The 57,671-nt window shown below is 72.3% G+C and carries 47 protein-coding genes (2 of these 47 running past the window's edge); 22 read left to right on the plus strand and 25 right to left on the minus strand.

Features of this window, described 5'->3' with window-relative positions:
• A protein-coding gene (locus AB0B40_RS07940; protein WP_345051899.1) for a SpoIIE family protein phosphatase crosses the window boundary here: on the minus strand, nt 1-1,747 show its 5' portion. Its footprint begins 983 nt before the window's first position; 1,747 of the gene's 2,730 nt are visible here — the first part of the coding sequence; the start codon lies at nt 1,745-1,747; the stop codon falls past the left edge of the window.
• Nucleotides 1,748-2,229: 482 nt separating this feature from the next.
• On the opposite strand from AB0B40_RS07940, the gene AB0B40_RS07945 reads away from it, so the two are divergent.
• A complete protein-coding gene (locus AB0B40_RS07945) occupies nt 2,230-5,499 on the plus strand; it encodes a GH92 family glycosyl hydrolase (protein ID WP_362263520.1) in 3,270 nt (1,089 codons plus the stop codon).
• A 65-nt stretch (nt 5,500-5,564) separates the two neighbouring features.
• On the opposite strand, the gene AB0B40_RS07950 is transcribed toward AB0B40_RS07945, so the two are convergent.
• Nucleotides 5,565-9,368, minus strand: coding sequence for a GH92 family glycosyl hydrolase (locus AB0B40_RS07950; protein ID WP_362263521.1), 3,804 nt, complete (start codon nt 9,366-9,368; stop codon nt 5,565-5,567).
• 343 nt (nt 9,369-9,711) lie between these two features.
• Between AB0B40_RS07950 and ngcE the strand changes: the two genes are divergently transcribed.
• The 10 genes from ngcE (at nt 9,712) to AB0B40_RS08000 (ending at nt 23,262) form a co-directional block, all read left to right on the plus strand.
• Nucleotides 9,712-11,154 carry an N-acetylglucosamine/diacetylchitobiose ABC transporter substrate-binding protein gene (ngcE, locus tag AB0B40_RS07955; protein WP_345051890.1) on the plus strand — a complete coding sequence of 481 codons (1,443 nt, stop codon included), beginning with the start codon at nt 9,712-9,714 and terminating at the stop codon, nt 11,152-11,154.
• Between the two features lie 112 nt (nt 11,155-11,266).
• Nucleotides 11,267-12,202, plus strand: a complete 936-nt coding sequence (locus tag AB0B40_RS07960) for a sugar ABC transporter permease (protein ID WP_345051887.1) — start codon at nt 11,267-11,269, stop codon at nt 12,200-12,202.
• Nucleotides 12,203-12,217: 15 nt separating this feature from the next.
• Nucleotides 12,218-13,141 (plus strand): carbohydrate ABC transporter permease, encoded by a 924-nt coding sequence (locus AB0B40_RS07965; protein WP_345051885.1) that lies wholly within the window; start codon nt 12,218-12,220, stop codon nt 13,139-13,141.
• Nucleotides 13,142-13,327: 186 nt separating this feature from the next.
• Nucleotides 13,328-14,527, plus strand: coding sequence for an ROK family transcriptional regulator (locus AB0B40_RS07970; RefSeq protein ID WP_345051882.1), 1,200 nt, complete (start codon nt 13,328-13,330; stop codon nt 14,525-14,527).
• A 121-nt stretch (nt 14,528-14,648) separates the two neighbouring features.
• Nucleotides 14,649-15,764, plus strand: coding sequence for a substrate-binding domain-containing protein (locus AB0B40_RS07975; protein WP_345051880.1), 1,116 nt, complete (start codon nt 14,649-14,651; stop codon nt 15,762-15,764).
• Nucleotides 15,765-15,910: 146 nt separating this feature from the next.
• Nucleotides 15,911-16,699: an ATP-binding cassette domain-containing protein gene (locus AB0B40_RS07980; protein WP_345051877.1), complete on the plus strand. Its 789-nt coding sequence runs from the start codon at nt 15,911-15,913 to the stop codon at nt 16,697-16,699.
• Nucleotides 16,696-17,988 carry a sugar ABC transporter permease gene (locus AB0B40_RS07985; RefSeq protein WP_345051875.1) on the plus strand — a complete coding sequence of 431 codons (1,293 nt, stop codon included), beginning with the start codon at nt 16,696-16,698 and terminating at the stop codon, nt 17,986-17,988. Before AB0B40_RS07980 ends, AB0B40_RS07985 begins: the two co-directional genes overlap by 4 nt.
• 142 nt (nt 17,989-18,130) lie before the next feature.
• Complete coding sequence (dxs, locus tag AB0B40_RS07990; protein WP_345051872.1) at nt 18,131-20,059, plus strand: 1-deoxy-D-xylulose-5-phosphate synthase; 1,929 nt, start codon at nt 18,131-18,133, stop codon at nt 20,057-20,059.
• Nucleotides 20,060-20,207: 148 nt separating this feature from the next.
• The gene (locus AB0B40_RS07995) at nt 20,208-21,737 is read left to right on the plus strand and encodes an amino acid permease (protein WP_362263522.1); all 1,530 of its coding nucleotides are present in this window, start codon (nt 20,208-20,210) and stop codon (nt 21,735-21,737) included.
• 73 nt (nt 21,738-21,810) lie between these two features.
• Nucleotides 21,811-23,262, plus strand: coding sequence for a glycosyltransferase family 39 protein (locus AB0B40_RS08000; protein WP_345051867.1), 1,452 nt, complete (start codon nt 21,811-21,813; stop codon nt 23,260-23,262).
• Nucleotides 23,263-23,272: 10 nt separating this feature from the next.
• Here AB0B40_RS08000 and AB0B40_RS08005 read toward each other — a convergent pair whose 3' ends face one another.
• Nucleotides 23,273-23,665, minus strand: a complete 393-nt coding sequence (locus tag AB0B40_RS08005) for an NTP pyrophosphohydrolase (RefSeq protein ID WP_345051864.1) — start codon at nt 23,663-23,665, stop codon at nt 23,273-23,275.
• A 73-nt stretch (nt 23,666-23,738) separates the two neighbouring features.
• Here AB0B40_RS08005 and AB0B40_RS08010 point away from each other — a divergent pair, with 73 nt between their 5' ends.
• On the plus strand, nt 23,739-24,755 hold the full coding sequence (locus AB0B40_RS08010) for a hypothetical protein (RefSeq protein ID WP_362263523.1): 1,017 nt from the start codon (nt 23,739-23,741) through the stop codon (nt 24,753-24,755).
• Between the two features lie 150 nt (nt 24,756-24,905).
• Here the strand turns inward: AB0B40_RS08010 and AB0B40_RS08015 are convergent, their stop codons facing one another.
• The 5 genes from AB0B40_RS08015 to AB0B40_RS08035 form a co-directional block, all read right to left on the minus strand.
• On the minus strand, nt 24,906-27,035 hold the full coding sequence (locus AB0B40_RS08015) for a 3-hydroxyacyl-CoA dehydrogenase NAD-binding domain-containing protein (protein ID WP_345051859.1): 2,130 nt from the start codon (nt 27,033-27,035) through the stop codon (nt 24,906-24,908).
• Complete coding sequence (locus AB0B40_RS08020; protein WP_345051856.1) at nt 27,032-28,249, minus strand: acetyl-CoA C-acyltransferase; 1,218 nt, start codon at nt 28,247-28,249, stop codon at nt 27,032-27,034. Before AB0B40_RS08020 ends, AB0B40_RS08015 begins: the two co-directional genes overlap by 4 nt.
• A 279-nt stretch (nt 28,250-28,528) precedes the next feature.
• Nucleotides 28,529-29,830: a ribonuclease D gene (locus AB0B40_RS08025; RefSeq protein WP_345051854.1), complete on the minus strand. Its 1,302-nt coding sequence runs from the start codon at nt 29,828-29,830 to the stop codon at nt 28,529-28,531.
• A gap of 146 nt (nt 29,831-29,976) precedes the next feature.
• Nucleotides 29,977-30,636, minus strand: coding sequence for a response regulator transcription factor (locus AB0B40_RS08030; RefSeq protein ID WP_121786344.1), 660 nt, complete (start codon nt 30,634-30,636; stop codon nt 29,977-29,979).
• Nucleotides 30,637-30,914: 278 nt separating this feature from the next.
• Nucleotides 30,915-31,550: a DUF3000 domain-containing protein gene (locus tag AB0B40_RS08035; protein WP_345052286.1), complete on the minus strand. Its 636-nt coding sequence runs from the start codon at nt 31,548-31,550 to the stop codon at nt 30,915-30,917.
• A 277-nt stretch (nt 31,551-31,827) separates the two neighbouring features.
• Between AB0B40_RS08035 and hemE the strand changes: the two genes are divergently transcribed.
• Nucleotides 31,828-32,886 (plus strand): uroporphyrinogen decarboxylase, encoded by a 1,059-nt coding sequence (hemE, locus tag AB0B40_RS08040; RefSeq protein WP_345051850.1) that lies wholly within the window; start codon nt 31,828-31,830, stop codon nt 32,884-32,886.
• A 1-nt stretch (nt 32,887) separates the two neighbouring features.
• On the opposite strand, the gene AB0B40_RS08045 is transcribed toward hemE, so the two are convergent.
• Complete coding sequence (locus AB0B40_RS08045; protein WP_345051848.1) at nt 32,888-33,712, minus strand: rhomboid family intramembrane serine protease; 825 nt, start codon at nt 33,710-33,712, stop codon at nt 32,888-32,890.
• 92 nt (nt 33,713-33,804) lie between these two features.
• Between AB0B40_RS08045 and AB0B40_RS08050 the strand changes: the two genes are divergently transcribed.
• Nucleotides 33,805-34,074: a hypothetical protein gene (locus tag AB0B40_RS08050; protein WP_345051845.1), complete on the plus strand. Its 270-nt coding sequence runs from the start codon at nt 33,805-33,807 to the stop codon at nt 34,072-34,074.
• Here the strand turns inward: AB0B40_RS08050 and AB0B40_RS08055 are convergent.
• Together AB0B40_RS08055 and AB0B40_RS08060 are read right to left on the minus strand one after the other, a co-directional pair.
• Complete coding sequence (locus AB0B40_RS08055) at nt 34,071-35,471, minus strand: FAD-dependent oxidoreductase (protein WP_345051843.1); 1,401 nt, start codon at nt 35,469-35,471, stop codon at nt 34,071-34,073. The genes AB0B40_RS08050 and AB0B40_RS08055 overlap by 4 nt on opposite strands.
• Before the next feature lie 27 nt (nt 35,472-35,498).
• Nucleotides 35,499-36,539: a DUF4349 domain-containing protein gene (locus AB0B40_RS08060; RefSeq protein ID WP_362263524.1), complete on the minus strand. Its 1,041-nt coding sequence runs from the start codon at nt 36,537-36,539 to the stop codon at nt 35,499-35,501.
• 158 nt (nt 36,540-36,697) lie between these two features.
• Between AB0B40_RS08060 and hemG the strand changes: the two genes are divergently transcribed.
• Both hemG and hemQ read left to right on the plus strand, forming a co-directional pair.
• The gene (gene hemG, locus AB0B40_RS08065) at nt 36,698-38,152 is read left to right on the plus strand and encodes a protoporphyrinogen oxidase (protein WP_345051838.1); all 1,455 of its coding nucleotides are present in this window, start codon (nt 36,698-36,700) and stop codon (nt 38,150-38,152) included.
• 5 nt (nt 38,153-38,157) lie between these two features.
• Nucleotides 38,158-38,889, plus strand: a complete 732-nt coding sequence (gene hemQ / locus AB0B40_RS08070; protein ID WP_345051835.1) for a hydrogen peroxide-dependent heme synthase — start codon at nt 38,158-38,160, stop codon at nt 38,887-38,889.
• Nucleotides 38,890-38,983: 94 nt separating this feature from the next.
• Here the strand turns inward: hemQ and AB0B40_RS08075 are convergent, their stop codons facing one another.
• The 5 genes from AB0B40_RS08075 to AB0B40_RS08095 form a co-directional block, all read right to left on the minus strand.
• Nucleotides 38,984-40,627 (minus strand): alpha/beta hydrolase, encoded by a 1,644-nt coding sequence (locus AB0B40_RS08075; protein WP_362263525.1) that lies wholly within the window; start codon nt 40,625-40,627, stop codon nt 38,984-38,986.
• Nucleotides 40,628-40,778: 151 nt separating this feature from the next.
• Entirely contained in the window at nt 40,779-41,558 is a 780-nt protein-coding gene (locus tag AB0B40_RS08080) for a TIGR04222 domain-containing membrane protein (protein WP_345051829.1), read from the minus strand.
• A gap of 117 nt (nt 41,559-41,675) precedes the next feature.
• Nucleotides 41,676-42,398: a DUF4142 domain-containing protein gene (locus tag AB0B40_RS08085; RefSeq protein WP_345051826.1), complete on the minus strand. Its 723-nt coding sequence runs from the start codon at nt 42,396-42,398 to the stop codon at nt 41,676-41,678.
• 195 nt (nt 42,399-42,593) lie between these two features.
• Nucleotides 42,594-43,928, minus strand: a complete 1,335-nt coding sequence (locus AB0B40_RS08090; RefSeq protein WP_362263526.1) for a DUF692 domain-containing protein — start codon at nt 43,926-43,928, stop codon at nt 42,594-42,596.
• Nucleotides 43,929-44,126: 198 nt separating this feature from the next.
• A complete protein-coding gene (locus tag AB0B40_RS08095; RefSeq protein WP_362263527.1) occupies nt 44,127-44,843 on the minus strand; it encodes an aminoacyl-tRNA hydrolase in 717 nt (238 codons plus the stop codon).
• 204 nt (nt 44,844-45,047) lie between these two features.
• On the opposite strand from AB0B40_RS08095, the gene AB0B40_RS08100 reads away from it, so the two are divergent.
• Genes AB0B40_RS08100 through AB0B40_RS08110 form a run of 3 tightly spaced genes read left to right on the plus strand, consistent with a single transcriptional unit; the run spans nt 45,048 to nt 47,079 of the window.
• Nucleotides 45,048-45,485: a DUF6086 family protein gene (locus AB0B40_RS08100; RefSeq protein ID WP_345051818.1), complete on the plus strand. Its 438-nt coding sequence runs from the start codon at nt 45,048-45,050 to the stop codon at nt 45,483-45,485.
• Nucleotides 45,486-45,532: 47 nt separating this feature from the next.
• Nucleotides 45,533-46,411 carry an ATP-binding cassette domain-containing protein gene (locus tag AB0B40_RS08105; RefSeq protein ID WP_345051815.1) on the plus strand — a complete coding sequence of 293 codons (879 nt, stop codon included), beginning with the start codon at nt 45,533-45,535 and terminating at the stop codon, nt 46,409-46,411.
• Nucleotides 46,408-47,079 (plus strand): ABC transporter, encoded by a 672-nt coding sequence (locus AB0B40_RS08110; protein WP_362263528.1) that lies wholly within the window; start codon nt 46,408-46,410, stop codon nt 47,077-47,079. Before AB0B40_RS08105 ends, AB0B40_RS08110 begins: the two co-directional genes overlap by 4 nt.
• Here the strand turns inward: AB0B40_RS08110 and AB0B40_RS08115 are convergent.
• From AB0B40_RS08115 to zapE, 9 genes are all read right to left on the minus strand, one after another.
• Complete coding sequence (locus AB0B40_RS08115; protein WP_345051809.1) at nt 47,071-47,253, minus strand: hypothetical protein; 183 nt, start codon at nt 47,251-47,253, stop codon at nt 47,071-47,073. The genes AB0B40_RS08110 and AB0B40_RS08115 overlap by 9 nt on opposite strands.
• A gap of 18 nt (nt 47,254-47,271) precedes the next feature.
• Nucleotides 47,272-48,108 carry a polysaccharide deacetylase family protein gene (locus AB0B40_RS08120; RefSeq protein WP_345051807.1) on the minus strand — a complete coding sequence of 279 codons (837 nt, stop codon included), beginning with the start codon at nt 48,106-48,108 and terminating at the stop codon, nt 47,272-47,274.
• Between the two features lie 92 nt (nt 48,109-48,200).
• Nucleotides 48,201-49,754: an FAD-dependent oxidoreductase gene (locus AB0B40_RS08125; protein WP_362263529.1), complete on the minus strand. Its 1,554-nt coding sequence runs from the start codon at nt 49,752-49,754 to the stop codon at nt 48,201-48,203.
• Nucleotides 49,755-49,810: 56 nt separating this feature from the next.
• Nucleotides 49,811-50,668, minus strand: coding sequence for a PPK2 family polyphosphate kinase (locus AB0B40_RS08130; RefSeq protein WP_345051801.1), 858 nt, complete (start codon nt 50,666-50,668; stop codon nt 49,811-49,813).
• A 282-nt stretch (nt 50,669-50,950) separates the two neighbouring features.
• Entirely contained in the window at nt 50,951-51,751 is an 801-nt protein-coding gene (locus AB0B40_RS08135; protein ID WP_345051798.1) for a slipin family protein, read from the minus strand.
• A 104-nt stretch (nt 51,752-51,855) separates the two neighbouring features.
• Complete coding sequence (locus AB0B40_RS08140) at nt 51,856-53,334, minus strand: SulP family inorganic anion transporter (protein ID WP_362263530.1); 1,479 nt, start codon at nt 53,332-53,334, stop codon at nt 51,856-51,858.
• Nucleotides 53,335-53,342: 8 nt separating this feature from the next.
• The gene (locus AB0B40_RS08145; RefSeq protein WP_345051792.1) at nt 53,343-53,921 is read right to left on the minus strand and encodes a carbonic anhydrase; all 579 of its coding nucleotides are present in this window, start codon (nt 53,919-53,921) and stop codon (nt 53,343-53,345) included.
• A gap of 81 nt (nt 53,922-54,002) precedes the next feature.
• Nucleotides 54,003-54,398 (minus strand): hypothetical protein, encoded by a 396-nt coding sequence (locus AB0B40_RS08150; RefSeq protein WP_362263531.1) that lies wholly within the window; start codon nt 54,396-54,398, stop codon nt 54,003-54,005.
• Between the two features lie 380 nt (nt 54,399-54,778).
• Entirely contained in the window at nt 54,779-55,882 is a 1,104-nt protein-coding gene (gene zapE / locus AB0B40_RS08155) for a cell division protein ZapE (protein WP_345051788.1), read from the minus strand.
• Between the two features lie 36 nt (nt 55,883-55,918).
• Between zapE and AB0B40_RS08160 the strand changes: the two genes are divergently transcribed.
• The 3 genes from AB0B40_RS08160 to murC form a co-directional block, all read left to right on the plus strand.
• On the plus strand, nt 55,919-56,731 hold the full coding sequence (locus AB0B40_RS08160; RefSeq protein WP_345051785.1) for a pyrimidine reductase family protein: 813 nt from the start codon (nt 55,919-55,921) through the stop codon (nt 56,729-56,731).
• A 127-nt stretch (nt 56,732-56,858) separates the two neighbouring features.
• Nucleotides 56,859-57,335, plus strand: coding sequence for an indole-3-glycerol phosphate synthase (locus AB0B40_RS08165; protein WP_345051782.1), 477 nt, complete (start codon nt 56,859-56,861; stop codon nt 57,333-57,335).
• A 98-nt stretch (nt 57,336-57,433) separates the two neighbouring features.
• Nucleotides 57,434-57,671 carry the start of a UDP-N-acetylmuramate--L-alanine ligase gene (gene murC / locus AB0B40_RS08170; protein ID WP_362263532.1) on the plus strand. Its footprint extends 1,154 nt past the window's final position, so the window shows 238 of its 1,392 coding nt (coding positions 1-238); its start codon is at nt 57,434-57,436; the stop codon falls past the right edge of the window.

A 57,671-nucleotide genomic window follows, 5' to 3' on the forward strand; every position in this document is an offset into this window, starting at 1 on the left:
CGTGTCCGACCACGTCACCGACCACCAGCGCCACCCGGTTCCCGGGCAGCGGGATCACGTCGAACCAGTCCCCGCTGACCCCGGACTGCGCCGGCAGGTAGCGGTAGCCGACATCGAGGGCGTTCTGCTCCGGCAGGGCCCGCGGCAGCAGACTGCGCTGCAGGGTGACCGCGAGGGCGTGCTCCCGGGTGTACCGGCGGGCGTTGTCGATGCTGACGGCGGCCCGGGCCACCAGCTCCTCCGCCAGGGACAGCTCCTCCGCGTCGAAGGGCTCCTGCTTGGCGCGCCAGAAGTTGGCGATGCCGAGGACGACACCGCGCGCCCGGATCGGAGCGGTGATCAGCGAGTGGATGCCGTAGTCCATGATCTGCCGGGTCCGCTTCGGGTCCTGCGCGTGCCAGCCGTCGGCCGTCGCCAGGTCGGTCACCAGCTCGGCGTGTCCCGCCCCGTAGCCGCGTGCCTGCGGGGTGGAGGGCAGGAAGTCGATGAGCCGGCCCTGTTCGTACAAGGGGTGGTCGTCCCGGATGCCGCTCACGGCGACCCGCCGCATGTCCGTCGCCGTCGGAGCGGGCTCGTCCCCGTGCAGCACCGGGTCGGCCAGGTCGACCGTGACGAAGTCGGCGAAGCGGGGCACCGCGACCCGCGCCAGCTCGTCGGCCGTGCGGACCACGTCCAGGGTGCTGCCGATGCACAGTCCCGCGTCGTACAGCAGCTCCAGCCGCTCCCGGGCGGCCTCGGCGCGGCCGGACACCGCCTGCAGCTCGGTGGAGTCGCGGAGGGTGACGACTGTGCCCCCGGGGCATCCGGCGTGGTCCGTGGGCCGCTGGTTGACCGCCAGCAGGCGTCCCATGGCGAAGTGCACCTCGTCGCTGGCCTCCCGGCCGGAGCCGAGCAGCTCCAGCGTCGCGGCGTCGAGACCCGGCAGCTCCCGCACCACGCATCCCTCCACGTCGGCGGGCAGCTCCAGCAGGCGCCGGGCCTCGTCGTTGGCGAGCACCAGCCGGCCGTCGGCGTCGATGATGAGCACGCCCTCCCGCACCGAGTGCAGGACCGTGTCGTGATGCTCGTACATGCGGGACATCTCGTCCGGGGCCAGGCTGTGGGTCTGCCGCCGCAGCCGCCGGCCCACCAGGGCCGTACCGCCGGTCGACACCACGAGCGCGACGGCCCCGGCGCCCAGGATGATCGGCAGCTGCCGGTCCAGCGCGCTGGTGACGTTCTTGACCTTCAGGCCGGCGGAGACCAGGGCGACCACCTTGCCGCGGGCGTCGTCGACGGGCACGGTGGCCTGCACCTCGCGGCCCAGCGGACCGTGCACGCTCTCGGTGTAGACCTTCCCGGCCAGCGACGGCGCGATGTTGCCCACGAACCGCTCGCCGATCCGGGCGGGCAGCGGATGCGTGTAGCGGATGCCATGGGTGTCCATGACCACGATGAAGTCGACGCCCGCGCCCTTGCGCCCCGCCTCCGTCATCGGCTGGAGGACCTTGGACGGGTCGGGCAGCCGCAGCGCCTGGAGCACCCCCGGCGCGTGGGCGAAGGTCTCGGCCACGGCTATGGACCGGCGCCTGGCCTCGGTGGTGGTGTCCCGTTTCGACTGCAGGACCAGAGCCAGGACAGCGCAGAGCACGAGCAGCACCACCAGCACCACCTGGAGCAGGAAGACCTGCCCGGCGACGCTCCGGGGACTCTTGCCGATCACAGTGCGCCATGCGAGGCGTCTGAATCGAGCGTATGTGTCCGACATGCGGTATTTGTAGCACTGGTGTTTTCCGGGTGGCTATGGCTCGTCCACGAGGTGGACGCGACATGCTCGCCCCTCGGCCCCGTCCGGCCGGGCGGGGCCGAGGGGCGGCGCGGCCCACGGCGTCGGCCGTAGCGGCGGGTTGAGGCGCTCTGGCGGACCCGGTGGCGGAAGCGCACCGGGTCCGCGAGCCGGGCAGGTGAGGGGGGTGGGTGTACCTGCCCGGAGGGGGTGGCCTGGAAACGTGCGTGGCTTGTCCGACGGCCGAGGCGCCGCGACATCGTTGTCATATGGTCCTGACATGACTCTACCGCCTCAACCGACAACGATGTCAACCCACTTGGCCCACCCCGGCCGGGTGAACCCTGTGGCGTGCCTGCCGGGGCGTACGCACCCTTCCGTGGTACCGGTGACGCACGCTACTGTCCCTGCGGCTTGTGCGACCTGTGGTGCGCGACCCGTCCATGAGGAGGAAGGGCCGCGTCATGCGTTTCCGACCCACGTCCCTGCTGCTGGCCGCGCTGCTCGCGACCGCCGGCACCGCACCCCCCGCCCTCGCGGCGGCCACCGCTCCACCCGGCCTCGTCGAGGACCCCACCGGATACGTCGACCCGCTGATCGGCACCAGGAACGGCGGCGACGTCTTCCCGGGCGCCGTCGTGCCGTTCGGCATGCTCTCCTGGAGCCCCGAGAACACGCGCGGCGACGCGACGAGAACCGCCGCACCGGGCGGCTACCAGTACGACGCCACCCGCATCCGGGGCTTCAGCCTCACCCACATGTCCGGCACCGGCTGCGCCGGCGGCAGCGGAGACATCCCGTTCTTCCCGTACGCCGGGAAGGTCACCTCCTCCCCGGCGAGCGACACGAAGGACGCCGTCTACGCGTCCGACTTCAGCCACGCCGACGAGACGGCCGAGCCCGGCCACTACAAGGTCGGCCTGGCCTCCGGCGTCACCGCCGACCTCACCGCCACCGCCCGCACCGGCTCGGCCCGCTTCAACTTCCCGGCCGGCGAACCCGCGTCCCTGCTCGTGCGCACCGCCAACTCCGAGGTGGGCTCCGAGGACTCGACGGTCACGATCGACCCGGACACCCGGACGGTCTCCGGCTCGGTCACCTCCGGGAACTTCTGCGGCTACCTCGACCCCGAGGGGCAACGCGCCTACTACACCCTCTACTTCACCGCCCGCTTCGACCGCGCCTTCACCGCCACCGGCACCTGGCACGACGGCGAGCTGGAGCCCGGCTCCCGGCAGACGTCCGGCGGCACCGGCGGCTTCTCGCACGGCGGACGGCCGGTCGCCGGGAAGGGCGCGGGCGGCTATGTGGAGTTCGCGCCCGGCGACGGTCCGGTGAACGTCAAGGTCGGCATCTCCTACGTCAGCCGGGAGGCCGCCGAGGCCAACCTGGCCGCGGAGAACCCGCCGGGGCGGTCCTTCGACGCGGTCCGGGACGCCGCCCGCCGGGCCTGGCGGGAGCGCCTGGGGGCCGTCCGGACCGGCGGCGGCACGGACGCCGAGCGCACCACCTTCTACACCGCGCTCTACCACGCACTGCTGCACCCGAACGTCATCAGCGACGCCGACGGCCGTTACCGCGGATCCGACGGCAGGGTGCACACCGTCGGCGGGGGGCACCAGGCCCAGTACGGCACCTTCTCCGGCTGGGACGTGTACCGCGACCAGGTGCAGCTGCTGACGCTGCTGAACCCGCGCACGGGCTCGGACATCGCCCAGTCCCTGTACGAACTCGCCCGGCAGAACGGCGGTGTCTGGGACCGCTGGCTGCACGGCGCGAGCGGCACCCACGTCATGAACGGCGACCCCTCGCCCACCGTGCTGGCCGGTATCCGCGCCTTCGGCGGTACGGACTTCGACCTGCGCGGCGCCCTCGCCTCGCTCACCCGGGCGGCGACCGTCCCCACGGAAGGGGACCTGTCGTCCGCCGGCAAGCCCGTGCTGTCGGTGGGGCAGCGGCCCTCCCTGGACAAGTACCTGAAGCTGCACTACATGCCGTCCGTCTCCAACGCCTGGGGCGGGGCCGCCGAGACCCTGGAGATGTCCACCGCGGACTTCGCGCTGTCCCAGCTCGCCCGCGCGGCGGGGAAGAAGGACACGGCCTCGGCGTTCGCCCGCCGCGCCCAGTGGTGGCAGAACAACTTCGACATCGCGGCCGATCCGGGCGGCGGCTACATCGCGGGCCGCAAGGCGGACGGCAGCTGGGTCACCGGCTTCACGCCGGGCACCGGCAGCGGATTCGTCGAGGGCACGGCCGCGCAGTACACCTGGATGGTCCCGCACAACCCCGCCGGTCTCTTCGCCGCGATGGGCGGCCGGGACCGGGCGCTCGCCCGGCTGGACGACTTCTTCCACGACGCCGACGGCGGCTGGGCCTTCACCGGCAGCGGCGGCACCAAGTCCGAGCTGGACAACGAGCCGTCGATCAACGTCCCCTACCTGTACGACTACGCGGGCGCCCCCTACAAGACGCAGGAGACCGTCCGCGCCGCGATGCGGCGGCTGTGGACCACCCAGCCCGGCGGTATCCCGGGCAACGACGACCTCGGCGCGATGTCCGCCTGGTACGTCTTCTCCGCTCTCGGCATGTACCCGCAGGTGCCGTCCCGCGCCGAACTGGTCCTGTCCTCACCCTTGTTCGAACGGATCGAGATCGACCGGCCGCACGGCGCCGACATCTCCGTCCGCGCCACCGGAGCGGCGGCCGACGCCCCGTACGTCCGGTCCCTGAAGGTCGACGGCCGCAGTGCCGACCGCCCCTGGCTGCCCGCGTCCTTCGTCCGGGACGGCGGCCGGCTCGACTACACCCTGTCCGCCGCCCCGGACCGTGACTGGGGGGCGGACAGCCCGCCGCCGTCCTTCCGCGAGGGCGAGCAGCCGTACCAGATCGGTGTCGGACCCACCACGGCCACCCTCGCCCCCGGTGACAGCACCGAGGTCGGCATCCGCGCGCTGTCGCTGACCGGCGGCACCGGCCCCGAGGTGCGCTTCCGGGTGCGGACCCCGGCCGGGGTGACCGCCGTGCCCGCCGAGGGCACGGTCGCCGACGGCGCCCAGGAGATCACGCTCACGGCGGCGCGGGACGCCGAACAGGGCTTCGCCGACGTCCAGGTCACCGTGACCTCGGGTGACTCCTCCTACACCCAGCCGGTGTCGCTCACCGTGGCCGCCCCGGGCACCCTGCTCGCCGCCTACGACAACACGGGCGTCTCCGACGACGACGGCGACCACGACGAGGCCGACTACGACGGCGGCGGCTGGAGCTACTCCCGGCAGGCCCTCGCGGCGGCCGGCCTCGCCCCGGGCGAGCACTCCACGGCCGACGGCCTCGCCTTCACCTGGCCCGGCTCGCCCGCCGGCCGCCCCGACAACGCCTCCGCCGCCGGCCAGACCGTCCGGCTGTCCGCCCCGGCGGCCGCGTTGTCCTTCATCGGCAGCGCGGTCAACGGCGACCAGCGGACCACGGCGGCCGTCACCTACACCGACGGCACCACCGCAACCGTCGACCTGTCCTTCACCGACTGGACCATGGGCGGCGGAGGCGGCACCGTCCAGTACGGCAACGAGGTCCTCGCGAGGACCGCGTACCGCAATGTCGCGGGCGCGGACCGGGACCCGGTGGCCACGTACGTCTTCGCCACCGAGCCGTACCGGGCCCCGGAGGGCAAGCGGATCAGCGCCGTCACGCTCCCACGGAACACGGACCTGCACGTGTTCACCCTCGCCACGGGCTGAGGCCCGGAACACCGAAGGCGGCCCGCACCCGGGATCCCGGGTGCGGGCCGCCTTCCGCGCGTACGTCAGGCCAGCAGTTCCACCTCCGCGAGGGTCGACTCGCCGTCCAGCAGCAGCCGGTACTTCGGGTACGTCCCCGGGGCGGCGATGCTGAAGGCCCGGGTCTGGCGGTCCCAGGTGAACGTCTCGCCGGAGCGGTGGTCCAGGGTGTGCCAGGTCGTGCCGTCGGCGGAGCCCTGGAGGGTCCAGCCGGTCGGCGCCCTGGTGTGGTCGGCCCCCGAGGTCAGGGTGTACTGGACGGGCCGCACGGCGTCCGGGGCCGGCAGGTCGGCCGAGGTGAGCGTCGCGCTCGTCGCCGAGGTGTCGTCGAAGAGCGCGCCCGCACCCCGCAGGACGTCCGCGCGGGGCGTCGGCACCTTGTCGTCCTGGGTGACGGAGACCGGCGCCGCGTTCCTGCCGGTGCCCCAGGCCGACGGCCTGGAGCCCATGAAGAAGTCCAGCACCCCGCCCTTGGACAGCAGTGAATGCGGCAGCGAAGTCGACGTCCACGGACGCCCGTTGAACATCACGCCCTGCACATAGACGTTCCTCGCGCTGTTCCGCGGCGCCCGCACCACCAGGTCCCGCCCGTTCTCCAGGTGCACGGTCACCTTCTTGAACAGCGGGGAGCCGATGGAGTACTCGCCGCTGCCCATGACCAGCGGGTAGAAGCCGAGGGCGGAGAAGAGGTACCAGGCCGACTGCTCGCCGTTGTCCTCGTCGCCGTGGTAGCCCTGCCCGATCTCGCTGCCGGTGTAGAGCCGGGAGAGCGCCTCGCGCACGTACGCCTGCGCCTTCCAGGGCTCGCCGGCCGCGTCGTACATGTAGATGACATGGTGCGCGACCTGGTTGGAGTGGCCGTACATGCCCATCCGCACGTCCCGCGCCTCGGTCATCTCGTGGATGACACCGCCGTAGGAGCCTACGTAGTCGGGGGAGGCCGTCTCCGGGGTGGCGAAGTACTCGTCGAGCTTGTCGGCGAGGCCCTGCCGGCCGCCGTACAGGTTGGCCAGGCCCCGGCTGTCCTGCGGGGCGGTGAAGGCGTAACCCCAGCCGTTGGTCTCCGTGTAGTCGTAGCCCCACACCCGCGGGTCGTACTTCGCGGAGTCCACGCGCCAGTTCCCCTTGGCGTCCCGGCCCTGGAAGAACCCCGCCCTGGAGTCGAACAGCTTCACGTAGTCCTGGGCACGGTTGAGGAAGTACCGCGACTCCTCCCGGTAGCGCTTCTCGCCCGTCTTCGCGTAGAGCGCCTCGCCCATCTTCGCGATGCCGTAGTCGTTGACGTAGCCCTCCATCGCCCACGACAGGCCCTCGCCCGTCTCGGTGGAGGTGTAGCCGAGGAACGGCGAGGTGCTCATGCCCTTGCGGCCCACGCCGGACGCCGGCGGGACGACGGTCGCGTTCTTCACGGCCGCGTCGTACGCCGCCTTCGCGTCGAACTTCACGCCCTTGACGTAGGCGTCGGCGAACGCCACGTCCGAGGAGGTGCCGGTCATCAGGTCGGCGTAACCGGGGGAGGACCAGCGGGAGGTCCAGCCGCCGTCCTTGTACTGCTGCACGAACCCGTCGACCATCTCACCCGCCTGGGACGGGGTCAGGAACGAGTACGCCGGCCAGGTGGTCCGGTAGGTGTCCCAGAAGCCGTTGTTGACGTACACCTTGCCGTCGACGATCTTCGCGCCGGTGTGGGTCGGGGTGTCCGGGCCCGGCATGGGCGAGAACGGCGAGGCGTACCGGTCCTCGCCGCCGACCTTCTCGAAGCCCGAGTTGGGGTACAGGTACAGCCGGTACAGGCCGGAGTACAGCGTGGTCAGCTGGTCCGGGGTCGCGCCCTCCACCTCGACCTTGCCGAGCAGCCCGTCCCAGGCCCGCTGGGCCCCGGCCTTCACCGTGTCGAAGGAGGCGCCCTGCGGGATCTCCTGGCGCAGGTTGTCCTTCGCCTGGTCGACGCTGATGAGCGAGGTGGCCAGACGCAGGGAGACGGTGCGGTCGGCGCCCGCGTCGAAACGCAGGAAGCCCCGCACACCGCTCGACGCGCCGTCGGTGACCGGCTTGTCGAACTCGCCGTACACGAACAGCCGGGTCGCCCCCGTGGACAGGCCCGACTTCACGTCCGAGTAACCGGTGACGGTCCCGTGCTCCTTGTCGAGCGTCAGGCCGGCCTGCTCGGTGACGTTGTCGAACAGCACGCTCGCGTCGTCGCCGGGGAAGGTGAAGCGCAGCACGGCGGCGTGGTCGGTCGGCGTCATCTCGGCCTTGAGGCCGTTCTCGAACCGCACCCCGTAGTAGTACGGCCGCGCGGTCTCGTTCTCGTGCCGGAAGGGCAGCTCGCGCGCCTCCCGTGCGGTGTCCGGGGTGCCGGCCGCCGCCGACGGCATCACCTGGAAGGTCTGCCGGTCGCCCATCCACGGGCTCGGCTCGTGGCTCGCGCTGAAGGCCTGGATCGTCGGCAGGTTGTCGGCGTTGTTCGCACGTGCGTACTCGTACAGCCAGCTCAGCGAGGACGCGTTGGTCACCGGCGTCCAGAAGTTGAAGCCGTGCGGCAGGGCCGTCGCCGGGAAGTCGTTGCCGCGCGAGAAGCTGCCGCTGGAGTTGGTGCCGCGGGTGGTCAGCGCGTAGTCCGACAGATGCGCCTTGGGCTTCTCCGGCGCCACCGGCCTCAGCGACACGTCGTCGAGCCAGCCGCGGAACTTCGCCGGGCCGTCGGGGGAGTCGTAGGCCACCAGGATCCGGTCGACGGTCCGGCCGGCCGCCACCGAGCCGATCCGCGCCGCCACGTTGTTCCACTGGTTGACGTACAGGGCCTTCGACGTGCCCTGCCCGCGCGGGGAGAGCGGGAAGCCGTGCTGGTCGAGTGCGCCCAGGTCGCTCAGATAGGTGCCGTCGGTGAAGGCCAGGTCGACGGAGACGAAGCTCGCGTCGTAGTCGCGGTCGCCGTCGGCCATCGACGGGAAGATGCGGTACGACAGCGCGGTGTCGCGGCCCACCTTCACGTTCACGTCGAAGACCTTGTTGAACGAGTACGCGCGGCCGTCCGCCGTGTGCCGGCCGGCGTAGCGCAGCGCACGCTTTCCGGTGAACCCGGCGCCCGCCTTGGCGGTCGGGGAGCCGCTCGGGCCCTTGTCGACCAGGGTCAGCATGTCCTGCGGCACCGGCCCGCCACCGCCGCCGGTGGAGAACTGCACATCGGCGAGCTGCAGGATGTCCGGGGCGCCGTTGTTCTTCGTCACCTCCAGCCGGAAGTGCTGGTATTCGGCCGGTTCGGTGAGGTCGTAGGTCTTCGTCTGGAAGCGTTCGGAGAAGCTCTCGCCCGAGCGGCTGTCGACCGTCTTCCAGTCCTTGCCGTCGGTGGAGCCCTCCAGGGTCCAGTCCCTGGGGTCGCGCTGCTCGTAGTCGTTGGCCGAGGTGAGCGCGTACGTCGCTATCTTGACGGGCTTGTCCAGGTCGAACTCCACCCAGCCGGTGGTCTGGAACGTCAGCCACTTGGTCCCGGGCTCGCCGTCGACGAGGTTCTCCTTGACCTCGCCCGCGCCCGGGTTCTCGGCGCTCGCCCGGACCTCGGTGACGTGGTCGGTCACATTGCCCGGAATACCGGTGCTGTAGCCGCCGTCGACACCCGAGGCGCGCTTGCCGCCGTCCGGGCCGGTGTCGACGGTGTTCAGCCAGTCCGGCGCCGGCTCGCCCGCCTCGAACGAGGATGCGAACTCCCGGTCGGCCGCCGGAGCCCTGGCCGGCAGGGCGACCGCCGCGCCCTGCGCGCCGACGGCCATGACAAAGGCGGCCGTGAGGACGGCCGCCGGACCCCATCTGTGCCGAGTTCTCCGCTGCATCGTACGGATTTCCCCTCCTGCGCCCTCTCCGGACAACGTTGTCAACTGCCGGGCGCAAGAACCAGTAGGTGGTCAAGTGGCCCGTGATGTCAAGGGTGTTGGCTATGGCATTCAGGGAGTTATGTCGCGAATTTCTCCGGCGGCCCGTTCCCGGGGTCGCCATATTTCCGCGAGGTCTCAACTCGGAAAAGACCCATCCCGAACCCTGCATTCGATCTTGCTCAGGCGCCGGAAAGTGGACTATACCTGTCGGCACTTCCAGCACGACCCAGCACTACCCGACAGCGGTGCCGGGGAGGATCCGGTTCACCGCCTGAGTCCTGGAGAGGGCGAGGACTTGAGCATGGGATCCACCTCGAACCACGATGCCGAAGGCGTCGGCCGGCGTGACCTGATCAAGCGGTCCGCGGCACTCGGTCTGGTCGCCACCCCGGCGATGGGCCTGCTGTCCGCGTGCGCCAGCGGCGGCGGAAGCGACGGCTCGGGCGACGGCAACACCAAGGGGCAGACCTCCAAGGACAACCCCTTCGGCGCCAAGAAGGGCAGCAAGCTGGACGTCGTCGTCTTCAAGGGCGGATACGGCGACGACTACGCCAAGGCGTGGGAGGCCGACTTCGGCAAGAAGCTCGGCGTCACCTCCACCCACACCGGCACCCAGGAGATCACCGGCAAGCTCCAGCCGCGCTTCAACGCGGGCAACCCGCCGGACATCGTGGACGACTCCGGCGCACAGCAGATCAAGGTCGACGTCCTGTACAAGAACGGCCAGCTGCTGGACCTCGCCGAGGTGCTGGACGCACCCTCCGTGGACGACCCCGCCAAGAAGGTCCGCGACACCCTGATCCCCGGCACGCTCGACCCGGGCATGCAGGAGGGCAAGGTCGTCGCGCTGAACTACATCTACACGGTGTGGGGCCTGTGGTACTCCGGCAAGCTCTTCAAGGACAAGGGCTGGGAGGAGCCCAAGACCTGGGACGACTTCCTCGCCATCTGCAAGGACGCCAAGTCGCAGGGCATCGGCGGCCTGGCCCACCAGGGCAAGTTCCCGTACTACATCAACGTCGCCATCATGGACCTGATCGCCAAGAAGGGCGGTCTGGACGCGATGAAGGCCATCGACAACCTCGACCCCAAGGCGTTCGTCGGCTCCGACGCGGCCCAGGCCGCCGTCGAGGCCGTCTACGAGGTCGTCGAGAAGGGCTATCTGATGCCCGGTACGAACGGCCTGACCCACACCGAGTCCCAGACCCGCTGGAACCAGTACAAGGCGGCGTTCATCACCTGCGGCTCCTGGCTGGAGAACGAGCAGCTCAAGCAGACGCCGACGGACTTCGACATGAAGTTCCTGCCCATGCCGCTGCTGTCCGGCAGCAAGCTGCCGTTCGAGGCGATCCGGGCCGGCTCGGGCGAGCCCTTCATCATCCCGGCGAAGGCGCACAACCTCCCGGCCGCCAAGGAGTTCATGCGGCGCATGCTCTCCAAGGAGTGGTCGACGCTCTTCGCCAAGCAGGCCAACTCGCTCACCATCCTCAAGGACGGTGTCGCCCCGGGCGTCCGCCTGCGCCCCGGCACCCAGTCCACGGTCGAGGCGTCCAAGGCGGCCGGCGGCAACACCTTCCGTTACCTGTACACCGAGTGGTACAGCGAGATGGGGGCCGCCATCGAGGCCGCGTCCAACGAGCTGATGGCCAAGCGCATTCAGCCCAAGGAGTGGCTGAAGAGGTGTCAGGCGGCGGTCGACAAGCAGGCCAAGGACCCCGCGTCGAAGAAGAACCACAGGGATTAGTGCCGCCGGGCCGCGCAGGGGTGCGGGAGATCGCGTGCGCCGGTTCGCCGTAGCCGGTCGCGCAGTTCCCCGCGCCCCTGTGGGGCGCCACACCACAGGGCAGGAAAAGTCCATGCGCAAAGGGCAGTACCGGTTCGTCGCGGGGTTTCTCTTCGCTCCCGTGGCCCTCTACGTGATCTTCGTGATCTGGCCGTACATCCAGACGTTCGGCTATTCACTGACCGACTGGAAGGGGCAGTCGCAGACCTTCCGCTTCGTCGGTCTGGACAATTACCAGGCGCTGTTCCAGGACGACGTCTTCCTGAAGGCCATCTGGCACAACATCCTGTTCCTCGTCTTCATCCCGGTGATCACGATTCTGTTCGCCCTGTTCTTCGCCTTCATGCTGAACGCGGGCGGACGCGGCCGGGCCGGCGGGGTGCAGGGTGTCGCCGGATCGAAGCTCTACAAGATCGTCTATTTCTTCCCCCAGGTGCTGTCGCTGGCGATCCTCGCGGTGCTGTTCAACGCGGTGTACCGCAGTGACGGCGGCGGTCTGCTCAACGGGGTGCTGATCAAGATCGGGCTGGTCGACCCCGACACCCCCGTGGAGTGGCTCAACGAGCCCAGCATGGTGCTGTGGGCGCTGATGGCGGTCGTGGTCTGGCACGGCGTCGGCTTCTACCTGGTGCTGTTCTCCGCCGCCATGCAGTCCATCCCGCGGGACATCTACGAGGCCGCCCTGATCGACGGGGCCAGCCGCAACCAGTCCTTCTTCCGCATCACCCTGCCACTGCTGTGGGACAGCGTGCAGACGGCCTGGGTCTACCTCGGCATCGTCGCCATGGACATGTTCGTACTGGTCTCCTCGATGACCCAGAACATGGGCGCCTACGGCGGCGGCCCCGACCACCACAGCGACGTGATGTCGACGGTGATGATGCGGAACTTCCTGTACTACGGCAAGAGCGGCTACGCCTGCGCCATGGGCGTGGTCATGCTGCTGCTCACCCTGATCCTGTCCGTGGTCACGCTCCGCGCCACCCGCCGCGAGCGCATCGAGTTCTGAGCGGGAGTGACGACGATGAGCGCACCCATCAAAGAGACCGCCCCCCTTCCGGCCGGCCGTTCCGTGGCCAAGGTGCCCGTCCGCCCGGACGACCGCCGTGGCGAGGGCGTGGTCCTGAACGTCTTCTCCCACGGCTTCCTCGCCCTGTGGGCCCTGCTGATCGTGCTGCCGCTGCTGTGGCTCGTGCTCAGCTCCTTCAAGACCGACGCCCAGATCGGCGGATCCGCCTTCGGCTGGCCGGAACACTGGTCCCTCGACGTCTTCTCCCGGGCCTGGCACAAGGGCATCGGCGACTACTTCCTGAACACCCTGATCGTCCTGGTGTTCTCCGTGCCGCTGACCATGCTGTTCGGGTCGATGGCCGCCTACGTGCTGGCCCGGTACCGCTTCTGGGGCAACCGGCTGCTGTACTACTTCTTCGTGGCCGGCGCGATGTTCCCGGTGTTCCTGGCCCTGGTCCCGCTGTTCTTCATGGTCAAGCGGCTGGACATGCTGAACACCTACCAGGGGCTGATCCTGGTCTACATCGCCTACTCGATGCCGTTCACGGTGTTCTTCATGCACTCCTTCTTCCGGACCCTGCCCACGGCGGTCTTCGAGGCGGCGATCCTGGACGGCGCCTCGCACACCCGCACCTTCTTCCAGGTGATGCTGCCGATGGCGAAGCCCGGACTGATCAGCGTGGGGATCTTCAACACGCTGGGCCAGTGGAACCAGTTCATCCTGCCCACGGTCCTGATGCAGCCGCAGAGCGGATCCGATCCCGAGCGATACGTCCTCACCCAGGGGCTGATCCAGCTCCAGCAACAGCAGGGATACGCCTCTGACCTGCCCGTTCTCTTCGCGGGTGTGACCATCGCGATGATCCCGATGCTGGTCGTGTACCTGTCCTTCCAACGCCAGGTGCAGGCGGGCCTGACCTCGGCCACGCTGAAGTAACGCGCTCCGCGACCACCCGCGCGCACGCCGCCTCCGTACCCGGGGGCGGCGTGCGCGGCATGTGTCACAGGACCCGGAAACGGTTCAACCTCTTGACGTAAGTCACCCCGAACAGCTCAGCTTAGAGTTCACTAGTTGGACATACACGGGGCCTCGCCGAAGCGGCCCCGCGCTCAGGAGGTCGTCGTGGAGACTCCAGGGTCGCAGTCGTCACTGCACCGAGCCAACCTGGAGCGGGTCGTCCGGGCCGTACGCCTGGCCGGGTCCCTCACGCAGGCGGAGATCGCGCGGACGACCGGTCTGTCCGCCGCGACCGTCTCCAACATCGTGCGGGAGCTGAAGGACGGCGGAACAGTCGAGGTCACACCCACCTCGGCGGGCGGGCGGCGGGCCCGCAGCGTCAGCCTGAGCGGGGACGCCGGCATCGTGATCGGCGTCGACTTCGGGCACACCCATCTGCGCGTCGCGGTCGGGAACCTCGCCCATCAGGTGCTGGCCGAGGAGGCCGAGCCGCTGGACGTCGACGCCTCCGCCGACCAGGGCTTCGACCGGGCCGAACAGCTGGTCAACCGCCTGATCGCGGCCACGGGCGTGGACCGGACCAAGGTGGCGGGCGTGGGGCTCGGCGTGCCGGGTCCGATCGACGTGGAGTCCGGCACCCTGGGCTCCACCGCGATCCTGCCCGGCTGGGGCGGCACCAAGCCCGCCGAGGAGCTGCGCGAGCGGCTCGGCGTGCCCGTGCACGTGGACAACGACGCCAACCTCGGCGCCCTCGGCGAGCTGGTCTGGGGCAGCGGCAAGGGCGTGCGCGACCTGGCGTACATCAAGGTCGCGAGCGGTGTCGGCGCCGGTCTGGTGATCGACGGGAAGATCTACCGCGGGCCGGGCGGCACGGCGGGCGAGATCGGGCACATCACACTCGACGAGTCCGGTCCGGTCTGCCGCTGCGGGAACCGCGGCTGCCTGGAGACGTTCGCGGCGGCGCGCTACGTCCTCCCGCTGCTCCAGCCCGGCCACGGCCCCGATCTGACCATGGAGGGCGTCGTACGGCTGGCCAGGGACGGTGACCCCGGCTGTCGGCGCGTGATCGCCGACGTCGGCCGTCACATCGGCAGCGGGGTGGCCAATCTCTGCAACCTGCTGAACCCGAGCCGGGTGGTGCTCGGCGGTGACCTCGCCGAGGCCGGCGAGCTGGTGCTCGGGCCGATCAGGGAGTCCGTCGGCCGCTACGCCATCCCCAGTGCGGCACGCCAGCTGTCCGTGCTTCCGGGGGCCCTCGGCGGCCGTGCCGAGGTGCTCGGAGCGCTCGCCCTCGCCCTCAGCGAGATGGGCGATTCGACCCTTTTGGAGGGGGCGCTGCCGGTGGCGGCCCCTGCCTTCACTTAGAGAACGGATGGCACCGTTGCCATCTCGTTAAGGATTTACTTCTTGACGTCGCACGTGTGGCCGAGTTGACTTCCAGCCACCTCGGCCGCAACGACGCGGCCTCGTCAGGGAGGTTTCTGAAGTGAACGCACGTATGCGTCGTGCCGCCGTTGCCGTTGCCGCCGGAGCGATGGCCGTGTCGCTGGCCGCCTGTGGCAGCGCCAAGGAGTCCAAGGGCGGGAGTGACCACTCCAGCTCCGGTTCGAAGAAGGGCGACGCCATCACGGTGGGTCTGCTCCTTCCGGAGAACCAGACCGCGCGTTACGAGAAGTTCGACAAGCCCATCATCGAGAAGCAGGTCAAGGACCTGACGAACGGCAAGGGCAAGGTCGTCTACGCGAACGCCAAGCAGGACGCCACCACGCAGAACCAGCAGGTCGACACGATGGTGACCAACAAGGTCGACGTGCTGATCGTGGACGCGGTGGACTCCAAGGCCATCGCCAGCTCGGTCAAGAAGGCCAAGGACGCCGGCATCCCGGTCGTCGCCTACGACCGCCTGGCCGAGGGCCCGATCGACGCCTACACCTCCTTCGACAACGAAGAGGTCGGTCACACCCAGGGCAAGGCCCTGCTGAAGGCGCTGGGCGACAAGGCCAAGCCTTCCGCGAAGATCGTCATGATGAACGGCGCGATCACCGACCCGAACGCCGCCTTCTTCAAGAAGGGCGCGCTGGCGGAGCTCAAGGGCAAGGTCGACATCGCCAAGTCGTACGACACCAAGGAGTGGAAGCCGGAGAACGCCAACGCCAACATGGAGGGCGCCATCTCCGCCCTCGGCAAGAAGAACATCGTCGGCGTCTACTCCGCCAACGACGGCATGGCCGGCGGTATCATCACCGCGCTCAAGGCCGCGGGCATCAGCGTCCCGGTGACCGGCCAGGACGCCGAGCTGGCCGGTGTGCAGCGCATCGTGACGGGTGACCAGTACATGAGCGTGTACAAGTCCTACCCGCAGGAGGCCGCCGTGGCCGCCAAGATGGCCGTCGCGCTCGGCAAGGGCGAGAAGCTCGACTCCATCGCCACGAGCAAGGTCGACAGCCCGACCACGAAGCAGGTCCCGTCGGTCATCGTCCCGGTCGTCTCGCTGACCAAGGACAACATCAAGGAGACCGTCATCAAGGACGGCTTCTACACGGTCAACGACATCTGCACCGACAAGTACAAGTCGGCCTGCGCCAAGATCGGCCTGAAGTAAACAGCCGCACGTCCCCCGGGACGTGCGCGGTACAGACTCCTCCGGCGCCCCGCATCCACCAGCCCCGCAAAGCTAGGGCGGGGCGCCGGACGGACCCCCCTTTCACACTTCTGCACAACCTCCCGCCGGGTCAGGCGGCGAAGGAGATGGTTCACGTGTCCGCTACGCCCGTGCTGGCGTTGCGCGGGGTCTCCAAGCGGTTCGGTGCCGTCCAGGCGCTCACCGACGTAGAGCTTGAGGTCCACGCCGGTGAAGTGGTCGCCCTGGTGGGCGACAACGGCGCCGGAAAGTCCACGCTGGTCAAGACGATCGCCGGCGTGCATCCCATCGATGAGGGCGTCATCGAGTGGGACGGCAAGGCCGTCTCGATCAGCAAGCCGCACGACGCCCAGAACCTGGGCATCGCGACCGTCTACCAGGACCTCGCGCTGTGCGACAACATCGACGTCGTCGGCAACCTCTACCTGGGCCGGGAGCTGCGCAAGCGCGGCGTCCTGGACGAGGTGGAGATGGAGCGCCGCTCCCGCGAGCTGCTCACCACGCTGTCGATCCGCATCCCCAGCGTGCGCATCCCGATCGCCTCGCTCTCCGGCGGTCAGCGCCAGACCGTGGCCATCGCCCGCTCCATGCTCGGCGAGCCCAAGCTGGTGATCCTGGACGAGCCCACCGCGGCCCTCGGTGTCGAGCAGACCGCGCAGGTCCTCGACCTCGTGGAGCGGCTGCGCGAGCGCGGCCACGCCGTGATCCTCATCAGCCACAACATGGCCGATGTGAAGGCCGTGGCGGACAAGGTCGCCGTGCTGCGCCTGGGGCGCAACAACGGCGTGTTCGAGGTCAAGTCCACCTCGCAGGAAGAGATCATCTCCGCCATCACCGGTGCCACGGACAACGCCGTGACCCGTCGTGCGGCGCGCAACGGGGAGGCTCAGAAGTGAGCATCGACAAGACCTCCGCCCCTGCCGGGCCGCAGACCGCGGAGAACCCGGAGGCCGCCGCCGGCGCGGACGTGGCCGTCGACCCCCGGCTGCTCGTGCGCGAGCAGGGCTTCGCCGGCTACGTCGGCGAGTTCAAGCGCAAGATCCGCGCCGGTGACCTCGGGTCGATCCCGGTCGTCGTCGGCCTGATCGTCATCTGGGCGATCTTCGCGAGCCTGAACCCCAACTTCCTCACCGCGGGCAACCTGTCCGACATCTCCGTGGCCATGGTCGGCACGGGCATGATCGCCGTCGGTATCGTCTTCGTCCTGCTGCTCGGCGAGATCGACCTGTCGGTCGGTTCGGTCAGCGGTGTCGCGGGCGCCACCTTCGCCGTGCTCAACATCACGCACGGCATGGCCGAGTGGCTGGCGCTGATCCTCGCCATCCTCACCGGCGCGGTCGCGGGCGCGATCCACGGCTTCTTCTTCGCCCGGGTCGGTGTCCCGGCCTTCGCGGTCACCCTGGCCGGTCTGCTGTTCTGGAACGGCTTCATGCTCCAGATCCTCGGCAGCAACGGCACGATCAACCTGGACGACAGCGGTCTGGTCGCCAAGCTGAGCGGCTACTACTTCAGCGACGTGGCGGCCGCCTACGGCCTCGCCGTGGCCGCCGTCGTGGTGTTCTTCCTCACCGCGTTCTTCGACAACCGCCGCCGCGAGGCCGCGGGCGTCCCGTCCCGTCCGCTGAGCGAGATCATCGTCCGTACGGTGCTCCTCGCCGTGGTGGCCTTCGCCGCCGCCGCCGTCTTCAACCAGTACAAGGGCCTGCCGCTGGCCGTGGTGCTGTTCCTGGCGGTCCTGGTGATCACGGACTTCGTGCTGCGCCGCACGGCCTACGGGCGCAAGATCTTCGCGCTCGGCGGCAGCATCGAGGCCTCCCGCCGGGCCGGCATCAACGTCGCCGCGGTCCGGATCTCGGTCTACGCGATCTCCGGCACCTTCGCCGCCATCGGCGGTCTGTTCATCGCCTCCAAGATCACCTCGGCCAACCAGGGTGCCGGTGGCGGTGACCTGCTGATGAACGCGATCGCGGCGGCCGTGATCGGCGGCACGTCCCTCTTCGGCGGCCGCGGCCGGACCTGGAACGCGCTCCTCGGCGTGCTGGTGATCGTCTCGATCCAGTACGGCCTCGCCCTGCAGGGCATCGCCTCCCCGGTCCAGTACATGATCACCGGTGGCGTGCTGCTGGCCACCGTCGTCATCGACGCGGTGACCCGCAAGACCCAGAAGTCGGCCGGGCGCGCGTAACACCCGCAAAACCCCTGTGCCCGGCGCCCTGGTGGCGCCGGGCACTTCCGTGTCTTACACCCGGACACCGCGAGCCGGACCGGAACATTAGACTCGACAAGCCCGGCAACAGCTCGATCAGCTCTACTGCAAGGAGGCACGGGTGCCGCTGCTGACCCGTATCACGGGACCGCGCGATCTGGACCGGCTCAGCCTGGAGGAGCTGGACCAGCTTGCCGGGGAGATCCGGACCTTCCTCGTCGACGCGGTCTCCAAGACCGGCGGCCACCTCGGCCCGAACCTCGGTGTGGTGGAGCTGACCATCGCCCTGCACCGGGTCTTCCACTCGCCGCAGGACAAGGTGCTGTGGGACACCGGCCACCAGTCCTACGTGCACAAGCTGCTCACCGGCCGGCAGGACTTCTCCAAGCTGAAGATGAAGGGCGGCCTGTCGGGCTACCCCGCGCAGAGCGAGTCCGAGCACGACGTGATCGAGAACAGCCACGCCTCGACCGTGCTCGGCTGGGCCGACGGCATCGCCAAGGCCAACCAGCTGCGCGAGCGCGACAGCCGTGTCGTCGCCGTGATCGGTGACGGGGCCCTGACCGGCGGTATGGCCTGGGAGGCGCTGAACAACATCGCCGAGGCCAAGGACCGCCCGCTCGTCATCGTCGTCAACGACAACGAGCGCTCCTACGCCCCGACCATCGGCGGCCTCGCCAACCACCTCGCGACCCTGCGCACGACCGACGGCTACGAGCGCTTCCTGGCCCGGACGAAGGACATCCTCGACCGCACCCCGGTCGTCGGCAGGCCGCTGTACGAGACCCTGCACGGCGCCAAGAAGGGCCTGAAGGACTTCATCGCCCCGCAGGGCATGTTCGAGGACCTGGGCCTGAAGTACGTCGGCCCGATCGACGGTCACGACATCGAGGCGCTGGAGTCGGCGCTGGCCCGGGCCAAGCGGTTCGGCGGGCCGGTCATCGTGCACTGCCTGACCGAGAAGGGCCGCGGCTACCAGCCCGCCCTCCAGGACGAGGCCGACCGCTTCCACGCCGTCGGCAAGATCCACCCGGACACCGGGCTGCCGATCGCCTCCTCCGGCGCCGACTGGACCTCCGTGTTCGGTGAGGAAATGGTCAGGCTGGGCGAGGAGCGCGAGGACATCGTCGCAATCACCGCCGCCATGCTCCAGCCGGTCGGCCTGGACAGGTTCGCCAAGCGCTTCCCCGAACGCGTCTTCGACGTCGGCATCGCCGAGCAGCACGCCGCCGTCTCCGCGGCGGGCCTCGCCTACGGCGGGCTGCACCCGGTCTTCGCCGTCTACGCCACCTTCCTCAACCGCGCCTTCGACCAGGTCCTCATGGACGTGGCCCTGCACAGGTGCGGTGTGACCTTCGTGCTCGACCGGGCCGGCGTCACCGGCACCGACGGCGCCTCGCACAACGGCATGTGGGACATGTCGATCCTCCAGGTCGTGCCCGGGCTCCGGCTCGCCGCCCCGCGCGACGCCGACCAGGTGCGGGCGCAGCTGCGCGAGGCCGTCGCCGTCGAGGACGCGCCCACCGTGGTGCGCTTCTCCAAGGGTGCCGTCGGCCCCGCCGTACCCGCCGTGGGCCGCGTCGGCGGCATGGACGTGCTGCGCGAGCCCGGCACCGACCTCCCGGACGTGCTGCTGGTCTCCGTGGGCGCCCTCGCCCCGATGTGCCTGGAGATCGCAGGACTGCTGGACAGGCAGGGGATCTCCACCACCGTCGTCGACCCGCGCTGGGTCAAGCCCGTCGACGAGGCCATGGCTCCGCTGGCCGACCGGCACCGGGTCGTCGTCACCGTCGAGGACAACAGCCGGGCCGGCGGCGTCGGCTCCGCGATCGCCCAGGCCCTGCGGGACGCGGGTGTGGACGTACCGCTGCGCGACTTCGGCATCCCGCCCCGCTTCCTCGACCACGCCTCCCGCGCCGAGGTCCTCACCGAGATCGGCCTGACCGCACCCGACATCGCGCGCCAGGTCACCGGGCTCGTCGCCCGGCTCGACGGCCGCTACGGCGGCACGGCCGGCACCGTGGACTCCGTGGAGCCCGCCCGCGACTAGCACGCGACCGGAAACCGCCCCCGCGGGCCGGTTCCGCCCCGTCTCCAGGTGGCGGAACCGGCCCGTCTGCGTCAACCTGCCTGTGCCGGGGAATACCCTCCCCGACCCTCTCGATCATGTCGAGGACGACAAGCGTGGGAGGCAGGCAGTGAGCAACGCGCTCTTCCGGACGAAGAACGTCGAGCAGTCCATCCAGGACACCGAGGAACCCGAGCATGCGCTCAAGAAGTCGCTGACCGCCCTCGACCTGACCGTCTTCGGCGTCGGTGTCATCATCGGCACCGGCATCTTCGTCCTCACCGGCACGGCGGCCAAGAACACCGCCGGCCCCGCCGTCTCCCTGTCCTTCGTGGTGGCCGGTGTCGTCTGCGCGCTCGCCGCCCTGTGCTACGCCGAGTTCGCCTCCTCGGTCCCCGTCGCGGGCTCCGCGTACACCTTCTCCTACGCCTCGCTCGGCGAACTCCCCGCCTGGATCATCGGCTGGGACCTGGTCCTCGAACTGGCGCTCGGCACGGCGGTGGTCGCGGTCGGCTGGTCCGGCTACATCCACTCGCTGCTCGACAACGCGGGCTGGGACCTGCCCGCGGCGCTCTCCGGCCGGGACGGCGCCACGGGCTTCGGCTTCGACATCCTCGCCGCGGCCCTCGTCCTGGTGCTCACCGCCATCCTCGTCGTCGGCATGAAGCTGTCCGCGCGGGTCACCTCCGTGGTCGTCGCGATCAAGGTGGCCGTGGTCCTCGTCGTGATCATCGCGGGGGCCTTCTTCGTCAAGGGCGGGAACTACCACCCCTTCATCCCGAAGGCCCAGTCCGCGGCGTCCGCCGGGAACCTCAAGGCCCCCCTGATCCAGCTGATGTTCGGCTGGGCGCCCTCCGACTTCGGCGTCATGGGCATCTTCACCGCGGCCTCCGTGGTGTTCTTCGCGTTCATCGGCTTCGACGTCGTCGCCACCGCCGCCGAGGAGACCCGTCACCCGCAGCGCGACGTCCCGCGCGGCATCCTCGGCTCCCTGATCATCTGCACCACCCTGTACGTCGCCGTGTCGATCGTCGTGACCGGCATGCAGAAGTACAGCGCGCTGTCCATCAAGGCCCCGCTCGCCGACGCGTTCAAATCCACGGGCCATCCCTGGTACGCGGGCCTGATCAGCTTCGGCGCCGCCGTCGGACTCACCACCGTGTGCATGATCCTGCTGCTCGGCCAGTCCCGGGTCTTCTTCGCCATGAGCCGCGACGGGCTGCTGCCCCGCTTCTTCTCGCACACCCACCCGCGGTTCCGCACCCCGTACCGGTCCACCATCCTGCTCGGCGTGATCATCGCGATCGTGGCCGGCTTCACCAGCCTGAGCGAACTGGCCGAACTGGTGAACATCGGCACGCTGTTCGCGTTCATCGTCGTCGCCCTCAGCGTCATCATCCTGCGCCGCACCCGCCCGGACCTGCACCGCGCCTTCCGCACCCCGTGGGTGCCGGTCGTCCCGATCCTGTCCGTGTGCGCCTCCCTGTGGCTGATGCTCAACCTGCCCGCCGAGACCTGGATCCGGTTCGCCATCTGGATGGTCATCGGCTTCGTCGTCTACTTCTTCTACGGCCGCTCGCACAGCCGTCTGGGCCTGCGCGAGCGCGAGGCGGCCGCGGCCGGCAACGCCGCGCAGTCGCCGCACGGAACCGCCGACTAGGGCCTACAGGCTGCCCCACCGGCCCGGTATGTCCTGCTTCGGCTGGAGACGGCGGGCCGGATAGCGTGCTGGCATGCTCGCCGCCCCGCTCGCCCCCGCACGGACCGCGGTCACCCGGACGGCGTACTGGACGCGGCTCGCCCCCCTCCTCGCCGCCCTGGCCTGCGTCACCCGGATCCCCTCCTTCGTCCAGCCGCTGTGGAACCCGGACGAGGGCTTCCTCGCCGTACAGGCCCGGCTGCTCGCCCAGGGCGGCCGGCTCTACGAGACGGTGGTGGACCGCAAGCCGCCGCTGCTGCCCTGGCTGTACCAGTCCGCCTTCGCACTCTTCGGCTCCGGCTCCCTGACTCCACTGCGGGTGCTCGCCGTCCTCGCCCAGCTGCTCACCGCCGCCCTGCTGGCCTCCCTGGCCCGCCGCCGCTGGGGGGACCGGGCCGGCCGCACCGCCGGGGTGCTCTATCTGCTCATCTCGGTCGGGCTCAACCCCGAGGACGCGCAGGCCGCCACCTTCGAGGTGTTCATGCTGCCCGGCACGGCCGCCGCCCTGTGGTGCGCGGACCGCGCTCGCTGGGGCGTGGCCGGGGCCGCTGTCGCCGCCGCCTTCCTGACCAAGCAGACCGGGGGAGCGGTGCTGCTGCCGGTCGCCTGGCTGCTGCACCGGCAGGGCGGCGGCCTCCGCGCCGGCCTGCCGCGGCTCGCGGCCGGATTCGCCCTCCCCGTGCTCGGGGTGGCCCTGGCGACGGATCCGGCCGGCTTCCTGTTCTGGACGGTGACCGGCTCCGCCGCGTACGCCTCCGTCACCGGCTCCGAACTCCACGTCCTGGCCCGGGCGCTGACCAACGCGGCGATCCTCGCGGCGGCCTCCGCGGGACTGCTCCCGCCGGTCGTACGGGCCCTGCGCGGCGCTCGCACCACAGTGCCCGAGCTGTGGCTGTGGCTGGCCTCCTCGGCCGCCGCCGTGATGCTCGGCTGCCACTTCTTCGGCCACTACTACCTGCAACTCACCCCGCCGCTCGCCCTGCTGGCCACCGCCGCGCTGCACGTCCTGCCCGGCGAGCGGCACACGGCCGCCGTCCTCACCTCGGCCTGCTCCTGCGCCCTCTTCGTCGGCTGGGGCCTGCTCGCCCCGCGCCCCGAACTCGCGCACACCGAGCGGGTGGCGGCTGCCCTCACACAGCGCACGGCACCCGCCGACCGGGTCCTCGTGTGGGGCATACACCCGGAGACCTACTGGCTGGCCGGCCGCACCCCCGCCACCCGCTACCTCACCGCGGGCCTGCTCACCAACTACAGCGGCGGCCGGGACGGCCCCCAGGTCGGCGAGAAGTACGCCGTGGCGGGCGCCTGGCCGGTCTTCCGCCGGGAGATGACCGCGCACGCCCCCGCCCTGGTCGTCGACGACTCCCGGGGCGAGCCGTACGCCCCCGACCGCCTCCCGACGCTGCGCCGCCTGCTCACGGCGGGCTACGAGGAGGTGGGCCGGGTGGACGGCGCGGTGCTGTACGCCCGGGTGCCGGGGTGGTGACGGCCGCGGCTCAGCCCCAGACCGCGCGCGGCCCGGCCACCTCCGCGCCCAGCTCCGTGACCCGGCGCCGCAGCTCGCGGTCGGCGGTCACCACCAGGCGGTCCCGGCCGGCGTTCTCGGCGACCAGCTCCACGATCCGGTCGTCCCCGCTGCCCGGCGCCGGCTCCACCCGCACGCCCGGCACCGACGTCACATCACGGGCCGCGCCCTCGACCACGAGCACGATCTCCACCGGGCCCGCGTGCCCCGGCAGGCCCTCGCTCGCCAGCCGGTCCCGCAGCCGCTCGGCCGCCGCCCTGCGGTCCCGCCACCAGCCGTCGGGCCGTGAGCCGACGACGTTCGCGCCGTCCACGACGACGAGCGGCGGGGCGGGGGAGGGCGCTGCGGGTACGGGGTCGCTCATGCGCCCAGGGTCCCATGGCCGGGGACCGGGGGGCGGGCCCCGCGGCCGGTGCCCAGCGGCTTAAAGTGAACCGGTGAACGGCGACTGGCTCCTCCGCGGCCGCGACGGCCGGCTCAGTGTCTACCAGCTGTCGGGCGACGCCGTCCTGTGCCGGGCCGAGCGCGGCCCCCACGGGCCCTGGTCCGCCCCGCGCAGGGTGGGCGGCGAACAGAGACTGCACCCCGTCCTGGCGGCCGGCCAGGGCGCCGACGGCTACACCCACCTGGTCTCCTGGCGGCCCACCCTCAAGGGCGAGGCCGGGCTGGTGCACACCACGCACTTCCGCCCGCACCTGGCCGCCCTGGACTGGCACCCGGTCGGCCACCCGAACAAGAAGGGCGACCGCACCGGCACGCCCGCCGTCGCGGTGGACGCACTGGGCCGCGCCCACGTCTTCGTCCCGAACAGGGGCGGCGGGGTGAGCATGATCATGCAGAAGGAGAAGGGCGGCTGGGACCCCTGGCGGGACCTGAAGGGCCGCGAGGTGCGGGACGGACTGGCCGCGGTCACCGGGGAGTCCGGCAGGGTCGAGCTGTACGCGGCCGTCCCGCAGGGCCTGCTGTACTGGCGTCAGGAGGAGGCGGGCGCCCAGCCCGTGCTCCAGGAGGCCCTGCAGGCCCCGGTCCGCCCCGGCACCCTGCGCGCCCTGGCCACCTCGGCGGACGGCACGACCGTCTTCTACACCGACACCTCCGGCGGCCTGTGCGCCTGGCGCCCGGGCGGCAAGCCGGTCACCCTGCTGCCCGCCGCGGGCCCCGGCCCGGTGTCGGCGATCCGCTGCGAACTGGACGGGTACGACTGCACGCTGCTGGTCCAGCGGACGGCGAGCCGCCGGGTCGCGTTCGCCGCCTATCCGACCGAGCAGGAGTCGGCGGGGGCCTGGTGGACCGAGTCGGGCCCCGAACTGCCGCTGGACGCGCTGGTGTCCCTGGCGAAGGACGAGACGGGCCGGGTGGTGGCGGCGACGTTGTCCCCGTCGACCGGGCGGCTCCACCTGACCCGGCGCAAGGACGAGCAGGGGCTGGCGCTGGAGGCGTGGCGGGAGCTGTGAACCGGGGGCGGGCCGCACGCACCGGGCCGCCGGCGCGACAGCGGTGACCGCACCCCGTGCCCCGGCCGCCCTGCCCGGCGCCCCGGACGGCTACGCCGATGCCCGGCACACCCTGGGGTGTGCCGGGCATCGTACGGCCTGCGCGGTGCCTTACGCCGGGACGCTCGCCACGCCCGGGGCCAGGAACTTCTTGCCGTTCACGCGCTCCGAGACGCCCTCGCGGTCCAGGTACGGCGTGATGCCGCCCAGGTGGAAGGGCCAGCCGGCACCCGTGATGAGGCACAGGTCGATGTCCTGGGCCTCGGCGACGACGCCCTCGTCGAGCATGAGCCCGATCTCCTGCGCCACCGCGTCCAGCACCCGCGCCCGCACCTGCTCCTCGGTGAGCACGGTGTCGCCCTGCTTGAGCAGCGCGGCGACCTCGGGGTCCAGCTCCGGCTTGCCGCTGTCGTAGACGTAGAAGCCGCGCTTGCCCGCCTCGACGACCGCCTTGAGGTTCGGGGAGACCGTGAAGCGGTCCGGGAAGGCCCGGTTGAGGGTCTCCGAGACGTGCAGGCCGATCGCCGGACCCACCAGTTCCAGGAGGACCAGCGGGGACATCGGCAGGCCGAGCGGCTCGATCGCCTTCTCGGCGACCTCGACCGGGGTGCCCTCGTCGATGACGTTCTGGATCTCGCCCATGAAGCGGGTCAGGATGCGGTTCACGACGAACGCCGGGGCGTCCTTGGTGAGGACCGCGGTCTTCTTCAGCTTCTTGGCGACGGCGAACGCGGTCGCGAGGGACGCGTCGTCGGTCTTCTCGCCGCGGACGATCTCCAGCAGCGGCAGGACGGCCACCGGGTTGAAGAAGTGGAAGCCGACGACCCGCTCGGGGTGCTTCAGCTTCGACGCCATCTCCGACACCGACAGGGAGGAGGTGTTGGTGGCGAGGATCGCGTGTGCCGGGGCGACCGCCTCGACCTCCGCGAACACCTGCTGCTTGACACCGATCTCCTCGAACACGGCCTCGATGACGAAGTCCGCGTCCGAGAAGCCCTCCGCCTTGTCCAGGACACCGGTCACCAGCGCCTTGAGGCGGTTGGCCTTGTCCTGGTTGACGCGGCCCTTGCCGAGCAGCTTGTCGATCTCGGCGTGGACGTAGCCCACACCCTTGTCGACGCGCTCCTGGTCGATGTCCGTCAGCACGACGGGCACTTCGAGGCGGCGCAGGAACAGCAGCGCGAGCTGAGAGGCCATCAGACCGGCGCCGACGACGCCGACCTTGGTGACCGGGCGGGCCAGGTTCTTGTCCGGGGCGCCGGCGGGACGCTTGCCGCGCTTCTGCACCAGGTTGAACGCGTAGATGCCGGAGCGCAGTTCGCCGCCCATGATCAGGTCGGCGAGGGCCTGGTCCTCGGCGTCGTAGCCCTGCTGGAGGTCGGCGTTCTTGGCGGCGGCGATGATGTCCAGCGCGCGGTAGGCGGCCGGGGCGGCGCCGTGCACCTTGGAGTCCGCGATGAAGCGGCCCTTGGCGACGGCCTGGTCCCAGGCCTCGCCGCGGTCGATCACCGGACGCTCGACCTTGACCTCGCCCTTGAGCACCTGGGCGGTCCAGATCAGCGACTGCTCCAGGAAGTCGGCGCCCTCGAAGATCGCGTCGGCGATGCCGAGCTCGAAGACCTGCTTGCCCTTGAGCTGCCTGTTCTGGTTCAGGGAGTTCTCGATGATGACCGAGACGGCCTTCTCGGCGCCGATCAGGTTCGGCAGCAGGGTGCAGCCGCCCCAGCCGGGGACCAGACCGAGGAAGACCTCGGGCAGCGAGAACGCCGGGATCGCCTTGGAGACGGTCCGGTAGGTGCAGTGCAGGCCGACCTCGACGCCGCCGCCCATCGCCGCGCCGTTGTAGTACGCGAAGGTCGGGACCGCGAGGCCCCCGAGGCGCTTGAAGACCTCGTGGCCGCCCTTGCCGATGGCGAGCGCGTGCTCGTGCTCCTTCAGCAGCTCGACGCCCTTGAGGTCGGCGCCTACCGCGAAGATGAACGGCTTGCCGGTGATGCCGACGCCGACGATCTCGCCGTCGGCGGCCTCCTTCTCGACCTGGTCGACGGCGGTGTTCAGGTTCGCCAGCGAGGCCGGGCCGAAGGTGGTCGGCTTGGTGTGGTCCAGGCCGTTGTCCAGCGTGATCAGGGCGAAGCGGCCGGCACCGGACGGCAGGTCGAAGTGGCGTACGTGCGCACTGGTGACGACCTCGTCGGGGAACAGCTCGGAAGCCTGCTTCAGAAGCTCGGCGGTGGTGCTCACTTGTCCCCCTCGAAGTGCGGGTTCTCCCAGATGACCGTCGCGCCCATGCCGAAGCCGACGCACATGGTGGTCAGGCCGTAGCGGACGTGCGGCTGCTCCTCGAACTGGCGGGCCAGCTGCGTCATCAGACGGACGCCGGAGGAGGCGAGCGGGTGACCGTAGGCGATGGCGCCGCCGTACTGGTTGACGCGCTCGTCGTCGTCCGCGATGCCGTAGTGCTCGAGGAAGGCGAGGACCTGGACGGCGAAGGCCTCGTTGATCTCGAAGAGACCGATGTCGGAGATGCCGAGGCCCGCCTGGGCGAGGGCCTTCTCCGTGGCCGGGATCGGGCCGTAGCCCATCACCTCCGGCTCGACGCCCGCGAAGGCGTACGACACCAGGCGCATCCTGACCGGCAGGTTGTTCTCGCGGGCGAAGTCCTCGCTCGCGATGATCGACGCGGTGGCGCCGTCGTTCAGACCGGCCGCGTTGCCGGCGGTGACCCGGCCGTGCACGCGGAACGGGGTCTTCAGACCGGCCAGGTTCTCCAGGGTGGTGCCCGGGCGCATCGGCTCGTCGGCCGTGACCAGGCCCCAGCCGGTCTCGCCGGCCTCGGCGTTCGTGCGGCGCACCGAGATCGGCACCAGGTCCTGCTGGATCTTGCCGTTGGCGTACGCCTTGGCGGCCTTCTCCTGCGAGCGCACCGCGTACTCGTCCGCGCGCAGCTTGGTGATCTGCGGGTAGCGGTCGTGCAGGTTCTCCGCGGTCATGCCCATGAACAGGGCGGACTCGTCGACCAGCTTCTCGGAGACGAACCGGGGGTTCGGGTCCACGCCCTCGCCCATCGGGTGGCGGCCCATGTGCTCGACACCACCGGCGATGACGGCGTCGTAGGCGCCGAAGGCGATCGAGCCGGCGGTGGTCGTCACGGCGGTCAGGGCGCCGGCGCACATGCGGTCGATGGAGTAGCCCGGGACGGACTGCGGCAGCCCGGCGAGGATGCCGGCCGTGCGGCCGAGGGTCAGGCCCTGGTCACCGATCTGCGTGGTCGCGGCGATGGCGACCTCGTCGATCTTCTTCGGGTCCAGACCGGGGTTGCGGCGCAGCAGCTCCCGGATCGCCTTCACGACGAGGTCGTCGGCGCGGGTCTCGTGGTAGATGCCCTTCGGGCCCGCCTTGCCGAACGGGGTGCGGACGCCGTCGACGAAGACGACGTCCCTGACGGTACGAGGCACGATGGCTCTCCTCCAGGGTGCGGGGTGGCACTGCTGCGATGCGCTGAGCGCGCGCTCAGGACCCATGCTACTTATGAGTAACGTAACTGCACAGCCCCGCCGCCTGGAGCGGTGAACGTCACACCGGAGGCCGGCCGAGACCCCCGCCCGCCACACGCACCCCGTCTTTCGTGCGGTACCGGGATCTTGGCCGTGCCGTACCGGGATCTTGGCGTGATCTCGACGTCCGGCGTCCGCTGAGCGCCCGCAGGCGGCGCACGCCGGCCATCGCCGGGCGGGTCAGGCCCCGCCCTGCTCCCCCTTGACCCTCAGGGCGTCGACCAGCACCGGCGTCACCAGTTCGATCTGCCACGGACGCGCGCCGTACCCGGCCAGCGCGCCGCTCACGGAACCGGCGTCGGCGGTCTTCGGCGGCTCCCAGCAGATCCGCCGGACCGTGTCCGGGGAGATCACGTTCTCCTGGGGCATGGCGAGCCGCTCGGCGAGAGCCGACACCGCCGCGCGGGCCGCGGACAGCCGGGCCGCGGCGGCGGGGTCCTTGTCGGCCCAGGCCCGCGGCGGAGGCGGCCCGGTCACGGGCTGTCCCGGCTGCGGCAGCCCGGACTCCGGCAGGGACCTGGCCCGGTCCACCGCCGCCTGCCACTGCTCCAGCTGCCGGCGCCCCACCCGGTGCCCGAAACCGTTCAGCGCGGCGAGGGCGTGCACGTTGCCGGGCAGGGCGAGCGCGGCCTCCACGATGGCCGCGTCGCTCAGCACCTTGCCCGGCGACACGTCCCGGCGCTGGGCGATACGGTCCCGGGTCTCCCACAGCTCCCGTACGACGGCGAGCTGCCGGCGCCGGCGCACCTTGTGCATCCCGGACGTACGGCGCCAGGGGTCCTTGCGCGGCTCGGCCGGCGGTGCCGTCGCGATCGCGTCGAACTCCTGCAGTGCCCACTCCAGCTTGCCCTGCCGGTCCAGCTCCTTCTCCAGGGCGTCCCGCAGGTCCACGAGCAGCTCGACGTCGAGCGCGGCGTACCGCAGCCAGGGCTCGGGCAGCGGGCGGGTCGACCAGTCGACGGCGGAGTGGCCCTTCTCCAGGACGTAGCCGAGGACGCCCTCCACCATGGCGCCGAGGCCGACCCGGGGGAAGCCGGCGAGCCGGCCGGCCAGCTCGGTGTCGAACAGGCGGCTGGGGAGCATGCCTATTTCGCGCAGGCAGGGCAGGTCCTGGGTGGCCGCGTGCAGCACCCACTCGACGCCGGACAGGGCCTCGCCGAGCCCGGACAGGTCGGGGCAGGCGACGGGGTCGATCAGCGCGGTGCCGGCGCCTTCACGGCGCAGCTGCACCAGATAGGCGCGCTGGCCGTAGCGGTAGCCGGAGGCGCGCTCGGCGTCCACGGCGACCGGGCCGGAGCCGGCGGCGAAGGCGGCGATCACCTGGGCGAGGGCCGCCTCGTCGGCGACGACGGGCGGAATGCCCTCGCGGGGTTCGAGCAACGGAGTCGGCGCCCCCGTCACAGAAGATCCGGCGTCGTCCGGAGGAGTGCCTCCGGTGGTGCGCAGGGAACTGTCTGCTGCGGTGTCTTGGGCGTCGGTCACCTGTCAAGGGTATCCGTGTACGGACGGCGCCCGTCGACGGAACGTTCCGCCGACGGGCACGGGAGGGGCGTAAACCAGTCAGCTCGGGGCGTGGCTGGTGCACGGGCGTGAAGGCCGGATTCCGCCGAAGGGGGTATCCGCTGGGCTCAGTGGATGATCCCGGTGCGCAGGGCCACGGCCACCATGCCGGCCCGGTCACCCGTGCCCAGCTTGCGGGCGATGCGGGCGAGGTGGCTCTTCACGGTGAGGGCGGACAGTCCCATGGAGACGCCGATCGCCTTGTTCGACTGGCCCTCCGCGACCAGCCGCAGCACCTCGACCTCGCGTCCGGACAGTTCCCGGTAGCCGCCCGGGTGGCTCGGGGCACCCGGGGGGCGGCGGTGCATGCGGGCGGCGGCGCCGAGGGGGGTGGCGCCCGGCCGGCTGGGGAGGCCGATGTTGGTGCGGGTGCCGGTGACGACGTAGCCCTTGACGCCGCCGGCCAGCGCGTTGCGGACCGCGCCGATGTCGTCGGCGGCGGACAGCGCGAGTCCGTTGGGCCAGCCCGCGGCGCGGGTCTCGGACAGGAGGGTGAGGCCGGAGCCGTCGGGGAGGTGGACGTCGGCGACGCAGATGTCGCGCGGGTTGCCGATGCGGGGACGAGCCTCCGCGATGGACGAGGCTTCGATGACATCGCGCACGCCGAGCGCCCACAGATGGCGGGTGACGGTGGAGCGGACGCGCGGGTCGGCCACGACCACCATGGCGGTCGGCTTGTTCGGGCGGTAGGCGACCAGGCTTGCGGGTTGCTCAAGGAGAACGGACACCAGGCCTCCTGGGTGGGGGACGGGGCCGGCTTTGGGGAGGAAGCCGGGACGAACCGTGCTTTCAAGGTCACAGTCGTCTTCGGCAGCAAACTCGTCCGCCTTTAGAGAATGATCACGATCTAGTGAGTAACAATCTGTGCAATTCGGACACGCGATCGATCATCCGAAGATCGAGTCGGTTCGAGCGAGTGCGATTCGAGTGCGGAAAGTGGTCGTATCGACAAAGAGATGGTCAACAGGGCGTTTCGGGGTGATCGCTCAGCGGGTCTCAGCGGGTCTCAGCGGGACTGCGGGCCCCTGCGCTGCGGCAGGGTCACCACCGACGCGTCCCCCGGTCCGGCCGGCGGCAGGCCCGCGACCTGTGCCAGCAGATCGCACCAGGAGAGCAGGTGGGCGGCGGTGTCCGGCACCCCGCCGAGGCCCTCGCGGGGTGTCCACGACGCCCGGATCTCGATCTGCGAGGCGGGCGGACGCTCCGCCAGCCCGCCGAAGTAGTGCGAGCCGGCCCGCGTGATCGTGCCGCTCGGCTCGCCGTAGCCGAGCCCCCGCGCCTGCAGTGCCCCGGTCAGCCACGACCAGCACACCTCGGGCAGCAGCGGATCGGCCGCCATCTCCGCCTCCAGCTCCGCCCGCACCAGCGTCACGAGCCGGAACGTGCCCCGCCACGCCTCGTGCCCGGCCGGGTCGTGCAGCAGCACCAGCCGGCCGTCGGCCAGCTCCTGCTCCCCGTCGACCACCACCGCCTCCAGCGCGTACGCGTACGGGGCGAGCCGCTGCGGGGCCGGCGTCGGCTCCACCTCGACCTGAGGCCTCAGCCGGCTGCCGCGCAGGGCTTCCACCGCGGCCAGAAAGGCCGGCGGCCCCGGCGTACTGGAGCGCCGGTCAGCATCTTCGGTGTCCTTCACGTCGCCCATTCCATCAGCGCTGTCCGACATTCGTCCGTGAGCCGCAGCCATGCGGGGAAGAGTAAGGGGAACCGGGCCCTCGTGCAGGGCAAGACACCCGCTACACACCGCAGGCGCCTGACACGTGCGGCGGGCGGCCTGCCGTACCGCCGGGCTCGATGCCGTGGCCGGGCGGCGTCCCCGCGCCGGGGCGGTCGTGGGGCGGTCGTGGTGGGGGCAGGCGGGTCCCGTCGGGCGGGGTCCGTGCGGGGCGAGTGGGGATCCGGTGGCATGCGAAACTTGGCTCGTGACCGCCAAAGACACCACGCAGCCGACAGCGACGTACGACAGCGCCTTCCTCAAGGCGTGCAGGCGTGAACCGGTGCCGCACACGCCCGTGTGGTTCATGCGCCAGGCCGGCCGCTCCCTGCCCGAGTACCGCAAGGTGCGCGAGGGCATCCCCATGCTCGAGTCCTGCATGCGGCCCGAACTGGTCACCGAGATCACCCTGCAGCCGGTGCGCCGGCACGACGTGGACGCGGCGATCTACTTCAGCGACATCGTCGTCCCGCTCAAGGCCATCGGCGTCGACCTGGACATCAAGCCCGGCGTCGGCCCGGTCGTCGCGGAGCCCGTCCGCACCCGTGCCGACCTGGCCCGGCTGCGCGACCTCAGCCCCGAGGACGTCTCCTACGTCACCGAGGCCATCGGCCTGCTCACCCGCGAGCTGGGCGCCACCCCGCTGATCGGTTTCGCGGGCGCGCCGTTCACCCTCGCGAGCTACCTGGTCGAGGGCGGTCCGTCCCGCACGTACGAGAACGCCAAGGCGATGATGTACGGCGACCCCGAGCTGTGGGCCGACCTGCTGGACCGCCTCGCCGACATCACCGCCGCCTTCCTGAAGGTGCAGATCGAGGCCGGCGCGAGCGCGGTCCAGCTGTTCGACTCCTGGGCCGGCGCGCTCGCCCCGGCCGACTACCGGCACTCGGTCATGCCCGCCTCCGCGAAGGTCTTCGAGGCCGTCGCCGGCTACGGCGTGCCCCGCATCCACTTCGGCGTCGGCACCGGCGAGCTGCTGAAGCTCATGGGCGAGGCGGGCGCGGACGTCGTCGGCGTCGACTGGCGCGTCCCGCTGGACGAGGCCCGGCGCCGCGTCGGCCCCGGCAAGGCGCTCCAGGGCAACCTGGACCCGACCGTCCTGTTCACCGACAAGGACACCGTCGAGACCAAGGCGCGCGAGGTGCTCGACGCCGCCGCCGGCCTGGAGGGGCACGTCTTCAACCTCGGCCACGGCGTCATGCCGAACACCGACCCGGACGCGCTGACCCGGCTCGTGGAGTACGTCCACACCGCCACCGCGCGCTGACTCACCAGGAGTAGTGGGGCCGTGCCCGCCTGCCGAACAGCAGGCCGGGCGGCTCCGGCGGGGGAGGCGTGCCGGGCTTGAGCGGCCAGGCCAGCAGCATGCCCGCCACGAAGCCGACCACGTGCGCCGCGTACGCCACCGTGCCGGCGCCGGACACCCCGTGCCCGGACGAGTACACCGCCTGGAGCCCGAACCAGAAGCCCAGCACCAGCCAGGCGGGCAGCCGCAGCGGCAGGAAGACCAGGAACGGCACCAGAACCCACACCCTGGCCTTCGGGTACAGCACCAGATAGGCGCCGAGGACCCCGGCGATCGCCCCCGAGGCGCCGATCAGCGGGTCGGTGGAGTCGGCGTTCAGCAGCGCGAAGCCGTAGCCGGCCGCGTAGCCGCAGGCGACGTAGAAGAGGAAGTAGCGGATGTGGCCCATCCGGTCCTCGACGTTGTTGCCGAAGATCAGCAGGAAGAGCATGTTGCCCAGCAGGTGCAGCCAGCCGCCGTGCAGGAACATCGCCGTGAAGACCGACAGCACCGGCGACTTGTCGTAGGCCGGCGGCCCCACGACGCAGCCCGGGCCGTGCGGACCCAGGCCGACCGCTCCGGTCGGGACGACCCCGGGGAGCTGGTCGTGGATCAGCTCGCGCGGTACCGCCGCGTAGTGGTCCATGAAGGCGTGCAGGTGGCACAGCTGTGCCAGATCACCGCTGCCGGCCACGGAACCGGCTATGCCGGGCGTGGTGATGAACACCAGCACGTTGGCGGCGATGAGCGCGTACGTCACCCAGGGCGTGCGGCGCACCGGGTTCACGTCATGGACGGGGATGACCACACAGGAGTTGTGCCCGCGATCGGGCGGCCGAATCGGTGAACGGCGCCGGGGGACGTTGCGTATCTCTTCTCAACCGACGTGAGGATCAGGCGATGACGAACGCTGCGCAGGTTCCGGCGATGCATGCTCTGCCCGACGGCGAGGCCGAACTGTCCTTGGTGGTGCGGCTCCCCTGGGAGGACCTCGCCCGGCTCGGCCAGGAGGCCGGGCGGCTGGCCTCCCAGATGCAGCGGCCCGTGACGCTGGACGAGGCGGTGAGTTACCGGCTGAGGTCCACCCGGCCGTCCGCCACGCACGCCAAGCCCTCCGGGGAGCAGCCGGCGGCGGTGTCCGCCCTGCCGAGGATCAGCGGCACGGCCTAGGCACCCCGTACCCGCGCCGCCGCCTTCCGCGCCGCCACCAGGACCGGGTCCCACACGGGTGAGAAGGGCGGGGCATAGCCCAGGTCGAGGGCCGTCATCTGGTCCACCGTCATCCGCGCGGTCAGTGCCACCGCCGCGATGTCGACCCGCTTCCCCGCTCCCTCCCTGCCGACGATCTGCACGCCGAGCAGCCGGCCCGTGCGGTACTCGGCGAGCATCTTGACCGTCATGGGGGCGGCACCGGGGTAGTAGCCGGCGCGGCTCGTCGACTCGATGGTGACCGCCTCGAACCGCAGGCCCACCCGGCGCGCGTCCTTCTCCCGCAGGCCGGTGCGGGCGATCTCCAGGTCGCAGACCTTGCTCACCGCCGTGCCGACGACGCCGGGGAAGGTGGCGTATCCGCCGCCGGCGTTGGTGCCGATGACCTGGCCGTGCTTGTTGGCGTGGGTGCCGAGCGGCACGTACTGCTCCTGTCCGGAGACCAGGTTCAGCACCTCGACGCAGTCGCCGCCCGCCCAGATGTCCTCGTGCCCGCGCACCCGCATCGCGAGGTCGGTGAGCAGACCGCCGTGGGCGCCCAGCGGGAGGCCGGCCGCCCGGGCGAGGGCGGTCTCCGGGCGGACGCCGATGCCCAGGATCACCACGTCCGCGGGGTACTCGGCGTCCTGCGTGGCCACCGCCCGGACCCGGCCGTCCTGACCGGTGAGGATCTTGGTGACCTCGGTGTCGTTCACCATCGTGATGCCGAGGCCCTCCATGGCCCGGTGCACCAGCCGGCCCATGTCCGGGTCCAGCGTCGACATGGGCTCCTTGCCGCGATTGACGACCGTCACCTCGAAACCCCGGTTGATCAGCGCCTCGGCCATCTCGACGCCGATGTAACCGGCGCCCACCACCACCGCCCTGCGGCCACGCGTGCGTGCCAGCGTCTCCAGCAGGGCCTGGCCGTCGTCCAGCGTCTGCACACCGTGCACGCCGGGGGCGTCCGCGCCGGGCAGGTCCGGGCGGACGGGACGGGCGCCGGTGGCGATCACGAGCTTGTCGTACGACGTCCAGGACTCGGCGCCGGAGTCGACGTCACGCGCGCGTACCCGCCGGCCGGCCGGGTCGATCTCCGTGACCTCCGTGCGCATCCGCAGGTCGATGTCGCGCGCGCGGTGCTCCTCGGGCGTACGGGCGATGAGCTGGTCCCGTTCGGGGACCTCGCCGCCCACCCAGTACGGGATGCCGCACGCCGAGTAGGAGCTGAAGTGCCCCCGTTCGAAGGCCACGATCTCCAGTTCCCCGGAGCCCCTCAGCCGCCGTGCCTGCGACGCCGCGGACATGCCCGCGGCGTCGCCCCCGATCACGACCAGTCGTTCCCTGCCCCCGCCGCCGCGTCCAGTGCTCATGCTCATGGGAACACGCTACGGCGCGCGGGCCGTTCAGCCCCGGCCCCCCTTCCTCGTTCCCCCGCTCTCCCCGGTCTCCGCAGTCCCGCCGGTCTCCCTGGTCGCCGCTGTCGCCGCTGTCGCCGTGGTCGCCGCGGCGGAGTCCGGCGCCGGGCGGGCCGACGGCAGCGGGCCGAGCGCGGTCACGGCCCACGCCGACCCGGCCCGGCGCGGCAGCCGGGGGCGCACGACCCGCCGCCACAGCAGCGCCAGCAGGGCGGCGAGGGCCGCGAACGGCAGGGCGGCGCCGAGTGCCAGGGCGATGAGGCGCAGCGTCGAGACGAACACGTGCCAGCCGCCCGCCAGCGCGTCCGTGAAACCCGGTGAGCCGTCCGCCCGCCGGACCGGGGTCTCGGACAGCGACAGGGTGATGGTGGCCAGGCTCGTGCGGTCCTTCAGCGACGCCTGCCGGGCCAGCAGCGACTCCAGGTCGGCCTGACGGGTGCTCAGCTCGCCCTCCAGCGAGACGACGTCACTCAGCCTGGTCGCCTTCGCCATCAGCGCGCGGATCCGGTCCACGCTGGCCCGCTGCGACGTGACGCGGCTGTCCACGTCCACGACCTGGTCGGTGACGTCGACCGCCCTGGCCGTGCGCTCGACCAGCCGGCCCGTGCCCTGGAGGCCGGTGAGGACCTCGTCGTACCGCTCGGTGGGCACGCGCAGCACCACGCGGGTCTGCTCGTGGCCGTCGGCGTCCCGGTTCGTGGTCTCGTTGCCGACGAAGCCGCCCGCGTGCTCGGCGGTCGTGCGGGCCGTGCCGAGCGCCTTGGGCACGTCCTCGACCTCCACGGTCAGGGACGCGGTGCGGATGACGGCGTCCGGGGTCGGCTTCGGCGTCGCCCGGGTGGCCTTCCCGCCCCCCGCCGTGCCGCCGGGGGCTCCGGCCCGCGCGCCGCCGACGGCCGAGGCGGCCTTGGAGTCACCGCCGCCCGAGCCGTCGGCGCTGCACCCGGCGAGCGCCAGGGAGACGGCGAGCAGGACCCCGGACAGGATCCGGGTGCAGCGGGTGCAGCGGGTGGAGCGAGGTGTGCGCATGGGCGGTACCCCCGAGAGCCGTGGCAGGTGACGGTCCTTCGACGCCGGGGCCGGCGGGAACGTTGGACGCCGCCGGTTCCGATGCGGTCACGATGCGGACTCGGCCCGGACACCGGGTCCCGGGGGGAGTGCCGGTGGGGTCTGAGAGAGTGGGGGACATGAGCGCAACGGACAGGGGCTTGGGGCACGTCGTCGTCATCGGGGCCGGTATCGCCGGGCTGGCCGCCGCGCACCGGCTGCTGGGACGCGGAGCGCGCGTGACCGTACTGGAGGCCGGCGACCGGGTCGGCGGCAAGCTGCTGCCCGGCGAGATCGCCGGTGTGCGCGTCGACCTGGGCGCCGAGTCCATGCTCGCCCGCCGCCCCGAGGCCGTGACGCTCGCGCGCGAGGCGGGACTGGGCGAGCACCTCCAGCCGCCGGCCACCGCCACCGCCTCGATCTGGACCCGGGGCGCCCTGCGCCCCATGCCCAAGGGCCATGTGATGGGCGTGCCCGGCACCGCCGCCGCGCTCTCCGGCGTCCTCTCCGAGGAGGGTCTGAGCCGCATCGAGCGCGACGCCGACCTGCCCCGCACCGAGATCGGCGACGACGTCGCCGTGGGGGAGTACGTGGCGGCCCGGCTCGGCCGCGAGGTCGTCGACCGGCTGGTCGAACCCCTGCTCGGCGGGGTGTACGCGGGCGACGCCTACCGCATCTCGATGCGCTCGGCCGTACCGCAGCTCTTCCAGGCCGCCCGCGCCCACACCTCCCTCACCGAGGGCGTCCGGGAGATCCAGGCGCAGGCCGCGGCGGGCGGGCGGACCGGGCCGGTCTTCATGGGCATCGCCGGCGGGGTCGGGCGGCTGCCGCTCGCGGTCGCCGCGTCCGTGCGCGCGCGGGGCGGCGAGATCCTGACCCGCACGCCCGCCCGGGAACTGCGCCGGGAGGCGGCCGGCGGCTGGCGGATCACCGCCGGTGAGCGCGTGCTGCACGCCGACGCCGTGATCGTCGCCGTACCCGCCCCGGCCGCCGCCGCCCTGCTGCGGGCCGAGTCCCCCGGGGCCGCCGCCGAGCTGGCCGCCGTCGAGTACGCCTCGATGGCGCTGATCACGCTCGCCTACCGGAGCGCCGGACTGGGCCTGCCCGAGGGCAGCGGCTTCCTCGTGCCGCCCGTCGACGGCCGCACCGTCAAGGCGTCCACCTTCGCCTCCCGCAAGTGGGGCTGGATCGCGGAGGAGGACCCGGACGTGGTCGTGCTGCGCACGTCCGTGGGCCGCCACGGCGAGACGGAGGTGCTCGGCCGCGACGACGCCGACCTGGTGGAGGCGTCCCGGCACGACCTGCGGGAGGCCGCCGGTGTGGACGCCGTGCCCCTGGAGACCCGGGTCACCCGCTGGACCGACGGTCTGCCCCAGTACCCCGTCGGACACCACGCGCGCGTGGCCCGCGTGCGCGAGCAGGTGGCGAAGCTCCCGGGGCTCGCGGTGTGCGGCGCCCAGTACGACGGCGTCGGCATCCCGGCGTGCATCGCCGGGGCGTACGCGGCGGTGGACCAGCTGGCCGGCGACCTGACGGGGGTGGCGGAGCTGACCGCCAACCCGGTGCAGAGCCTGCACGGCGGGGCGGGAGAATAGGGACCATGAGTGACGACGCCCCCATCACCGAGTCCGGCAGGATCCCGAACAAGGGCAAGCTGGCCAAGGACCTCAACGAGGTCATCCGCTACACCCTCTGGTCGGTCTTCAGGCTGAAGGACGTGCTGCCGGAGGACCGCGCGGGATACGCCGACGAGGTCCAGGAGCTGTTCGACCAGCTCGCCGCCAAGGACGTGACGGTCCGCGGCACCTACGACGTCTCCGGTCTGCGCGCCGACGCCGACCTCATGATCTGGTGGCACGCCGAGACCAGCGACCAGCTCCAGGAGGCGTACAACCTCTTCCGCCGCACGAAGCTGGGCCGCGCGCTCACGCCCGTCTGGTCGAACATGGCGCTGCACCGCCCGGCCGAGTTCAACCGCTCGCACATCCCGGCGTTCCTCGCCGACGAGACGCCGCGGAACTACGTGAGCGTCTACCCCTTCGTGCGCTCCTACGACTGGTACCTGCTGCCCGACGAGGACCGCCGCCGCATGCTCGCCGACCACGGCAAGATGGCCCGCGGCTACCCGGACGTGCGCGCCAACACGGTCGCCTCGTTCTCCCTGGGCGACTACGAGTGGATGCTGGCCTTCGAGGCCGACGAGCTGTACCGCATCGTCGACCTCATGCGGCACCTGCGCGGCTCCGAGGCCCGGATGCACGTCCGCGAGGAGGTCCCGTTCTACACGGGCCGCCGCAAGTCCGTGGCCGACCTGGTGGCGGGCCTGGCGTAGCCCCCCGAAGGGGCGCGGGGAACCGCGCGACAGGCCACGGCACACCCGGAGCCGCCGACGGACCTCACGCGGCGCCCCGGTGGGCGGCCCGACGTCAGGCGCCCTTGCCCTTCAACGCGTCCCGCCGGACCCCTTTGCCGGCCGGACCGCCGGAGGCGACCGGTTCCGGGCGCGGCGCGCACGAGGCGTGCCGCGCCGGGAGGCGGCCCTCCAGCAGATACGCGTCCAGGTGACCGTTGACGCACCGGTTGGGTCCGCCCCCGATGCCGTGCGTTCCCGCGTCCCGCTCGGTCACCAGCACCGAGCCGGCCAGCCGCCGGTTCATCTCCAGGGCGCCCTGGTACGGCGCCGCGGCGTCCCGCTCGGCCGCCAGGATCATCACCGGCGGCAGCTCACCGGGCCCGGTCCGCACGTCCAGTGGCTGCCGCCGGGGCGCCGGCCAGTAGGCGCACGGCAGGTTCATCCACGCGTTGTCCCAGGTCTCGAAGGGTGCCACCCGGGCGAGCCGGGTGTTGTCGCGGTCCCACACCTTCCAGTCCGTCGGCCAGGGCGCGTCATTGCACTCCACCGCCGTGTACACCGCTCTGCCGTTCTCCGCCTCGGTGGCCGTCTCCGGGCTCGGCGCGGCCAGCCGGACCAGCGGCGCGGGATCGCCGTGCAGGTACGCCGAGAGGGCCGCGGCCCGGCTCGGCCAGAAGTCGTCGTAGTAGCCCGCCATCAGGAACGCGTTCTGCAGCTGGCCGGGACCGACCTTGCCGCCCGCCGCCTTCCCCGCCAGCCGCTCGCGCGCGGTGTCGTAGGCGCGCTGCACCTTCGCGGGGGTGGCACCGAGCCGGTACACGTCGTCGTGCCGGGCGATCCAGTCACGGAAGTCGGCCCAGCGCTCCTCGAACGCCGCCGACTGGTCCAGGTTGCTGCGGTACCAGACCGTGTGCGGGTCCGGGTTCACCGCCGAGTCCAGCACCATGCGCCGCACGTGCGAGGGGAACATCGCCGCGTACAGCGCGCCGAGGTAGGTGCCGTACGACGCCCCCATGAAGGTCAGCCGGTCCTCGTCCAGCGCGGCTCGCAGGACGTCCAGGTCCCGGGCGTTGTTGAGGGAGTTGTAGAACCTGAGCCCGCTGCCGGAGCGCTGGGCGCAGCCGCGCGCGTACGCCTTCGCCTGGGTGATCCGCTGCCGCTTGTACGCCTCGGACGGGTGGGCGGGTGACGTGGTGGGCGCCTTGAAGAGACGTTTCGGGTCCTGGCAGGACAGCGCGGCCGAGCGGCCCACCCCGCGCGGGGCGTAGCCGACCAGGTCGTAGGCGGCGGCGATCCCCTTCCACTGCGGGACCGTGCCGACCAGCGGGAAGTACATGCCGGAGGCGCCGGGGCCGCCCGGGTTGTAGAGCAGGGCGCCCTGCCGGGGGACCTTCCGCTTGCTGTTGTGCGGGTCCTTCTGGGTGGCCGGGGCACGGCTGACGGTCAGCTTGATCTGCTTGCCCCCGGGGTGCGCGTAGTCCAGCGGGACGGACACCGTGCCGCACCGCACGTCGGCCGTCGTCCGCGGCACGTCGGCGGCGGAGCACGGGCCGAAGTCGATGCCGGCCGCCCGGGCGCGGGCCACGGCGACCGCGGTGCCGCGCAGTTCGGCGGTGCCGGGGGCGTGCGGGGTGCCGGGCGCGCCGCCCGCCGGGGCCGCCGCCAGGGTGGTCAGCAGCAGGGACCCGGCGGTCGAGTAGAGGGCGGCAGCTTTCATCGCGTATCCCTTCGGTGCGCGGCGGCGATGGCACGGCTGCCACGGCCCGGCGACAACAGAAGGGATGTTTCGTTCGGTTGTGGGGGAAGGCAAGACCATCCGCCCGGTGTCGGCGCCATTGCCCCCTATGCGCCCCCCGAAGCCGCCGCGCTCACTCCCGCCAGGGCTGGTCGCGGTGGGTGAAGGCCGCGCGCAGCTCCGGTTCGCCGATCGCGCGGATGCCGCGTACGGCGACGGAGGTGAGGAACGACCTCTCGTCACCGGCCGGCTTCCCGGCCAGCGTGCTCAGCAGCCGCTGGCCGGCGGGGGAGGCCCAGCGCGAGTACGGATGCACCTCGAACCGGGCGACCGCCAGGCAGCTCAGCGCCAGCGTGAGGGGCAGGGCGAACCACAGGCCCACCAGCAGACGCGGTGTACCCGACTGGCCGGGCAGCAGCAGTGCGGTGGCGCCCAGCACCGTCACGGCCAGCGCGGCGGCCCGTACCTGGCGGACGGCCGACCCCACCGTCGTGCCCGTGCCCTCGGGGACCGCGAGTCCCGCGTGCACCAGCCCGTCGGCCAGCCGGCGCACGGCCTCGGCGCCGGCCGCCCGGGTCCGCACCGGCGCGATCCGTGACTGCCCCTCGGGCCCTATGGCCCCTATGACGGACCGCTCCATCTCGTCGCGCCCCCGCGGGTCCACCACCGTGGCCCAGCCGGTGTGCGCGAGCAGCAGTCGCCGCTGGCGGGCCATGGAGACCAGGGTCACGTCGGCGACCCGCGCCGGGCCGCCGGAGAGGAAGGCCGCCTCGTACAGCGTCAGATCATGCTCCCGGGCCGTCGGCGTTTCACGCGCGTCCGCGGCTGCCGCGCGAACGGCCGCCAGGCACAGCCGGGCACAGGCCGTACCGGCGAAAGACCAGGCCAGGAGGAGGAGAAGGACCCAGAACATGACGTGTTTGTATGCCAGGGGCCTGCTCGGACGCCATGCCCTGTTCACGATCCGGACGGAGTGTTGCCGGTATGTGACGTTCCGTTTCCTGGCCCGGTCAAGGGGCGTGAGGTGCCGTCAGGGACTGCTCGTCACCGACGGCACGACCGGCACGGCGGCGTCCGGGTCGACCTCCGGCGGGGTTGGCACCGGGGACGCGGAGGCCGCCAGGTCCTCCGCCAGTGCGGAGAAGTCGACGTAACCCGTCGCCTCCAGGACCTTGATGTGGTCCAGCACGGTCGCGTTGGCGTCGTCGGCGAGATCGCGGACCAGCGAGTTCTGGGTGCCGGCCCGGACCTGGGCGACGAGGGAGAACACCCGGCCGTGCGCGAGCCGCAGGAGGCCGGCGAACCGGCGGTCGAAGTCCTGCCCCTCGGCCGCGTTCAGGGTGGCGAGCCACTGCTTCTGCTGCTCGTTGGGCTCGTTGGGCAGCGCCACTCCGAGCTGGGTGGCGACGGTCCGGACGTGCGCGTCCAGGGACGTGTGGCCGTCGACGAGGTGCTGCCCCGCCAGGCGGACGGCCGGGGTCGTGCCCTTGCGCCGCGCCAGCTCTCCGGCGGGCAGCTCCCACAGTCCGGCCAGCCGGACCTTGGTGACGAAGTCCCGGTCCTGCTCGGACAGCGGTCCGTACGGCGTCGTCACGGTGTGCGCGCTCAGCACGTTCGCGCTCGCCGGGTCCTGCCGGCCCGCGTAGGACCACAGCGGGACGAGCAGGGCGACGACCGTCGCCGCGAGGGCGATGACGATGAGCCCGGTGCCGCTGAACGGGCCTCGGCCGTGGACGGGGGGACGCGGTCGCATGGTGTTGCCTCCTGCGCCGCACGCCGGGGGTGCTGGGGTGGGTGCGGGGTTGGCATATTACTGGGGCCCGGGGACGCGCTCGTGCGCGCGGTGTCCGGCGAGCGGCTCGCCCGGGGGCCGCGGGGGCGAGGTGTGCGGCCCCGCGGGAGGCGTTGTGGCCGGTCGCGCTGTTCCGTGCGTCCTTCGGGCGCCGGGTCAGGTTCGGCGGCGCAGGACCGTGCGCAGCGCCCGGGCCGTGAATCCCCGCTGTCGCGGAGCCGGTCCCACGCGGTCCAGCCACCACTCCCGCAGCTCCCGCCGCGCGCCCGCGTCACCCGGCCGCCCCAGCTTCAGCAGATGCCCGGCGAAGTCCAGCGCGTCCCGCCGGTACCCCTCTCTCATCGGCCGCTGCCGGGCGTACTCAAGGAACGCCTCCCGGTATCCCGCCCCCAGGATCACCGGCAGGTCGGGGGCCACCTTCGCCACCACGCCCGCCCGCTTCGCCGCGAGCGCCCGCGCCTGAACGCCCATCCGCACCCGGTCGAACCCCTCCGGCACCGGCGTCCCCGCCACCAGGGACGACAGCACGGCGGCCTGGGCCATCCCGAGCCGCTCGCGCACACCGGCCACCGGCCGCGCCAGGACACCGACGCCCCCGTCCCCCGCAGCGGCGGCGCCCGCCGTCGCCGTCCCCTTCGCCGCCGTCGTTCCCGCCGGGCGTGACCGGCCGCCGGCCGCCACCGCGTCCCGGACGGCGCGCAACTCCTGCTCCAGCTCGGCGGGTCCGGGAAAGTCCTCGTCCCGTTCCAGGAGGACCCCGGGCGGCGCGACCCGGGCGGCGAGGCCGGTCAGGATGTCCAGCACCGGGCGCGGCACCGGGTGCGCGTGGCTGTCGTGCCAGACGCCGTCGCGCTCGACGCCGCCCGCGACATGGACGTAGGCGATCGCCTCCAGGGGCAGCTCGGCCAGGGCCTCGGCCGGGTCCTCGCCCCGGTTGACGTGGTTGGTGTGCAGGTTGGCCACGTCGATCAGCAGACGTACGCCGGTCCGCTCGACCAGCTCGGACAGGAACTGCCCCTCGGTCAGCTCCTCTCCCGGCCAGGAGAACAGCGCGGCGATGTTCTCCAGGGCCAACGGCACCGGCAGCGCGTCCTGGGCGATACGGACGTTCTCGCACAGCACGTCCAGCGCGTCCCGGGTGCGGGGCACGGGCAGCAGATGGCCGGCCTCCAGAAGCGGGGACGCGGTGAGCGTGCCGCCGGCCCGGACGAAGGCGATGTGCTCGGTGACCAGCGGGGAACCGAGGGCCTCCGCGCGCTCGCCCAGGGCCGTCAACCGCCCCTCGTCGGGACGGTCCGCGCCGCCGAGGCCGAGGGAGACACCGTGCGGGACCACCGTCACACCGCGCTCGCGCAACCGCAGCAGCGACTCCGGGAGGTGCCCCGGGCAGACGTTCTCCGCCACCACCTCCACCCAGTCGATGCCCGGCATCCCCTCCACGGCGTCCGCGATCTCCGGCCGCCAGCCGATCCCCGTCCCCAGTCGCCGCATGCTGCCTCCCCCTCCTCGCCCCCGTGCTCGTGTGCCGAGCGACGGGGGTATGGCCCCGGCGGGCGGCGCCGAACCCCCTCCCGCTCGCGTTCAGAGCAACATTTGAGGTTCGGTCCCGCCCCGGCCACCGCCGCGGCGCCCGGCCCGGCAGACGCAGCGTCTCCTGCGGCGGCCCGGATCCCGGTCCGTCCTCGGGCCCTAGCGCAGCGCGGGATGGTCGGCGACGACCGTGCAGGAACCCGGTGCGATCTCCGTGAAGCCGGCGTCCCGCACCAGCGGCAGACCGCTGCCGGTGAGCCGGGCCCAGTCGGCGGGATCGGCCGTGCGGACGGACAGTGCGAAACCGGCGTCACGCCACGCGGTGCGCTCCGCGTCGGACAGCGCCCACCAGGCCAGCTGAGCGCCGTGGCCGGCCTGGGCCATCGCCTTGCCGGCCGACATCTCCAGATCCGGGTTGAGCCACAGCACGGGCTCCGCCGGCCCGGCGACGAGGGGCGGCTCGGGGTCGTCCAGCTCGGTGCCCGACACCTGGAGTTTGGCCAGGTCCTTGGGCCAGCCGTCCAGCGGGATCGGCGGGAAGACCCGGACCTCCGCGGACTTGCCCGTCACCGTGATCCCGGGCAGTGTCCCCGCGCGCCGCCACTCGGCACCCCGGGCCCGCCGGACGACTTTGCGGATCCGCGCGTCCTCCCAGTCGCGTACCGCCCCGGCCCACTCCCCGTCGCCGTGCGCGCGCTCGTCGCCGAGCAGCACGAGTACGGCCCGGGCGGCCGTCTCCAGGGCGTCGGTACGGGCGGGCGGCGCGCTCCGCTCGATCCGTACGACGAGCGGCAGCACGAACTGCCGGGCCTCGTCGCGGGGGTGGTGCTCGGGCTGGAAGGGGCTGTCACCGGAAGGTGCTGGAACGTCGCTCACGAAAGCCCACCCTACGAAGCCCCGGCCACGCCGATCAACGCGCGGGCCACGCCGATCAACGCGCGGGCTCCCGCCGATCGACGGCCGTTCCAGGCCTTGCGGTCCCGCGCCGGCCGGGCGGGGGGCCGGCCCGGAGAAATCGCGGCCCGCCGATGAACCCGACGGCTGCCCTGACCCGTCTTGATCACCTGAAGGGGAGGGCCGATGAGCCAGTATTTCGAGATCGGTGACGAGACGCTCTGGAACCCGTCCAACGGGGCCGCGCGGCTGTTCCTGCGGCAGGCGGAGGTCTTCGAGGCAGAGCTGGGGCTGCCGTCCGGCCTCGGGCCGATGCGAAACGACGAGTGCGAGGTCGACCCGGCCGCCCTCGCGGTCTTCGTGCACGCCCTGCTCGCCCGGCACCGGCGGACCGGCCACACCGTCGTCCTGGCCCTCTCCGAAGGGTTCGTCGGCACCGTCCTCGTGCTCGCCCAGCGTGCCGGGATCGCCGTCGACTGGGCCGGCCTCGAAGCCTTCCCGGGCGGCCCCCTGCCGGATGTCCAGGTCTCGGCGGCCGGGAGGTCCGGGCCGGGGGACGGCGGGCCCTGGGCCGCGGCGCTGCGCGCCAGGGCGGCCGAGCTGAGCCGGGGCATGGCCCGCTGACCCGCACCCTCCCCCCACGGAAACCCCCCCCACCGGAAAGGGCCTCTGTGCACCCTGACCTGCGTCTGACCGCCGTGGGCCGCCGCTACGGCATCCGCGGCCCCTGGGTGCTGCGAGGCGTCGACCTCGTCATCGCCCCCGGCACCCTCACCCGGCTGGAAGGGGCGAACGGCACCGGGAAGTCCACCCTGCTCCGGCTGCTCGCCCGGCTCGACGCCCCCACCGAAGGCCGTGTGACCGGCCGGCCGCGCACCGCCTATGTGCCGGAACGGTTCCCGTCCGCCCTGCCCTTCACGGCCGCGGGCTATCTGGCCCACCTGGGCACCGTGCACGGCCTGCCCCGGGCCCTCGCCGCCCGCCGCGCGGCCGACTGGCTGGAGCGGTTCGGCGCGGGCGCGTACGCCGCTACGCCGATGGCGCGGCTGTCCAAGGGCAGCAGTCAGAAGGTCGCGGTCGCCCAGGCCCTGGTCGGTGACCCGGAGCTGCTGGTGCTGGACGAGGCGTGGACCGGGCTCGACGCGGTGGCGCGCGCCGAGCTGGAGCGGGCGGTGGCCGAGCGGACGGCAGCCGGCGGCGCCGTGGTGTTCGTGGACCACGACCCGCACCGGCTCGCCGGGGCGCCGGACGCGACGTACACCCTGCACGACGGGGCTCTGGGACCGCGGACGGACAGCGCTCGCCCGGGAGCGGCCGGACCGGTCACCCTCGTCGTCGCGCGGGGCCCCTCGGGCGGGCGACTGCCGCCCGAGGCGGTACGGACCGCCGTCTGCGTCGAGGAGACGGCGCCCGGCAGCCACCGCCTCACCGTCCCCGCCTCCCACTCCGACGTCCTGCTGCGTGCCCTGCTCACGGCCCGGCCGCCCTGGCACGTGGAGCGCGTCGAACCCGCGGGCGCCCCGCCCCCCGACCCCGGAAGCCGCCCATGACCGCCCTCCTGCGCTACCAGACCGACCTGCTCCTGCGCTCCCAGCGCTGGCTGCCGCCGGTGATCCTGTACGTGGTGTTCCTGGGGGTCGGGGTGCAGAGCGGCCAGCCGGTGCTGAACTCGCTCGGCTACACGGCCGCCGCGCTGCTGCCGGTGGCCGCCTGGCTGGTCCGCGTCTGCGCCACCGGTGAACCGCCCGCGGCCCGTGCCTGTGTCGCCGCCGCGCGCGGACCCGCCCGGGCGCACCTCGCCTGTCTGCTGACCGCCCTGCTCGTGGCCGTGCTGCTCGGGGCGGCGGCCACCCTGGCGGTGACGTTCATCAGCGCTCCGGCGAGCGACGGCCACCGGGTGCACGTCGCCCCGCTCCGGGCCGCTGCGGCCGGACTGCCCGGCACCCTCACGTGCGCGCTGCTCGGCACGGCCGTCGGCGCGCTCACCGCCCAGCCTGTGCTGCGCTCCACCGGCCGGGCGGTGCCCGCGATGCTGCTGGGCGCGCTGCTCGCGGTGGTGTCGGCCGGATCCCCGGCGCAGGCCGCGGTCAGCGGCCTGGTCACCGGCTCGCGGACGGGCCGGGCTCCGATGGCGCTGCTGCCCCTGGCCGCCGCGGCCCTGCTCACGGCCGCGGCCTTCACCGCGGCGGCCTGGACCTGCAGTCGCCGCTCACCCTGAGCAGGCGGTGCGCTGTGCCTCCTGCCACTCGCACCGGGGGCACAGCGTGAGGCCCCGGTACGACTCCGGGTACTCCGTCGGCTCCCGGCACAGCACGCAGTCGGCGTACGGCGGACCGTCGGCCTTCGCCGGCTCGGCCGCGTCGGCGATCGTGCGGTGCTCCTCGTCGCTCATGCCCTCAGGGTAGGACGGTCAGCGGTGCCCGGCGGTCTCGCCGATCAGCTGGGAGACCTTCACGAACCGGTAGCCCCGCTTGCGCAGCTCCGGCACGACCGTGCGGACGACCCGCTCGGTCGTCGGGGCGGCACTGCGGGTGCAGTGCATGATGACCACCGAGCCCGGCTTCACCCCGTCGAGCACCTGCCGGGTGACCGCGTCGGCGTCCGTGGCGAACGCGTCCCCGCTCACCACGTCCCACTGCACCGCCGTCACCCCGAGCCCGCTGAGCGCGCGCAGCGCCCGCTGGTCGTAACAGCCGCCGGGGAAGCGGAAGTACGGCATGGCGTGCGGTACTCCGGCCGCGCGCAGGGAGTTGTAGGCCCGCTGCACGTCCGCCCGCATCCCGCCGGAGTCGACGGTCGGCAGGCCGTAGCAGTCGGCGGTGAACGCGTAGTGGCTCCAGGAGTGGTTGGCCACCTCGAACTGCGGGTCGTGGCCCAGGTCGCGGGCCTCGGCAGGGTACTGGTCGGCCCATCTGCCGGTCATGAACACGGTTGCCGGCACCTTCAGTTCGCGCAGGGCGGCGATCAGGCCCGGGTTGTCGAAGTGTTCGCCGGAGGCCGCGCGGGGCCCCTGGTCGGCGGTCATGTCGGCGTCGAAGGTGAACGCGACCGTCCTGCCCAGGGTGCGCGGGCCGTGTTCGAAGACGGGGGTGAGTCCGCCGGGGCCCGGCGTGAGCACGGGCGGGCGAGTGGCGGAGGGCGAGGCGGACCCGGCCGGGCCCTGACGGGCGGGGCCCTGGGCCCCGCATGCGGTGAGCGCGGCGCCCAGGGTGCAGGCGGCGAGGAGACGGCGTGTTAGTGGGATCACGACACGAACGTAAGTAGGGAAAACTGCTTATATGATTATTTAAAGCGAGACACGGCGCTACCGTCACCCGCGCGGCGGGCGGCCCGCGCCGGTCAGTCGCCCGTCCGGCCCCCTTCTGTCGGCCGGTCGAGGGCGCGTCGCTCCAGGGGCTTGACCGCCGGGCCCTGGAGCACCTCACCGTCGACGGCGAAGCGCGAGCCGTGGCAGGGGCACTCCCAGGCGCGCTCGGCGCGGTTGAAGGACACCAGGCAGCCGAGGTGGGTGCAGCCGGCGGACACGGCGTGCAGGGCGCCCTCCTCGTCCCGGTACGCGGCCAGCCGTTCGCCGCCGGACCGGACCAGCGCGCCGTCCCCGGGGGCCAGGTCGTCCACCGAGGCCGGCGGCTTCAGCCGGTCGCCGACGAAGTGCCGGGCCACCTCCGCCTGCGTCTTCAGCAGCGACGGGGCCTCGCGCACCACCGACTTCAGCCGTCGCGGGTCGTACAGCTCGCGCCAGGCGCAGTCCCGGCCGGTGATCAGCGCGGTCAGCAGCCGCCCGGCCATGATGCCGCCGCTCAGCCCCCACCCGCCGAAGCCGGTGGCGACGTAGGTGTGCCGGGCACCGGGGTGGAACGGGCCGATGAGCGGGACGGTGTCGGTGGACTCGTTGTCCTGGGTGGCCCAGGCGTAATCCAGGGTCACCCCGGGGAAGTGGGTCTCGGCCCAGGCGGCGAGCCGGTCGAAGCCGGCCCGCGGATCGCCGGTACCGGGCGTGAAGTGCTCGCCGGTGACCACGAGCAGCCGCTGCCCGTCCGCCCCGTAGGGCGCGGTGCGCACCGAGCGGGTGTTCTCCTCGGGCGTGATGTACATGCCCTGCGGGTCCGGGCCGTCGCCCAGCGGGCCGGCGACGACCAGCTCCCGGCGCGGGGAGAGCCGGGCGAACAGCAAGGCCCGGTCGAACACCGGGTAATGGGTGGCGAGCACGACCTCCCGGGCGGTCACCGTGGCGCCCGACTCGGTCGTCAGCCGGCACGGCTCGGCCTCCGTCAGACCGGTGACCCGGGTGCCCTCGTACACCTGCCCGCCGCGCGCGACCAGATCAGCGGTGATCGCCCGCAGGTACTTGACCGGGTGGAACTGCGCCTGCCCGGTCACCCGGACCGCGCCCGCCACCGGGAACGGCAGCCCGGTCTCCGTGGTGAACACCGCCGGCAGACCCGCCTCGCGCGCGGCCTCCGCCTCCGCCCGCACCTCCTCGGCCCGGTCCCGGTCCCGGACGTAGGTGTAGGCGTCCCTGGTCTCCCACTCGCAGTCGATGCCCAGCTCCGCCACCAGCGCCGCCGCGTGCTCGATCGCCTCCGACTGCGAACGGGCGTACAGCCGCGCGCCGTCCGGCCCGCGGGTGCGCCGCAGCCGGTCGTAGACCAGGGTGTGCTGGGCGGTCAGCTTCGCGGTGGTGTAGCCGGTGACCCCGCCCGCCGCCCGCCCGGCCTCCAGCACCGCCACCCGCAGCCCGGCCCGGGTCAGCTCATGGGCGGTGCTCAGCCCGGCGATGCCGGCGCCGACGACGGCCACGTCGACGTCGAGATCCGTGTCGAGGGCGGGGTGCTCCGGCCCGGGGGCGGTCCGCAGCCAGTACGAATCGGTGACCTTCCGGTACTCACGCATGTCCGCCGGGTACCCCGGCCGCCCGGGCTCACGTGTGTGTCCCGGCCGTGTCCGCCTCACGCCTGCCGAAGCAGCCGCTCCCGGCACTCCGCGACGTCGAAACCGGCCGGCGGGCTGTGCGGGTCCAGCTCCCGCAGGTGCTCCAGCAGCAGCCGGCTGACGGCCCAGTTCCGGTACCACTTGCGGTCCGCCGGGACCACGTACCACGGCGCGTGCGGCGCGGCGCAGCGCTCCAGGGCCAGCTCGTACGCCTCCTGGTAGGCGGGCCACAGGGCACGTTCGTCGATGTCGGCCGGGTCGAACTTCCAGTGTTTGTCCGGCCGGTCGAGCCGGCGCAGCAGACGGCGACGCTGCTCCTCGTAGGAGAGGTGCAGGAAGCACTTGACGAGGGTCACGCCCTTCTCGGCCAGCTCCCGCTCGAAGTCGTTGATCAGGCCGTAGCGGCTGCCGATCGCGGCGGGCGGGGCGAGATGCCGGACCCGGGAGATCAGGACGTCCTCGTAGTGGGAGCGGTCGAAGACACCGATCTCGCCCGGCCCCGGCAGGGCCCTCCGTACCCGCCACAGGAAGTCGTGGGCCCGCTCCTCCTCGGTGGGTGCCTTGAAGGCGTGGATGCGGCAGCCGGACGGGTTGAACTGACCGACGACGTGCTTGACCGTGCCGCCCTTGCCGCTGGTGTCCATGCCCTGGAGCACGAGCAGGACCCGGCGGTGGTCGCCCGCCGTGCCCGCCGCCCACAACCGCTCCTGGAGCCCGGCCAGGTGCTCGCCCATGCGCGCGGTGTCCGCGCGGGCCGCGTCCTTGCCGTTCCGGGCACCCGGGGTGGCCCGGGTGCCGTAGGCGGTCAGGTCGACGGAAACGCCGAGCGGGACGCGCAGCGTCTCCCGCAGGCTCTGGGCACCTCGGTGCGGCATGGGCCGCTCCCTTCCTCGGGTCCCCCCTCGTGTTCCCCCGTGATCAGGTGTCCAGCAGTTCCGGGTGGAACAACTCCTGACCGTCCGGCGCCGCCGCGACAGACCCTGTTCGTGGTGGTAGCGCAGACAGGTGTCGAGGGCCGAGCGGCCGGCCGAGGCGCGGGGAACGCGAGCGGGACTACCAAGGTCCGCGCCGGGTGCGGCACGAAGCACCGGGTGCGGCCGTGGTTCGAAGCACCGGGTGCGGCCTGAAGCACCGGCGGTACGGTCCGCGGACAGGCTCTACTGCGTCAGCGGCTTCGCCTCACCGTTCGGGGCGGGCTGCTGCGCGCCCCGCTCCAGGAAGTGCAGCAGCTCCACCGGGATCGGCAGGACCAGGGTGGAGTTCTTCTCGGCCGCCACCGCCATCACGGTCTGAAGCAGCCGCAGCTGGAGCGCGGTCGGTGTGTCGGCCATCTGCTGGGCGGCCTCGGCGAGCTTCTTGGAGGCCTGCAGTTCGGCGTCGGCGTTGATGATCCGGGCGCGGCGCTCGCGGTCCGCCTCGGCCTGGCGGGCCATCGACCGCTTCATCGTGTCCGGCAGGGACACGTCCTTGATCTCCACCCGGTCGACCTGGATGCCCCAGCCCACCGCCGGGCTGTCGAGCATCAGTTCCAGGCCCTGGTTGAGCTTCTCGCGGTTGGAGAGCAGATCGTCGAGATCGCTCTTGCCGATGATCGACCGCAGGGACGTCTGCGCCATCTGCGACACCGCGAACTTGTAGTCCTCGACCTTCACCAGGGCGCTCACCGCGTCGACCACGCGGAAGTAGACCACCGCGTCCACCCGGACGGTGACGTTGTCGCGGGTGATGCCCTCCTGGGCCGGGATCGGCATCGTCACGATCTGCAAGTTGATCTTCCGCAGCCGGTCCACGAAGGGGATGATCAGGTTCAGGCCCGGCGACCGTACCTCCCCGGACACCCGGCCGAGGCGAAAGAGCACACCCCGTTCGTACTGCTTGACCACGCGGGCCGCCGCCGCCAGGTACACCACACCGGCGGAGCCCGCCGCCGCCACGGCCACCACAAGGTCCTCGACCATGGTGACCTCCTCATGCAGAGGTCCGAAATATCCGCTGCTGCCACGATAGGCCCATGGGGCCGAGATGCCGAGAGGTTCCGGCCCCCGGCCCCACGGGCGGGCGCTCACGCGGCCGTGACCAGCTCCACCGGCTCGGTGCCCGCCGCGCTGTGCCGCGCGGCCCAGTTCCGCAGGGCCGTACGGCAGGCGTGGTCCAGGTGGTGCAGCCCGGACAGGTCGAGCCGGACCGGGCGGTCCTGCGGCAGCGACTCCAGGCTGTCCAGGATCTTCGGCAGGCGCAGGAAGGTCGCGTTGCCGGACAGATGCGCCTGCACCGGGCCCGCCCCCTTGTCCACGACCTCCAGCCTGACGTGGGAGGCCTCCCAGGCCGTCTTCACCACGGCCAGCGCGAGACCGATGAGGACGCCCTCGAACATGCTGACGGCGACGATGGAGACGGCCGTGACGGCGAGGACCAGCGCCTCCCCGCGGTGCTCGCGCCACAGCGCGGCCAGTGCCCGGACCGGGACCAGCTTGGCGCCCGCGTGGATCAGGATGCCCGCCAGGGCCGGGACCGGGATGTGGGCGAGCACGCCCGGCAGCAGCGCCGCGAACAGCAGCAGCCAGAGACCGTGCAGCACCCGGGACGCCTTCGTACGGGCGCCGGCCTGGACGTTGGCGGCGCTGCGCACGATCACCGCGGTCATCGGCAGCGCGCCGAGCAGGCCGCACACCGTGTTGCCGACGCCCTGGGCGACGAGTTCCCGGTTGTACTGGGTGCGTGGCCCCGAGTGCAGCCGGTCCACGGCCGCCGCGCTGAACAGCGACTCGGCGGACGCGATCAGGGCGAAGGCGAGGACCGTGCCCAGGAGCCCCGCACCGGCCAGTTCGCCGAAGGCGCTCAGCGGTGGCGGCTGGACGGAGTCCAGCAGGCCCCGCACCTCGACCGTGGCCACCGGCAGGCTCAGGGCGAGCGCGGCCAGTGTGGCGAGCCCGACCGCGGCGAGCGGACCGGGCACCGCCCGTACCTTCGCCGGGGTGTGCCGCCACAGCAGCAGCACCGCGATCGTGCCGGCGCACACCGCGAGCGAGGCCAGGGCGCCGCCGTCGCCGAAGGCGTCCAGGAACGCGCCGGGCAGGCCGGCGATCTTGCCCAGTCCGGAGTCGGGGGCCTTCGCCGACAGAGCCGGATACAGCTGCCCGGCGATGAGCACCAGACCGATCCCGGCCAGCATGCCCTCCACGACGGAGACCGAGATGGCCCGGAAGTAACGGCCCAGCCGCAGCAGGCCCATGGCGACCTGGAGCAGCCCGGTGAGGAGCACGATCACGCCGAGCACCGGCAGCCCGAACTCCTTGACCGCCTCGAAGACGAGCACGGTCAGGCCGGCCGCCGGCCCCGACACCTGGAGGCTGCTGCCGCGCATCAGCCCGGTGACGAGGCCGCCCACGATGCCGGTGACCAGGCCGAGTTCGGCCGGTGCGCCGGAGGCGACGGCCACGCCCACGCACAGCGGCAGCGCGACCAGGAAGACGACGAGGGAGGCGGCGAAGTCCCGCCTCAGGTGCGGGAATCGGGATATGAGGGTGTGGTTGCTGGTCATCGGCGCGCTCACAGGGCCTCGAAGGAGTCGGTCTGCGGGCGGTGCGTCCGTACGGCGCCGGTGTGCACCTCGTAGTACCAGGCGTGCAGGTCCAGCCGTCCCTCCGCCAGCCCGCGCTCGACGCAGGGGTACGAGCGCAGCCGCAGCAGCTGGGTCAGGACGTGGCTCTGCACGCCCTCGGCGACCTCCGGGTCCTCGGCCGCGCCGGCCGGGCGCGGGGTGGCGTGCGCCAGCCAGTCGCGCACGGCCGGTACGGCGGTCAGGTCGTCACCGCGCACGAGCGCGCCGACGGCGCCGCAGTGCGAGTGGCCGCAGACCACGATGTCGCGGACGCCCAGCACCTCCACGGCGTACTCGATGGTGGCGGCCTCGCTGGTGGGGTGCTCGGAGGCGTGGGGCGGGACGATGTTGCCCGCGGTGCGCAGTTCGAACAGCTCGCCGGGGCGGGCGCCCGTGATCAGGGCCGGGACGACCCGGGAATCGGAGCAGGTGATGAACAGCACCTGCGGGGACTGGCCTTCGGCGAGCCTGGCGAACTCCTCAGGGCGCTGTCCGAAGGTACGGGCGTTGTCGATGAGGGGCTGCATGAGTGTGGGTTCCTCCTGGCGCGCCTGCCTGGCGCGTCGGGCTTGCGCGACTGACGTGGGGGTGAGGGGGCACGGCCGCTCTCAGCAGCGGAAGACCTGGAGAGCTGCCGCCGTGCGGGCTCTTGGCGTCCCGGGGGCGTGGCGGTGGGGGGCGCCGGAGGGTCGCGCCGGGTCCGCCCCGGCCGCCGGGACGGATATCAGGGGGTGGTGCTGCGCTCCGCTGGACGCCGGGCCGCGGTGCCGGTCACGCACATGCGGGATCCCCACGGGCTCACCCGGGCGGCCCGGGGTGTGGGCCGTCTCCGTCCGCTCGCGCACCGCCTGCACGAAGGAGGCGGTTCCGGTCTCGGCCTTGGCCAACGCCTGACCGGAAGTATGCGCGGGTGCGAAGGGTCCCGTGGGGGCGAAGAGCTGGAGGGTGAGCAGGGTGACGCCGAGGAGGGCGAGCACGGTCCGGGCCGTCGTACCTCGGAACATGAGACCCCCTCCGCCGCGTTCATACCTCTTGTCCAGACCAAGCGCTGGTCAATGGAAGGTCAAGAAACACGTTAACCCTGCAAAGGCCTTTGCAGGGTTAACTGCGCGTTACGCGCGGAAGAGAGCGTGAAAAGTGCGGGTGGCGTGGCGCGAACCAGCCCTTGACCCGCGGGCGCCCGCTCGGCTACGGCCTGTCTCACAATTCCCGTCGTCGCCCGGAGGGCGGCCTCGCGGCGTCAGGTGCGTGCTCTCGGCGCGCCGGGCGTAGGCCCTCGTACTGGGCGTACTCGGGTCTGCGCCCGGTGCGGCGAGAGGCGTGCATGGCGTCGCGAGGCAGACGGGAATTGTCAGACAGGCCCTGAGGGCGCCAGGGGCAGCGGTCAGGCGCCGATCAGCCCCTTCGCGTCCCGGGCCAGTGCGGTGAGCCGGGATATCGCGCGGAAGTACTTCTTGCGGTAGCCGCCGTTCAGCATCTCCTCGCTGAACAGCCTGTCGAACGGCAGGCCCGAGGCCAGCACCGGGACCTCGCGGTCGTAGAGCCGGTCGGCCAGGACCACCAGCCGCAGCGCCGTCGACTGGTCCGGCACGGGCTGAACGCCGGTCAGGCACACGGCCCGCACCCCGTCGGTCAGCGCGCCGTACCGGCTCGGGTGCACCTTCGCCAGGTGCTCCAGCAGATGCGCGAAGTCGTCGAGCGAGGCGCCCTCGGTGGCGAAGGCCGTCTTCATGACCTCCTCGTCGGAGAACGGCGCGGGAGCCTCGGGCAGGCCGCGGTGGCGGTAGTCCTCGCCGTCGATGCGCAGGGCGCGGAAATGGGCCGACAGACCCTGGATCTCGCGCAGGAAGTCGGCGGCGGCGAAGCGGCCCTCGCCCAGCTTGCCGGGCAGCGTGTTGGAGGTGGCGGCGAGCGCCACGCCCGCCTCCACGAGCTTGCCGAGCAGTGTCGACACGAGAACCGTGTCGCCGGGGTCGTCCAGTTCGAACTCGTCGATGCACAGCAGGCGGTGGCCGCTGAGCGTCCGCACGGTCTGCTGGAAGCCGAGCGCCCCCACCAGGTTGGTCAGCTCCACGAAGGTGCCGAACGCCTTGAGCGCGGGCTCGGCCGGGGTGGCGTGCCACAGGGAGGCGAGCAGGTGGGTCTTGCCGACGCCGTAGCCGCCGTCGAGGTAGACGCCACGCGGGCCGGCCGGGGGCTTCGGGGCCCTGGCCCTGCCCAGCCCGAAGAACCCGCGCTTCCCGCCGCCGACGGCGTGTGCCCCGCCGAGGCCGGCCGCGAAGCCTTCCAGCACCCGGACGGCCTCGGACTGGCTGGGCTCGCCGGGGTCCGGGACGTAGGTGGCGAAGCGGACCGAGTCGAACCGCGGCGGCGGCACCATCTCGGCGACCAGCCGGTCCGCGGGGACGTGCGGCTCACGCGCGCACAGCGACAGAGGGCCCGCGTCCGGCAGCGGGCCGGATCCGGGGGCGGGGGTGGAGGACGACACAGTTATCCATGCTAAGCGCCGTGTCACACTGCACGAATGCGACGCCTCTTCCCTGTGACCGAAGGAACAGCAGCCCAGGCCCCCGCCGGGGCCGGTCCGGCCGCCGGGGCCGCGGCGGACCGGGAGTGGGACCTCGCCGAGCTGGCCGCCGCCTACGCCTATCCCGAACCCGCGCCGGGCGCCCCGCGGCCGTGGCTGCGGGCCAACATGGTCTCCTCCCTCGACGGCGCCGCCCAGCACGAGGGCCGCTCGCAGCCCATCTCCAGCGCCGCCGACATGCGGATCTTCGGCACGCTGCGGGCGCTCGCGGACGTGGTCGTGGTCGGCGCGGAGACGGTACGGCAGGAGGGGTACCGCCCCGCGCGGGCGCGCGCGGAGTTCGCCGGTGCCCGCACGGCCGCCGGTCAGGCCCCGGTGCCGGCGATCGCGATCGTCACCGCGAGCCTGGAGCTGGACTTCACGCTGCCCCTGTTCACCTCGCCCCTGGTGCCGACGCTGATCCTCACCGGAGCCTCGGCCGCTCCCGACCGGGTCGCCACCGCCGAGAAGGCCGGCGCCCAGGTGCTGATCGCCGGTGAGGGCATGGGCGTGGAGCCGGCGCGCGCGGTCCAGGCCCTCGCCGGTCTCGGCCACACCCGGCTGCTCACCGAGGGCGGCCCGCGGCTGCTCGGCCAGCTGATCGCCGCGGAGGTGCTGGACGAGCTGTGCCTGACCGTCTCGCCGACGCTGACCGCGGGCGGTGCGCAGCGCATCGCCGGGGGGCCGTCGGTCGCCGTCCCGCACCGGTTCGCGCTCGCGTCCCTGCTGGAGGAGGACGGTTTCCTGTTCGGCCGGTACCGGCGCTCCTGACTCAGCGGAATCTGCTATTCCGGTTATCTTCCGACGGGCACACTGAGTCCGGCAGTACCCGTGCGATCACGGGGAAGGATGGTTTCCGCAGGGGCCCTGCCGGGCCCTCCGAGGAGAGAGGCGCCTGGTGTTCACAAGCGTTCTGATGATCGAGAAGGCTCTGACGACCGCCGACGTGGAGTTCGTCACCACCTTGCACGGGGACGAGCCCGTCTTCTTCCACGTGCTGCTCCAGCCGCGCGGCGACCAGGCCGACCGGCTGCTGCGGGCCATCGACGACATCGCGCTCGGCGAACTCGACGAGGCGGTCCGCGAGGGGGAGACCCCGGAGGGCACGGAGGCGCTGAGCGTGGGACAGCAGGCCCTCGACGTGTCGCTCCAGGCGCTGCGCGCCGCCGGCAGCGAGGCGGAGGGGCGGCTGGTCGAGGAACACCCGCTGGACGCGCTGAAGGCGCTGGTGGGCGAGGTGGACGCGGACGAGGTGATCGTGCTGACCGATCCGCACTACGTGGAGGAGTTCTTCCACCGGGACTGGGCTTCCCGGGCCCGCCACAAGGTGGGGGTGCCGGTGCTGAAGCTGTTCTCGCACTCCCAGGCGGAGTGAGGCCCGGCCGGGAGCACCCGCGCCCCTTGCGAGGTGACACCCGGCCCAGCGCATAGGCTAGGTCCGCTCTAGCCCGTACCGTCTCTGGGGAGAAACGCATGGCACCCGGCCTTCCTGCCGCCATGGACCGACCGCACTTCATCGGCATCGGCGGCGCCGGGATGTCGGGTATCGCCAAGATCCTCGCGCAGCGCGGGGCCGAGGTGGCCGGCAGCGACGCCAGGGAGTCGGCGACCGCCGGGGCGCTGCGGGCGCTGGGCGTGACCGTGCACATCGGGCACGCCGCCGAGCACCTCGCCGACGACGCCAGCTGTGTCGTCGTCTCGTCGGCGATCC

Source organism: Streptomyces sp. NPDC042638, assembly GCF_040647235.1.
GTDB lineage: Bacteria > Actinomycetota > Actinomycetes > Streptomycetales > Streptomycetaceae > Streptomyces > Streptomyces rameus.

Coding starts and splice junctions, on each gene's coding strand:
- AB0B40_RS07945 (WP_362263520.1), top strand. CDS start 2,230: ATGCGTTTCCGACCCACGTCCCTGCTGCTGGCCGCGCTGCTCGCGACC.
- AB0B40_RS07950 (WP_362263521.1), bottom strand. CDS start 9,368: ATGCAGCGGAGAACTCGGCACAGATGGGGTCCGGCGGCCGTCCTCACG.
- ngcE (WP_345051890.1), top strand. CDS start 9,712: ATGGGATCCACCTCGAACCACGATGCCGAAGGCGTCGGCCGGCGTGAC.
- AB0B40_RS07960 (WP_345051887.1), top strand. CDS start 11,267: ATGCGCAAAGGGCAGTACCGGTTCGTCGCGGGGTTTCTCTTCGCTCCC.
- AB0B40_RS07965 (WP_345051885.1), top strand. CDS start 12,218: ATGAGCGCACCCATCAAAGAGACCGCCCCCCTTCCGGCCGGCCGTTCC.
- AB0B40_RS07980 (WP_345051877.1), top strand. CDS start 15,911: ATGGTTCACGTGTCCGCTACGCCCGTGCTGGCGTTGCGCGGGGTCTCC.
- AB0B40_RS08000 (WP_345051867.1), top strand. CDS start 21,811: ATGCTCGCCGCCCCGCTCGCCCCCGCACGGACCGCGGTCACCCGGACG.
- AB0B40_RS08005 (WP_345051864.1), bottom strand. CDS start 23,665: ATGAGCGACCCCGTACCCGCAGCGCCCTCCCCCGCCCCGCCGCTCGTC.
- AB0B40_RS08035 (WP_345052286.1), bottom strand. CDS start 31,550: ATGGGCGACGTGAAGGACACCGAAGATGCTGACCGGCGCTCCAGTACG.
- AB0B40_RS08050 (WP_345051845.1), top strand. CDS start 33,805: ATGACGAACGCTGCGCAGGTTCCGGCGATGCATGCTCTGCCCGACGGC.
- AB0B40_RS08055 (WP_345051843.1), bottom strand. CDS start 35,471: ATGAGCATGAGCACTGGACGCGGCGGCGGGGGCAGGGAACGACTGGTC.
- AB0B40_RS08060 (WP_362263524.1), bottom strand. CDS start 36,539: ATGCGCACACCTCGCTCCACCCGCTGCACCCGCTGCACCCGGATCCTG.
- hemG (WP_345051838.1), top strand. CDS start 36,698: ATGAGCGCAACGGACAGGGGCTTGGGGCACGTCGTCGTCATCGGGGCC.
- hemQ (WP_345051835.1), top strand. CDS start 38,158: ATGAGTGACGACGCCCCCATCACCGAGTCCGGCAGGATCCCGAACAAG.
- AB0B40_RS08075 (WP_362263525.1), bottom strand. CDS start 40,627: ATGAAAGCTGCCGCCCTCTACTCGACCGCCGGGTCCCTGCTGCTGACC.
- AB0B40_RS08080 (WP_345051829.1), bottom strand. CDS start 41,558: ATGTTCTGGGTCCTTCTCCTCCTCCTGGCCTGGTCTTTCGCCGGTACG.
- AB0B40_RS08085 (WP_345051826.1), bottom strand. CDS start 42,398: ATGCGACCGCGTCCCCCCGTCCACGGCCGAGGCCCGTTCAGCGGCACC.
- AB0B40_RS08090 (WP_362263526.1), bottom strand. CDS start 43,928: ATGCGGCGACTGGGGACGGGGATCGGCTGGCGGCCGGAGATCGCGGAC.
- AB0B40_RS08100 (WP_345051818.1), top strand. CDS start 45,048: ATGAGCCAGTATTTCGAGATCGGTGACGAGACGCTCTGGAACCCGTCC.
- AB0B40_RS08110 (WP_362263528.1), top strand. CDS start 46,408: ATGACCGCCCTCCTGCGCTACCAGACCGACCTGCTCCTGCGCTCCCAG.
- AB0B40_RS08115 (WP_345051809.1), bottom strand. CDS start 47,253: ATGAGCGACGAGGAGCACCGCACGATCGCCGACGCGGCCGAGCCGGCG.
- AB0B40_RS08125 (WP_362263529.1), bottom strand. CDS start 49,754: ATGCGTGAGTACCGGAAGGTCACCGATTCGTACTGGCTGCGGACCGCC.
- AB0B40_RS08130 (WP_345051801.1), bottom strand. CDS start 50,668: ATGCCGCACCGAGGTGCCCAGAGCCTGCGGGAGACGCTGCGCGTCCCG.
- AB0B40_RS08135 (WP_345051798.1), bottom strand. CDS start 51,751: ATGGTCGAGGACCTTGTGGTGGCCGTGGCGGCGGCGGGCTCCGCCGGT.
- AB0B40_RS08140 (WP_362263530.1), bottom strand. CDS start 53,334: ATGACCAGCAACCACACCCTCATATCCCGATTCCCGCACCTGAGGCGG.
- AB0B40_RS08145 (WP_345051792.1), bottom strand. CDS start 53,921: ATGCAGCCCCTCATCGACAACGCCCGTACCTTCGGACAGCGCCCTGAG.
- AB0B40_RS08150 (WP_362263531.1), bottom strand. CDS start 54,398: ATGTTCCGAGGTACGACGGCCCGGACCGTGCTCGCCCTCCTCGGCGTC.
- AB0B40_RS08160 (WP_345051785.1), top strand. CDS start 55,919: ATGCGACGCCTCTTCCCTGTGACCGAAGGAACAGCAGCCCAGGCCCCC.